The following is a 56,371-nucleotide window of genomic DNA, read 5'->3' as shown; positions in this document are numbered from 1 at the left end:
CGAACAACTCAACCAACCGCTCACGCTGGACCTGGCTGGCCTTACTCGATGACAACACAGAAATACTCCCCGGAAGAAGGAACCCGATTACCAGGTCCAACTTCCGGGGAGCAGTTCAAAACTCCCGCCCCACTGGCCGCGCGTCCGCTAATTGATGCGGGTGCGCTCCAGCTTCCACACCTCGCGGGCGTAGTCGCTGATCGTGCGGTCGGAGGAGAAACGACCGGACCGGGTGATGTTGACCCAGGCCTTGCGCGCCCAGGCCTGCGTGTCGGCGTGGTCCAGGGCCATGCGGTCCTTGGTCTCCCGATAGGCCGCGAAGTCCCCCAGCACGTAGTAGACGTCGGCGGGCTCGTAGCCCTGCTCCAACAGGCTCCACCGCAAGTCGTGGAACCAGCCCGAGCCGTCGTCAGACAGCGTCCCGTCGGTCAGCGCGTCCAGCACTCGCCGCAGCCCCGGCACGTTCTCGTAGTGCCAACGCGGGTCGTAGTTGCGCTTGAGCTCCGGCAACTCCTCCTCGGTGGCCCCGAAGATGTAGGCGTTGTCCGGCCCCACCGCTTCCAAAATCTCCACGTTGGCCCCGTCCAAGGTGCCGAGCGTCAAGGCCCCGTTCATCATGAACTTCATGTTCGAGGTGCCCGACGCCTCCTTGCCGGCCGTCGAGATCTGCTCGGAGACGTCGGCGGCCGGAATGATGTGCTCGGCGGGGGAGACGTTGTAGTTGTGGATAAAGACCACCTTGATGGTCTCGTTGACCTCCGGATCATTGTTGACCAGGTCCGCGATCGCGTTGATCAACTTGATGATGGCCTTGGCGCGCACGTAGCCCGGCGCCGCCTTGGCTCCGAAGATGAAGACCCGCTTCGGCACCTGCAGTCCCGGGAAGTCCTTCAGGCGGAAGTACAGGTCCAGCACGTATAGGGCGTTGAGCAGCTGCCGCTTGTACTCGTGCAGGCGCTTGATCTGCACATCAAAGATGGCCGCGGGGTCGATCTTTACCCCCTCGCGCTGCTCCACCCACGCCGCGAAGTCGGCCTTGTTGGCCTGCTTGATCTCGTGCAGGCGAGCATAGACCGACTCGTCGACGCGGTCGGTGTAGTTGGCCAGCACCGTCAGGTCCCGCACCCACTCGTCCGAGCCGGTGACGTCGTCCAGGAGCTGTGCCAACCGCGGGTTGCACTGCTTGAGCCAGCGGCGCGGCGTGACCCCGTTGGTCTTGTTGTTGAACTTTTCGGGCCACAGGTCGTGCCACGGGCCGAGGGTCTCCCGCTTGATGATCTCGGTGTGCAGGGCCGCCACCCCATTGATGGAGTACGCGGCGTAGCAGGCGATCCACGCCATGCGCACCGTGTTACCGCTGACGGGGGCAAGGTAGTCGATCAGCCCGCCGTCCATGCCGCGCTCGGCCATGTCCAGGCGGAAACGTCGGTCGATCTCGCGCACGATCTCGGCAATGCGCGGGAAGAGCCGATCGAAGATCGTCATCTCCCACGTCTCCAGGGCCTCGGCCAGCACCGTGTGGTTGGTGTAGGCGAAGGTCTCGGTGACCACCTGCCAGGCCGCCTCCCAGCCGAGACCGTGCTCGTCCATCAGGAGGCGTAGCAGTTCGGGGATAGCGAGCACCGGGTGGGTGTCGTTGAGCTGGATGGCGTTGTACTTGGCGAAGCCGGTCAGGTCGCTGCCGTGCTGGGAGACGTAGTTGGCGACGATCTCCTGCAGGGAGGCCGAGCAGAAGAAGTACTGCTGCCGCACGCGCAGCACCTTGCCTTCGAAGGTGGTGTCGTTGGGGTAAAGCACGCGGGAGATGTCCATGGTGCGCTCGCGGTCGACGATGGCGTCCGTGAAGCGCTGGGAGTTGAAGGCGTCGTAGTCGAACTCCTCCATGGGCTCGGCCTTCCACAGCCGCAAAGTGTTGACGTTCGCGGTCCCGTAGCCGGTGATGGGCATGTCGTAGGGGATGGCCCGCACGGTCAGGTCGGCGTAGGAGACGATCCGCTGCTCTTCTTCGCGGCGGATGACGAAGGGGTAGCCTTCTTCCATCCACGGGTCGGGGTGCTCGGTCTGGAAGCCGTTGTCGAAGAGCTGCTTGAACAGGCCGTAGCGGTAGAGGATGCCGTAACCCTGGACCGGCAGGTCGAGGGTAGCGCAGGAGTCGAGGAAGCAGGCCGCCAGGCGCCCCAGCCCCCCGTTGCCGAGAGCCGCGTCGGGTTCCTGTTCCAGGACCTCGGAAAGGTTTTGCCCGTAGGCCGCCAGCGCGGCCCGCGCATCCTCCACCATGCCGAGGTTGGACAGGTTGTTGAGCAGCGCCCGGCCCATGAGGAATTCGGCCGAGAAGTAGTGCTCCATCCGGCCGGCCTTGTATTTGGCGTCGGTCGCGTGCCAGGCGTCCGCAATCTTGCTGACGACGGCGGAGGACAGGCCCTGCCAAAGCTCCATCGGGGTCGCGCCAACCACGGGACGGCCCGCTCCGGCCCGAACCTGGGTGGCGAACGCCTCAGTCAGTTCTTGTGTCATGCGCCTTTCCTTGGATCTGAAACGCTATGTAACGGAACCTGAAACTCGCTCCGTTTGTTTACATGATAGGTGGTAGCGGACGGTGAACGGCGTCCGCAGGCGAGGCCTGCGGCACATCGGTTTTCCGACCGAGGTGACGGCAGCGCTGGTCAACTGTGGTCAACGGAAAGGTAATGAGTTACTCTCGGGCGGGTCAGTTGCGTGGCGTTGCTTCCCGCGCGGGAGCGGCGACGCAGCCTCCCTACGGCGAAGGGTCACCCGACTTGCAAGACATCTTGAACACGGTGCTGGAACAGATCGCTAACTATCTGTACACCTACGTGCTGATCGTGATCCTCATCGGGGGAGGGCTGTACTTCTTCCTGCGCACGCGCGCGCTGCCCCTGGTCATGCTGCCGGAGGCCGTGCGGCTGGTGCGCGAGGCCCCAGCCGAACAGGGCGCCGTCTCATCGTTTAAGGCCCTCATGGTCTCCACCGCCTCCCGCGTCGGCATCGGCAACATCGCCGGGGTGTCCACCGCGATCGCCCTGGGCGGGGCTGGTGCCGTGTTTTGGATGTGGGTCATCGCGCTGCTGGGGGCCGCCAGTGCCTTCGTCGAGTCGACTCTGGCGCAGATCTACAAGCGGCGGGCGCAGGACGGTACCAGCTACGGCGGCCCGGCCTATTACATCGCCACCGCCCTGCGTAAACCCTGGCTCGGCTACCTCTTCGCCGTGTGCCTGATCCTGACCTACGTGGGTGGTTTCAACCTGGTGGCCTCCTACACCATGTTCGAATCCATCTCCACCACCAAACTTTTCGGCCCCGACTCCCCGTTGCCCTTCCAGCCTTCCGTGCTCGCCGGTTTCCTGCTCGCGGCTGCCCTCGGCCTCGCCGTCTACGGCGGGGTGAAGTGGCTGGCCAACGTCACGGCCGTTCTCGTGCCCTTCATGGCCATCAGCTACCTGCTGCTGTGTTTCATCGTCATCGGGGCCAACATCACCTCGGTGCTCGATGTCTTGATCGCCATCTTCCGGCAGGCTTTTGACCTGTCCGCGTTCGGGGGTGGCTTCGCCGGCTCGGCCATCATGCTCGGCATCAAGCGTGGCCTGTACTCCAACGAAGCGGGGGTGGGCTCCGCCCCCAACGCCGCTGCCACCGCCTCCGTCTCTCACCCCGCCAAACAGGGGCTGGTGCAGATGCTGTCGGTGTGGATAGACACGATGGTCATCTGCACCGCCACCGCCCTCGCACTGCTGTGCTCCGGCGTCGGCGGCCTAGGTGCCGACGGCACCGTGCTCAAGGGTGCGCCCTACGTGCAGGCCGTGTGGCAATCCGTCTTCGGTGCGCTCGGCCCGCACCTGGTCACCGCCGCCCTCCTCGTCTTCGGCTTCACCACCCTGCTCGGCAACTACTTCTACGCTGAAGCCAATCTCCGCATCGTGCTCCGCAGGGAGCCCTCCGAACCGGCCCGCAATGTCTTCCGGCTGCTGTGCATCATCGTGGTCTATTTGGGGGCCAACGCCCAGTTCTCGGTGGTCTGGAACGCCGCCGACATCATCATGGGCGTGCTCGTGCTCATCAACATGCCCTCCATCCTCGTGCTCGGTCGTCACGCCCTGCGCGCCCTCCAGGACTACCGGGGCCAGCGGCGGCGCGGCCGCAACCCGGTCTATGTCGCCGCCGACAACGGCGTGACCGAAACAACCGACTACTGGCGCTAGGCGGGAGCGGCCCGGCCACTAGGGTGAGAGGGTGGTCGCGCCCCACACCGCTCCCTCCAGGCGCCCGCCTCCGCGTCTCACGGCCCAGGCGGGCCCCAGCAGCGCAGAAAAACACTCACCCGGGGCGCCCGCCGAGAGCCTCTTCGCCCGCATAGTGCGGGTCGACGGGCCTGCCGCCACCTACCAGGCAATAGCCCTGCTGGCTTGTGGTGGCCTCGGTCTGCTCTACCTGCTGCTCGTGTTGCCCGGTTGGGCCGCCTCCATCCGCGCCCTGCCCCCACCCTTGGCGTGGCCCATGCTGGCCTGCTACCTCGCCGCCCCGCTCGCCCTCCTCTTCGCTTGCCTCGCGGGCGGTGCGCGCCCCCGCCGCGACCGCTCCTGCGGTTGCCGCCGCTCTCGGCGCTGGTGCGCGCGGGCAGCCGTCCGCCACGGCAAGCAAGGCGCCTGGCTGGCCATCGGGCTGTACTTCGCTGCCTTCCTGCCCGCCGTGATCGTGACAGCCACCGGGCACACGGACCTCCTGCGCCCCTCCGCCGCCCACTTGGGTAACCTGTTCGTCTTTGCGGGCGCCACCCTGCCCGCCACCTACCTGGTCGCCGCCACCCGCTGGCGGCCGCTGACCGTCGTCCTTGGCCTGTGCATCGCCGCCCACGCCTACCTCGCCCTGCGCCTCACCGATGCCTCGCCACTCACTCTGCCCGTCGATCTGCTCTTCTGGTACGGCTGGGCCCTGCCCCAAGGCATCGTCGCCTGGTGGTTCCTCACCGAGGGGCGCGTCACCGACCGGGCCCGCCGCCGCTCCCAGCGCGCACGACTGGCACTGGCCCAGTGGGCGCAGCGAGTGCGGCAGCGGCGCGGCATGCAGGCCGCGGTGCACGATCACGTCGTGTCGGTGCTGCGCGCCGGGGCCTGGGGGCTGGCGGGCAGCCTGCCGGAGCTGCCTGCGCTGGCGCGGCGCGGGCTGACGGTGCTGGAGCGGGGAGCAGAGGACTGGGCTGGTCCGACTTCCAGTCGGCAGCTGCTCGACCAGCTGGCGGCGCGCGTGGAGCTGGACGCGGCGTTGCGCGGCGGCATTACCTTCACCCACCTGTCTGCGGCAGAGCGGCAGCTGCCTGCTGGGGTTGGGCATGCATTGCGGGAGGCGGCCCTGGAGGCGCTGCGCAATATCGCCCGGCACGCCCGTCCGCTGGCGGGTGGGCAGTGGGGCAGCGTGCGGGTCGAGACCGAGGCGGGCGTGTGGGTAGAGATCACCGATTTTGGCCCGGGTTTCGATCCCCAGCGTCTGGGGGTCGATCGGGCGGGGGTGCGTGGCTCGATTCTGGCGCGGGTGCAAGCGCTGCCGGGTGGCAGTGCCGAGGTGACTAGCGCGCCGGGGCTGCGCACGCGGGTGACCCTGAGCTGGCGGCCGCCAGCTCCCGCAGACGGGGACGACGACGTGCTCCGCGACCTTGGGCAAGCCGGGGGCGCGGGCCGACCGGGCTGGTGGGCGCGGCTGGGCGGGCCGCGGGGGCGCGCCTGGCTGACGGCGTTGACGTTGGCGGCCACCCTGGCCCGGGTGCTGGGAGACCTGCCGGAGTACGACCGCCCGTGGCGGCCATTGGGGGCCTGGGCGGCGATGGCGGTGGGCATCGTGCTGGTGTTCGTGCCGGAGGTGTGGGCCTCGGCGCGCGGGCGCGCGGCCGTGGTCTTGGGGTGCTACGGCCTGGCGGTGTGGGGTGTGAGCGTGGGCGCGAGTGGGCCAGCTGGCTCTCACTTTGTGTCCGTGGAGCTGTTGGGGGCGTGGCTGCTGGTAGGTACGGGGCTGCGGCGCTGGCAGGCAGGGCTGGCGGTCTACGGCCTGGGGGAGGCCTGGTTGTGGGTGAGCGCGGCGTTAGGAAACATTGGGGCCCACTGGGTCTTTGTATCGGGGGCCTACAAGCTGGCGGGGCTGGTGGTGGTGTCGGTCGGGGCGGTGTTGGTGGGACGCACCCGACGGGCGACTCGGCGGGCCTGCCAGGCCGCCGACGATTTGGCCGCCCGCGCGCAGCTGGCGGCGGCCCGCAGCGCCGTGTTCGACAGCGAATTAGCTGACGTGGCCGGTGCCTGCCGTCGACTCCTGCTACAGCTGGCGGCCGGACAGGCGGGGGCGGACCTGCAAGCAGAGTGCCGGGCGGTGGAAGCGCAGGTGCGCGACCACCTGACGGGCGGGCATTTGGCGCGCGTGCCCGCGTTGCGGGAGGCGGTGACGGCGGCGCGGGCCGCCGGGGTCGAGGTGGTGTTGCTGGATCACTCCGGGGCCGACGGCGAGTTCGTCGAGGACGTGCTGGCGCTGTTTCCCGACGGCTGGGTGCGGGCCGCGGGGCAGGCGGGGTACTGGGTGCGCACCGCCGTCGACGCCGCGGGGACGCAACGCGCGGCGGGGGGGGAAAGGGAGCGGCGAGTCGGAGACCGGGGGGAGCGGGGCGTCGCCGACAGGGGTGGCCGAGCGGTTGTTCGTGCCCGACGTCTCGCGGGCCGACCTGGCGCGGGTGGCGGAACGGGGGATCGAAGCGTTGCAACGGGCCATGTTTCAGCGCACGGCAGGTGCGGCCCGGGTCACCGTGCGCCTGGCGCCTCCGACGGAGGTGGCGAGCGTGGGCAGTGTGCTGCTGGCGCTCGCCGACGATCTCGAAGTGTGGGACGTGGCGCGCGAACAGGGCGCTGTGGTCAATCATTGAACTGAATGAAGGAATATCAATTCTTATATTCGTGGCGCCTGTCACCTCTAACACCTCCTTGTCTGAAGCGATTAAGTCCAGCAAATAGGCCAAACAGTGTGGCGTTAAAGTGTGAAGGTAGCTCGCATGTCGCCGAAGTAACACCAGAAAACCTGTGAAAACTCTAGAAACGTGCTGTAGTTTGACTTATAGGCTCACAAATCGGCAGCTGGAGAGCGCATCCTGGTGACACCGTACTGCAAGGAGGCAAGATGGTTGATGAAATGTCGCGGTGTGCACGAGTTTGCATAGTTGACGACGATCCAATCGTCTCCTGTGGGGTCCAGTTCATGTGTCAGAAAAATGAGCTAGAATGGCTGGGCGGTTCAAGCAGTGTCAAAGAACTATTGTCGTTAGATGTACTTATGTCGGGAGATGTGGTACTCCTCGATATGCAACTACAAGATGGTTCAGAAGCGCATGAAAACGTAGTGGCGCTACATGCAGCCGGGGCCAGAACTATAGTGTTTACCAGTGGGATAGACCTCAGACTAGTACGCGGCGCTGTAGCCGCCGGCACTTGGGGTATTTTGAATAAAAATGAGTCTCTGGCCACTGTGTGTGAAGCCATAAAACAAGTTGCTGGAGGGGAGGTTTTGGCCTCAGGAGTTTGGGCAGAGGCTGTGCTCGCCGATTGGGAAATATGTGATCAGCTAAGCGACAAACATCAGAGCATTCTGAGAGAATACTCTCTCGGAGTTCCTGCCAAGCATGTTGCTAAAAAATTACAGACGCCGAAAAATACAGTAAATGCTTATATGCAGCAGGTAAGGGACATGCTTGCGGAGAAGCATATAAAGGTCGAAAATCGCGTAGACGTATATCTTGCCGCAATCAGATTCGGGCTAATTAGTCCTAGTAATGCAAGGTAAATAAACAAGAAGTCCTGCACAATATCAAACTGGTGACGATAGTGCTCTATAGTTTATCGCTTGTTGCGAAGAAAGGGGACGTGAAACAACGTCAATTAAAGGAAAGGCGTGTGTGTTATTTGCCTCATTCTGCTAATGGGATGTTCGTAATCCAACAGTAGGTTCGATGGAGGAGTCTTTAATGAATCCGGAGCAAGTAAATCAAAATAGAGTACGAAGGGATTGCTCTGTTCTATGCCGACAATGCAAACGGTCCAACTCTTGCAATTCTTAAAGATGTTCAGGCCATTCTTTAAATAGATGCAATCCTCGGAGTCAATCTGATATATACGAAGTGAATAAGCCGAGGATTGTGGAAACGAAGTCAGAAGAGCTCAAAGCTAGAGGTGCGCCGATAGCAAATGCGACAATAGCAAAAGCACTGTGAAGAAAGCGTGGCAATAGAAATTGACGGGAAACGGAATTTTTGTGCGTTCTCATAGTTTAGTTCAAGGGATCTCACTTTTCCCTGAAACCATTGCTTTAATTGGTGAAGCCAATATCTGGGTTGAAGAGACTTTTACTAATCGAAATTCTGTTCGCTTCACTCAATGGTTAATTCAGCAGGCGTTGAGTAGCACGCATCCCGGCGAGCTCGAAATTTGGGTTTACGACGAAGCATTATGTGGGGTTGCTGCTCCCTTTGTTGGAGTGAACGAGGGGGGTGAGCAACTACTGCGGTCACTGAATAGTGCCCTCGAGCTAAAATACGCACTGGCCGAATTACGATTACATTTACAAGGAGTCAACAACGTTATCCAAGGTCGTGCCGATAATCTGCTTGGGTTTCGTAAGAAGGTTGGAGGCGCTGTCGAGGGATTTAAGCTTATTGTTCTGGCCACCGATGTCACCATGTTAGACGAAGAGACGTTGGGACAACTATCAACCTTGCTGAAGGTCGGACCTAGCTTAGGGGTCAGTTTTATTATTCATGCTATGACACTTGATGTAAACCCATACTTACTTCGTCTGTTTGATCTTTACAATGTGGGTGAAAAAACGGTGTCTTCGGAACTGTTTGACAAAGAGGTGCCGTGGGAGCCTGACGAAATCGAAAAAGTCATTGAGACCGCGAATCTTCTAGGACGTCAAGTCGCCACACAGCCAGTGGACAATGTGCCGATGACGAGTTTACAAAGGTTCTCAAAAATATGGGATTGCTCAAGTCGTGAGGGATTGACCTTCTGTGTAGGGCTTTACGGCGACGACGTTATTAATATTACTATAGGTGATGAGGTTAACCAGCGCCACAACGTGCTTGTAACAGGAGCGGTTGGACAAGGCAAATCAAATCTGATTTCGGTAATTATTCACAGTTTGTGTCAGAGGTACTCACCCAACGAACTTAAATTTGTGTTGCTAGATTTTAAAGAAGGAGTTACATTACAGCGCTTCTTTGCCGAAGGCCGTGAAGACTTTCTGCCCCATGCCATGATTCTTGGCATGGAAGCGGACCGTCGTTTCGGTTTAAGCGTATTTGAGCATCTATTTGCAATATATAAGAAGCGAATGAAGTTATTTAAAGCTGTTGGGGTGCAGAGTATTAGAGAGTATAGGATGCTGTGTCCCGCGGAGAAGATGCCGCGTTTGCTTGTAGTTATAGATGAATTCCAAATGATGTTCTCCGAGAACGACCGGTTAGCGGCTGCGATTGGGGATCTTCTGAAAAAGGCGGTGAGACTGTTTCGTGCGTGTGGAATTCATTTTCTGTTGGCATCGCAAACCATCGGAGGGAATCCGCAACTCATGGGGGCAGAAGGTGAGGGAGTTTTTGCCCAGATCCCGATTCGTATTGCGTTAAAAAACTCGGTGGCTGAATCTCAGGCAACTTTAGGCATGAATAATACCGCCGCGTCCCGACTCCGTTCTCGGCAAGCAATTGTAAACCTTGACTATGGTGATATTTCTTCTAATAAAAAATGTGCTATAGCGTATGCAGATGAAGAGTATCTTCTACCGTGGCGCAAGAGATGGTGGCTGAGTGCTGAAGACGTGGTTCCGCCCTATGTATTTGATGGAGAAAAGCAACAAATTCTTAATCTTAACAAAATTCGGCGTTCGGAGCATCCTCATGCATATTTTGGCGTACGCGTTGATGTGAGTGGTCGGGTACAGTTGTCCGAGTTGCGCCCCGAAGTGGGCCGAAATATAGCATTATTTGGAAGCTCCCAAGCCCCGAAAACGTTTGTTGCTCTTGTCGCTTCTCTCTTGATGTCGACTTCCGGGTCATTGCGTGTAACGTGTCTTAATTTTGCGGAGGCAAACGGCATATGGTGCACGGCCCTCGCCTCTCTTCAAAATGTCGTACCTGAAAACGTCGATTTTGAAGTAGTTGCAAGCAGTCTCTGTGAAAGTGTATTGGAGTCCCTTGCACTTAATGTGCAAAATCGCAATTGTATGTCGTCTCGCCATCTCATTATCGGTGCTGGCATGGATCGACTACGCAATAATTTAGCATTCAGCGAGCTAGCGAAGAATGGGGCTGACAAGGGATGCCACTTCGTGGGATGGTGGTTTAAGTACGAGAGTTTTCTGGAACATGTCGGCTTTGGAGGTGGTGCCGCGTTCGATATTAGAGCAATTGCTGGACTCGACACACAGTCTGCGCGGAGAGTATTTGATGATCCTCTGCTAGACTGGGAACCGCAAAATAATCGAATGATGGTTTGGGATTTGGTGTCGATGCCCGAGCCTGCATATGTAATACCGTACACTGAGATATGTTCTGTGAGGTGATAGTGCCATGTCAAATCTGACCGAACTGACCCGACAGGTTTCAACCCTTAACCGGTCGATCAGAGATTACATTTTTAGGCTTGAGGCGTTTAATAAAGCCAATGCAGAGCAACTTGAGTTAATCAAGGTGCAGCTATCCGGGGATTCCTCGAACCCCCATTCGCAAAGGATGATCGCATGCGTGACATCGGTTGACGAGGTATTAAAGACTAGTTTCGAGTCTTTAAGTCGCGCTAGCTTAGCGTTGTCACGTGTTGAGATGCTCTAGAAGAGAGTTGTTACTGATGTCTTCCTTTCAGGATTTGATTGTCGCATCCTTTCGAGTTAGAGAAAGGGCAGCGGAGTTCGAACAGTCAACGCTGCAGGTTGCGGCACAGCTTCGGCAGCAGTTGGCCTGTTTGTCTAGTATTTCCAGAGGAAACCGTACAGCAGAAGGCGCAGTGCGAGAGGTAGAGAAAGCTCTTAAAGAGATCCAGGCAGCCGCTAGTCAGCTTTATAAACTACAGCGAGAGCTTGGCGACTTTATCAGATATGTAAGTCAGTAGGCAAGTTTAACTATGGTGGTATCGCAAAAGTTGGTTCGGCTGCGTGCAGAGATTGTCACGGAGTTGGCTATAGCGAGGAACTATCTTTCAACTATGTCAGACTGTGTTAGGGAACTGGAAGAAGAGAATACCCGGTTGGTTGGAGGTACTCCGATAGGCAGTCGCATGAATCAGGATTTGGAGTTCGCAGCTTCTCATCTGCGTCGGGCCGCCGCTTGTTTCGCCGATGCCAGCAGCATGGCGCAGAATCTGAGAGTGTGTATAGAAGTCACCGATCCGAACCAAAGTGAGAAACGAGGCACAGCATGGTAGGTAAGAGTTTAAGCTTTGCTCAGATTAGTGCGGAACTATTGCGTATAGAAAAGAGAATTAGTGGATCTCCCGGTGTTGAAGATACTTGTGACCGCGCCTACGAACTCGGGGCATCTGCGCGATCAAAGCTGACGTTGTTTACAGAACAGGATGCAGAGTTGATCAAACAGCTCATCGAGACTGGAATGGGTGAGATTATGAATGCTATCCGCGGTAGCCTCTATCAATATCGACGAAACGCCGAGATTATGCGGTCCAGTCTACAAATGTAGAAGCCTTAGTTGTCGATCCTTAAATGGAGAGTATGCGATGATAGACTACTATAGTGAGCTTAGTCTAGATGAAAGCCTGTCAACAGCTGAGTTGCGTGACAAGATTGGTGTTCAGCGTTTTCAGTGGGAGCAACGCGCCTCGCGTGCGGGAGCAGGCAGTGAAAAGGCCAAGCGTAAAATTGAGATCATTAGTGAAGCTCTTCAAGCATTTGAAGACGATGATGCCCGCGAAAGCTACGATATTGCCCTCTTGCGTGCTCGGGCTGTCAACCAGGCAGAAAAAACTGAAATCGATTGGCTCGATCGCGCTTGGAGCTATTACTTCATGAGTGAATTCGGTCCCGCAGAAATCGCGGCACGATATGCGCGAGCCGCAGTGGAAAACTCTCCAGGACCGTACGTCGTTTCTGCTTGGATTGAAATTGCACTTTTTTCGTCAGTGGAAGAACGCGGGCTTCAGGGGCAAGCCAAAAAGGCGCAACACTTGAAAAACGCAAGGGCCTTCGCTGATGAAGCGCTTGTCTTAGATGAGTTATCGGAAGACACAACCGAGGTTCATCACGTGCGTGGCGTGGTGTTATATTGTCAAGGTGAAAAGGATAAAGCCTTAAGATCCTACGAGCGCGCTGTAAAGTCGGCGTCGGGTGTAGACAAGGCCATTATTAGAGCGCGAGCGATGTTGGTGCTATTAGATTTAAATAGGATCTATGATGCATGTGAGATGGCGTTCATTCTTTTGAGCTCGGCAGAAGTTTTAGGGCGGGAGCAGCTGGGAGAAATACTCGCAGATGTTTATAAGGTGATTGATGCCTATGCTCGTGGTGTTAGAGCGTGTGACGAGTTGCTTAATAAATTTGGTCAGGACTCGATTCCCTCGTCGGTGAAAGCTACTATATCTAACTATTTGTTGACGAAACGTCGCGAGTATGCCGCTCGTGATGAGCGTGAAGTGCAAATTAAGTTAGAATTGTCACAATTGCGGCAGCGGCTGGAGGAAGTGCAACATGAACTCGAGCAGCTTCCAAAAGAGTTGGGAGAGGTGAGTTGGTTTTGGTTTTTCTTCTCACTCAGTCTGGGACTTGTTGTAATTGAGAGACTGGATCTGAACGTACTTTGGCACATTTTCCTTGGCGGGCCGCTGTTTCTCTTGTCCCTTGGTTTTGGTGGCTTGGTAGCCGATTCGCGAAACGGACGCATCAGAAATTCTCGCCTGAAAATGCAAGAGAATATTAAAGTGCTTGAAAAGGAGGAAGAGAAGCTTCTGAGCGAGCTTGGTGACCAATCCTGGACAAGGAAGCTAGGTGGTTTCAGTTGAGGATTGGAAGTTTGCTCAATTGATGGTGTAGGGGTGGTGTATGGCTGATGGGTGGTATCCTGTGGTGATGGGGGCTAACACGCCGCCTAGGCGAAATGTTTGGCATACTTGGCGGTGTTTTACTGTGTTTTTCTCACTGTCTTTACTGTTGGGCTGGAATGTGGATAACCATATGCGTGCCAGCCTGGTCATCAGTCCCCTGCAAATGTGCTAGCTGACGGTGAACTTGTCCCTGGTCGTTGGACCCGCGAGCGAAGGACCAGGCAGGGCGGGTGCCTCGCTGCCGGTCTGTGACACCTACTAGGTGGCAACGGTGACCCAGACTCGCATTCCGGTGGAGCGAAGCCGGACCACCCCTCCCCGCGGGCCGTTACGCTGGCGGCCATGATCATCTTTCGCGGACTTGGCCTGTTGGGCTTCTTCACTGTTGCGGCCGGCATGGGGCTGGTGAGTCTTTTTACCAACCCGAACCAGCCCGTCGGCCGCGTGCTCGGCGGGCTGCTGGCGGGCGCTTTTACGTACGCCCTCGGTTGGTACCTGAATGTGTACCGCGCCCGCACGAAGGCCGAGGTGTACGCGCAGCGGCGCCGAGCCGAGGTGGCGCAGGCGGCCCAACTGGGGGTCGACGCCGCTGGCGGCACGGTTACCGGGCACGGCTCGGCCCAGCTAGCTGGCAGCCTCGACGAGGCCTACCAGGCTGAGCTGGTGCACGCTCGCAAAGCCCTAAGTCGGGCCCACAGCGTGTTCTTTATCCCGCTGCAGTGGCTCGGCATCGGGGCGGGCGTTGCCATCGTCATCTCTGGCTTTTTCCTCTAAGTGCGGCCGCCCGGCGGCCCGGCCCCTGCCTAGTCGCGCATCTCGAATACTTCGCCGCGCGGCGGGAACGGCAGCCGGGCCCCGGGCGGCAGGAGAAAGGCGTGGTCGCGGCGCACCTGGACTTGGTCGCACAGGCCGTCGGTGATGATGAGCACCGGTCCGTTCTTCGGGAAGTCGGCGGCTCGCTCCAGCAGGTCGATGCCGGGCTGCAGGATGGTGCCGCCGCGCCCCTTCAGCTCCACTCGGCCCGCGATCTCGTTGGCGGGCAGCCACCCCAGGTCGTAGGCGGCGGCGTCGCAACATACCAGCCGCACCGCCGCCACTTCCTTTGCCTCGGCGTAGGCGGCGATGGCCCCCAGGGCTCGCCCAAGGCTGCGGCGGTCCATCGACCCGGAGGTGTCCAGGACGACGCCGAAGGTGCGTCCGTCCCGCACCTCCGGGTCCACGATCACGCGCGGCCGTGGAATGTCGGGAGTGCCGGACTGTCTTCGCGACAGGCGCAGCCATGTGCGCCGCGTCTCGATCGGCGGAAAATGGTGATCGAACCAGTGGGCCAGCTCGACTTCCCACGGGATGGGCGGCTGCAATAGGGCGTTGATTTCTTCCAGCAGCCCCACGGGCAGGAGCCCGCGCCCCTGCTGTTGGTGGAGCAGCAGCCCCTTGCCGAGCTGCTCCCGGCAGAAGGCATCCAGGTCGGTAAACGGCCCCGCCCCACCACCGATGCGGCGCCGCAGAATGTCGCCCTGCCTGCCCGCCAGGGTGCGCAGCCGGCGGGCGCGGCGCAGGTCGCCGACCAGCCGGTCGTAGACCTCCTCCGTGCTGAGGTCCCGCAGCTCTGGATCGTGCAGCATGCCGATCGGCGGCGGCTGCCCCACCTCCATCTGCAGCAGCCAGTCGTTGATGACGAAGTCGCAGGCCACGTTCCACAGATAGGGATCCCGGCCCTGGCAGCGCCGCATGTGCCGCAGCGCCACGTGCAGCACCTCGTGGGCGATGACGAAGCGTTTGCTTTCTTCGGACAGCTGCTGAATCGGGTTTAGGTAGACGGTGCGTAGCTCCTCGTCGACGGCCGCGACCTCGATCTGCTCGCGGCGGCAAATGTCGGCGTCCTCGATGAACGTGAAGCTCGCGACCATCGACCCGAGCAGCGGGAAGGAGGAGATGAACCAGTCGCGCGCCCGCCACGTCGACGTTGACAGCTTGCTGTGCTCGGCCACCCCGGGCTGGGCGACCCGTCCGCCGTGCGCCCCGGCCGCCGCCTCGACGGCTTCCCGCACCGAGCTGGCAACCGCGGCGGCGAAAATCTCCGGCCAGGTATCCCACATGTGCCGCTCGGTCCAAGCGCTGGGATGCTCCAGGGTGTCTTCGCCGGGCCCGGCCAGGCTCAGGGCGTAGGCCCACTCGGGCACCCCGTGCTCCACGAACTCCCGATACCAGCGGTCGGTGTCCCACTGCGGCAAGCTATCGGGCAGCGTCATGCTCGGTGGGGGCGTGCCCACCCGCAGGCCTTGGGCCATCTGCGCGGTGGTGACGTCCACCGCGGAGCTCCACGCGCTCCACTCGCCCCGGTCTTTCTCCCACAGGTCCAGGCACTGCGACAGCAGGGCGCGCGCCAGCAGGTAGGTCCAGTGTGTCGCCTCCTCCCGCCGGGTGGGATGCACGTAGAAATACTCGAAGTCTTTCAGCACCCGGACCCAGCCCTGGGGCGGGGTATACGCACTCTCTCGGCGTACCCACCCGGCCTCGCGCTCCAAGCGCCGGAAAATGGGGTGGCGTCGTAGGCCCTCCACCCCGGCCTCGAACGCGGCGGTCGCGGGGGAGACCTTGTTGCCTGACCGGCCGCGTCCCGTTCTGCTCACGCCTGCTTGTCTTTCTCCCGCGACAGCAGCCGCGGCAGGTCGCGCACCACCTCGATCAGGAACCAGGCGGGCAGCTGCGAGTCCGTCTCCTCGTTTACCACCACTTGCGCCATTTCCACGCTGATCTGCGCCAGGTCCTTCAGCATGGCCTTGGCGGTATGGATAAAGGCTTGCGTCTCGCCGACCGCCAGTTTCTTTTCCGCGGGGAGGGTTTTGATGAGCCGGGCCCGGAACGCCTGGGCCAGGAAATACAACACGTCACGGTCTTCCAGGGCGTGCGGCCAGCGGGCCTCGCCCTTGATGATGCGGTCCAGCAGATGGCGGTCGTCGACGAGCTTGGCGAAGGCCTTGAATTGGGCGGCGTGCTGCGGGGTGAGGCAGCCGGAGGCCACGGCCTCCACCATCGCGGGCGGCGTGGTGGCGCCGAACGACTGCAGGGCGTCGCTGACCATGTGCCAGGCCCGGGGAGTGGAGAACGGTTCCTCGTGCCGGGGTGGTTTGCTCCATAGGTGGTCGGGACGCTGGGTGACGTACTCGATCACGAGGGGATGCAATCCGGTGGCGCTGGCCCACTGCAACCATTGGCTGGTCGAGACGCGCAGGTGCACGTGCACCATCCGGTTCAGGAGGGCCGACGACATCTGCTTGACGATCGCCGAGTCATGCGCCCGGTTGCCTGCCCCGATGACGACGCTGCCCGCCGGCAGCTCGTATTCGCCCACCCGCCGGTCGTTGATGAGGCTGTAGAACGCCTTTTGGACGTCCTGGCTGCAGGCGTTGAGCTCATCGAGGAAGAGGCAGTAGGGCTCGTCGCGGGCGATGAGGGCGGGCGGGAAGAAGCGGGTGACTCCGTCCTTGATCTGCGGCACCCCCATGAGGTCCTCCGGGGCCAGCTGGCTGCCGAGCAGGGACACGCACTCCAACCCCACGCTGGTGGCGAACTGCTCGACGAGTGCGGACTTGCCGATTCCCGGCGGCCCCCAAATGAACACGGGCCGGGCGGTGGCGACGTTGAGGAGAAAGTCGGTTAGCTCGCGGGGCGTGAGGGACGAGACTGCCTGCATGGGGTCCTTTCTATGGTGTGTGGCGGCAACCTTAGCGGTAGCGGTGCGCTTGCGGGCGGATGTCGCCGACTTGCGACAGCGACCGTGGGGGTAGGCGGGTCAGGCGGCGGGCGGAGGTGGCTCTCCGCGCTTATGGCCGAAAGGTGGACGCGGTTAAGAGCGATGTAGGTCACACTGGAAGTGTCGGTGGACGTGTCTCGGGCGGGCCGGGGCGCGGTAGCCGATCCCATTTACCGAATGGGACAAGGAGAGGAAGGTGCATCATGCGCAAACTAGTTGCCTGGGCCGCGGCGGCGGGGCTCGCGCTCACGCTCTCGGCCTGTGATGAGAAGATGGGTTTTGCCCCCGCCGGGCAGACGCCGACGACCGACTCGGCGACGGGCGTGTCCGGGCAGGAAGCCAGCGGCGGGGATGCCCCCTTGCTGGCGGAGGAGGTCTCGGTGCCGGACGCCAAGCAGGACCACGAGGGGGATGCTCCCTTGCTGGCAGAGGTGGAGTCGGTGCCGGGAGTGGAGGAGCATTTCCCGAACCTGACGCAGTACTTCGAGGTGCCGTTGGCGGCTGATTGGCGAGCGGGGCTAACGTGCGGGCAGGCGCTGTCGGATCCGACGGGCAAGCTGTTGCGCGAGCACACGGGCCGTATCGTGAAGGAAACGGGTCTGAACGGTGACGACGTGTTCGAACAGGTCCGGGGTTATTGCGCGACGGTCGGGCAGGGGAGTGACGACGTCTCTCTGGCCTTGTTCCTGGCCAACGGCTATGCGCTGGATCCGCACGGGCAGGTGCCGATCACGCCCGACAACGTCGCCCAGGTCGGGTGCCGGAGCTTCATCGATTTGCCCGCTGCCGAGAAGGACGGACTGTTTGCCATGCTGCGGCCCGCCTACGGTTCGGAGGCGGAGTTCGCCGAGTATCGCAGCCACGCGGAGGACATGTGCTCGGTCTTCCCCACCAACGGCATCCTCATCGGCCTGCTCACCCCGAAGGAGCCGGGCGTCGACCCGGGGACGCAGATTATGCAACGTTTCCCGCAGCTGGAGCCCTACTTCAAGTATCCGGTGCCTGCCAACTGGCGGGCGGGCCTGACTTGCCAGCAGGTGCTGGCGGACGAGACGGGTACGGTTTTGTGGGATGCTGCCCCGAAGCTGGCCTCTCAGCTGGACTACACCCCGCAGAGTATCGCGGACGCGATCAAGGGCTACTGCCACGTGTTGGGGCAGCCGGGCGACGACGTGTCGTTGGCGGTGCACCTGTCCCTGTCCTACTCGCTGTGGCCGCAGTCCGCGGCTGAGGTGACGCAGAGCAATGTCGGCCAGGTCGGGTGCGAGACGTTCTCGAAGTTCACCGCCGCGGAGCGGGACGGACTGTTTGCCTTGCTGCGCCCGACCTTCGCCTCCGAGGACGAGGCCCGTGGCTTCCGGGTGCAGGTGGAGGAGCTCTGTGCCGCCTACCCCACCAACGCTATTCTCTTGGGCCTGTTGCGTTAGCCCGGGCGTTGCGGGGCTGACCTGCCTGCGGGTCAGCCCCGCACGCTGTTGCCCGCCACCAGGCGAGGCGCGAGCAGCTCGCAGGCGGGGGCGGGGCGGGCGGGGCTCAGTTGGGCGACCAGCAGCTCCACGGCTCGCTCCGCCAGCTCCGCGGTACGCATGTCGAAGTGGGTCGGCCGGGTCAGTGTGTGGCTATGCGGCGGGTCCCAGGCGGCGGCGATCAGCGAGGTGGCCTGGCCAGGGGGCAGGCCCGCGGCGTCCAGCGCGTTGCACCAGTTGTCGGCGCCCACCAGCGGACCGAGGATGAAGGCGGCCCCGGCGGCCGGGGCCAGTTCGGCCAGGTGGGCGTGGGTGGCCGCCAGGTCGGCGCCGCAGCGCACCTCGCGCAGCTCGACTCCCTGTTGCCGGGCCGCCTCGGTCGCGCCCGCCGCGAAGCGGTCGAGGAAGTTGAGGTGGGCCAGGCTGGGGTGATCGGGCAGCACCAGAGTGAGGTGGTCGTGTCCGGCCCGGGTCAGGGTGTCCACCGCTTGTCGTCCGGCGGCCACGTAGTCGGCATCGACGGCGGTGACGGGCGAGTCGGCGCCGGGGGCACTGGCCGCGGGCAGGCCGATGAAAACGGCCGGGGTGTGGCTGGCGCGCACGGTCTCTACCCGCGGATCGCCGGTGAGTACCTCCATGATCAACAGGCCGTCGCAGAGGGCTGAGTCGATTACTCGGCGTAGGCCGGCACGGCCTTCGTCGGTGGTCAGCAGGAGAAGGTCGTAGTCGTGGCGGCGGGCGGCCGTGGCCAGGCAGACCAGGAAGTGGTGTTGGGCGGCGGCGTCGGCCCCCAGCCGGTAGGGCACTACGACACCGAGGATGTGGGTTCGTTGTGATTTCAGGGCGCGGGCACCGCGGTGGGGGCGGTATCCGAGGTGCTGCATGGCGGCCAGCACCTTTTCCTGGGTGGCGGGGGAGACGGCGCGGCGGCCTGACATGACGTACGACACCGTGGTCTGTGATACCCCGGCGGCGGTGGCCACGTCGCGGCTGGTCGGCTTGCGGCTGCTCATCGCCCTCCAGGATGCCATGCGCGGTCAGGGATTGGGGGGCAGGCGCCGCCCTAAAAGGCTACGGAGGGGCCTTAAGTGGTGCTATTTGTCGCCTGTGGCCCAGGGATGGCCAGTTAGGGCGCGTCACCGCGGGGCCAGTCGTTCCTGCGCCCGCCGCGGCCACCCGCTGCGGCCCTTAGCCCCGCAGTGGCGTCCAACTTGTTGACGTTGCTCCCACAGTCCCTTAACGTATGGTCCACGTCACAATGTTGTCGAAGGGTCGGCGATGACCCTTCTTTATTTTTCCGGTTGCGCATACGTATGCGTAAGCGGGGGAGCCCGGGGAGCAATGTTCACTGCCATCCAGGATGGGACAGGATTTCAAGTCCACGATCGCCACGCGGTGCTGAGCGTTGAGGCGTGGGGACAGCAGGCGGTGCGGGTGCGTGTTGTGCCCGATGCCGCCCCCCGCCCTGACCACGGTGCCTTGCTGGCTCGGCCCCAGCCATCTGCCGACGTCTCACTCACCCTGGCTGAGACCACCGCCACGCTGCAGGTAGGGCACTTGACGGTGCACGCCGCGTGGACGCCGGGCGCGGGCAACGGCTACCTGCTCCTCAGTTTCGCCCACCGAGGGCAAGAGGTGCTACGGGAAGAACCCGAACACTTCTGGTGGCCGGGGCCCCACGGCGTCTATCCCGCAGGCGAGGGCAGCGAGGTGCACCAGACCTTCGCCGCCTACCCCGACGAGCGGCTATTCGGCCTCGGCCAATACAGCCACGGCCTGCTGGACCACAAGGGTGCCGTGTTGGACCTCGTGCAGCGCAACGGCGAGGTCTCCATCCCCTTCGTGCTGTCTAGCCGCGGCTACGGGCTGCTCTGGAATAACCCGGCCGTCGGACGCGTCGAATTCGGGGCCACCCGCACCCGGTGGGTCGGCCACGGCACTGACGTTATCGACTACTGGCTGACCGTCGGCGATGAGCCCAAAGACATTCTGGCCGCCTACGCCGCCGCCGTTGGTCGCCCTCCGGAGCTGCCCGCGTGGGCCAGCGGCTTCTGGCAGTCCCGGCTGCGCTACACCAGCCAGGCGGAACTATTGGAGGTGGCGCGCGAATACCGCCGCCGAGGCCTGCCGCTGGCGGTTATTGTCTCCGATTTTCTCCATTGGCCCGCCATGGGGGACTACCAGTTCGACCCAGCGGAGTACCCCGATCCGCGCGCCATGCTCGCCGAACTGGACGAGCTGGGAGTGCAGCTCATGGTCAGTGTCTGGCCGACCGTCTCCCCCTTGTCCGCCAACTACCTGCAGATGCGTGATGCCGGGCTGCTGGTCGGCACCCACCAGGGCGTTGAGTTCCACCAGACCTTTAAAGACAAAGGCATGCCCACCGCCCTGCCGGTAGCGTTCTACGATCCCACCAACCCGCGCACGCAGGCCTACATCTGGGACAAGATCAAGCAGGGCTACCACGACCTGGGGGTGCGGGTGTTCTGGCTCGATGCCTGCGAGCCCGAGCTCAATCCTGGCCATCCCGGTAACCTGCGCTTCTTCACCGGCACCGGTTGGCAGGTGGCCAACACCTTCCCCCGCGACAACGCGCGCTTTTTTGCGGCGGGACTGGCGGCGGCGGGCACCCCCAGCACGGTGCTGCTGTGTCGCTCAGCCTGGGCGGGCCAGGCCCGCTACGGTGCCGCCGTCTGGTCGGGCGACATCGCCCCCACCTGGCAGGCCCTATCCGCCCAGGTCACCGCCGGGCAGTCGATCGCTATCGCGGGTATTGCCTGGTGGACTAGCGACATCGGCGGCTTCCACGGCGGCGACCCCACCGACCCCGCCTACCAAGAGCTCTTCATTCGCTGGTTTCAATTCGGCGCCTTTTGCCCGTTGTTCCGCCTGCACGGACACCGCGAACCGCGCGAACAGGTCGGCGGGGTGGCCCCCGGCGGGGCCAACGAGGTGTGGTCCTATGGGCCGGTGGCCTACGACATCGCCGCCACCTACCTGCATTTGCGCGAAAAACTCCGCCCGTACCTGCACCAGGTCATGGCGGAGGCCGCCCGCACCGGCATTCCGCCGATGCGTGCCCTCTTTCTGGAATTCCCCGCCGATCCGGCGGCCTGGGAACACCCCCAACAGTTCCTCCTCGGGGCTGACCTTTTGGTTTGCCCCGTGCTCGCGCCCGGCATCACCGAGCTCGACGTCTACCTACCTGCGGGGGCGCGCTGGCGCGACCCCGCCACCGGGCAGATGTACGACGGTGGCGCCACCGTCCGCGTGCCAGCCCCGCTGGAACGCATCCCCGTGTTAATTCGGGAAGGCTCGCCCCTGACCTGGTGACGCCGCCCCCACCATCCAACTTTCCCCAGTAAAACCAAGGAGCACACACCATGCGCACTGCGTCTTTCGCGCGGCGGTCGCTACTTGCCCTCACCGCCGCCCTCGCCCTCCCGCTGGCCGCCTGCGCGGGCAGCACCACTTCCGACGCCCCCACCAGCGGCGGGACTGCCGCCCCGGCCGCCGACGGCGAGCAGGTCACCATCGAAATGTGGGACTACCTCGGCCAAGGCGTCTCCAACACCGCCATGACCGAAGCGATCGCCAAGTTCGAGGAGTTGAACCCGGGCATCAAGGTCAATCGCACCTCTTTCGCCTACCCGGACCTCAGCCCCACCATCGTCAAGGGCGGGGTCGGGGGAGACGTGCCGGACCTGGCCGTAGTCGACGTGGTCGACAACCAAAACTTCGCCTCCCTGGGGTTGCTGGCCGACCTGACCGAGTCGGTCGGGGGGCGCAGCAACGAGTTCTACCCAGGACCGTGGTCCTCCACCCAGATGGACGGCAAAACCTACGGTCTGCCGCTGAACTCCAACAACCTGGCCCTCTACTACAACAAGACACTGCTGGACCAAGCAGGGCTGTCCGTGCCCACCACCTGGGAAGAACTGGCCTCCACCGGCAAGGCCCTGAGCAAAGACGGGGTCTCGGGCCTGGCCATCTCGGCCATCAAGAACGAGCAGGGCACCTTCCAGGTGCTGCCGTTCGTTTGGCAGACCGGGGGAGACCTGGACAACTACGGCACCTCCGGGGGCGAGGCGTTGACCTTCCTCAAGGGCCTGGTGGACGACGGCGTGGTCTCCGCTGCCGTTACTAACTACTCGCAGGAGGATGCCCGCACCCAGTTCACGGCCGGGAAAGCCGCCATGATGATCAACGGACCGTGGGAGCTGCAAAACCTCGCCGATGTACCCTTCGAGTGGGCGGTCGCCCCGCTGCCTGCCGGGAAGGCCAAGGCCACTGGCCTCGGTGGGGAGAACGTCGTCGTCATGCAGGAGGCCAAGCAGCCGGAAGCTGCCCGCCTGCTCGCCGAGTTCCTCACCGGTCCGGAAGGCGCCAAGATCTACTGCGACGCCTCCGGTCAGCTCTCCGCCCGCCCCGATCTGAAGGGCAAGCTCAAGCTCAGCGCCGACCCCAACCTGCAGGTCTACGAGGCACAGATGGAGCACGCCAAGGCCCGCGCTTACGGCAAGGACTACGCCAAAGTCTCCGAAGCCGTGCAGCTCTCGATTCAAGAAGCCCTCACGGGCGCGGTAGACCCGAAAGAGGCGGCCAAGAAGGCCGAACAGACCCTTTCCGGGCTGCTGACTGCAGAAAAATGAGCCACCAGCGGACTCAGGCTCGGGCGGCGGGTATGCGCCACACCCGCCGCCTGGGCCTCGCCCTGGCGGCCCCGGCCCTGCTCTACATCCTCGTCTTCCTCGTCGCCCCGCTGGTCTATAACCTGTGGATCAGCGTCTCGGACGCCAACGGGGCCAACCTCATCACTGGTGATTTCTCGCCCCAAGGTTTTGACAACTACGCGGCCGTTACCAAAGACGGAGGCTTTTGGAAGGCCCTGTTATTGTCAGCAATCTTCACCGTGGCCTGCCTCGTGTTCCAGTTCGCCATCGGCTACGCCCTCGCGCTGTTCTTCCGCCGTCCCTTTCCTGGTAACGGCGTTATTCGGGCCCTGTTGCTGGTGGGGTGGATCCTGCCGCCGGTGGTTACCGGCACCATCTTTCGGTGGATGTTCGACGCCGACTACGGGGTGATCAACTACGCCCTGACCGGACTGGGGCTGGTGGACAAGCCCGTGCAGTGGCTGACCGGGCCCGTCTCAGCCATGGTGGCCGTAGTGGTGGCCAACCTGTGGGTCGGCATTCCGTTCAACATGCTGCTGCTGCTAGCGGGGCTACACACCATCGACGACACCCTGTATGAAGCCGCGCAGGTAGATGGCGCGGGCAAGTGGCGCTGCTTTACCTCCATCACCTCGCCGCTCATGTTGCCCGTCATCGTCTCCGTCCTCCTGCTCGGCGTCATCAACACCTACAAGGTCTTCGATCTCATCTTCGTCATGACCAAGGGGGGACCAGTTGACGCCACCACCACCCTGCCGGTCTACACCTACAACCAAACCTTCACCACGTTCGAATTTGGATACGGCGCGGCCACCTCCAGCTTGACCCTGCTGCTGCCGCTGGCCCTGTCCTGGTTCTACGTCCGCAGCCTGCGTCAGGAGGACCAATGAGTCACCCGCCTGCTCTTGCCCTGGCTCCCGCGGAGCGCCGCCGCCGAGCGCTGGCCCGCCGCAAGTCCGCTGTCGGCTGGGCTATCGCGGCCATCTACCTGTTTCCCGTCTACTGGATGGTGACTACCGCTTTGAAGGATAGGGGAGCGTCGTTCGCCTCCCCGCCGCAACTGGTGCCGCACGCCCCCACGTTGGCGTCCTTCGAGGCGGCATTTTCACCGGAATACGGGATCTTGCTGGCCCTCGGCAACTCCGTCCTCATCGCGGGCGGCACGTTGCTGGTGACGCTCGTGGTGGCGGTGCCGAGCGCTTACGCGGTTGCCCGCTTCCGCGATGTGGTGTCCACCAGCATGCTGGTGCTGCTGACCGTGGTGCAGCTGCTGCCCGCCATCGCCATCTCGATCCCCATGTTCGTGCTGTTTCGGCAGTTGGACCTGATCAACACCCACCTGTCGATCATCTTGGCTGACGTGTCGGTGACGCTGCCCTTCGCCGTGATCTTGCTGCGCCCCTACTTCAAGCAGTTCCCCTACGAGATCGAGGAGGCAGCCAAGTTGGACGGGTTGGGGGTGCTCGGCACGATAGTGCGTATCGTGCTGCCCACCATCCGGCCCGGCATCGTGATGATTGGGTCGTTTGCCTTCCTAATGGCGTGGGGAGAGTTCACCTTCGCCCTAGCGTTGTCCACCAAGCAGGAGATCCAGCCCCTCACGGTCGCGTTGAACCGCCTGATCGGGCAGTACGGCACCAACTGGAACGACCTGATGGCGGTGGCCACGCTGATCGCGGCCCCCGTGCTCGTCATCTTCATCGCCGTGCAGCGCTACATAGTGGCCGGCCTCACAGGTGGGGCCACTAAGGGGTGAGCGCCCCGAAGATTAGGGGCAGGTGGGGGAGGGATAAGCGCCAGGTTGCCTTGTAGGCTGAATTTGGTAAACAACACGACCAGAACGGATGCTTTTATGCGCAAGATTGTTGCAATGGCGATGGCCACCGGCATGGCGTTGACCATGGCCGCCTGTGGTGGCAAGGAAGAGGCTCCCACCCAGTCCGCCCCCTCGGCGGTGGCCACCGCCGACAAGATGGACAAGATGGAGTCCGCTAGCCCCGAGGCGATGGAGTCCACCTCCCCGGAGGCCATGGAGTCCGCCAGCCCGGAGGCGATGAGCCCCTCTGAAGGTGCCTCCGCGCCCGCCGGTGACCAGGCGGCCACTCCGGGGGCATCCATTTCCCTGGAAACCTTGACGTGCAAGGACTTCTTGCAGATGGCCACCGAGCGGCCTGATGACCCCGCTCTGGCCATGGAGATGGCCAAGGTGATGATGGAGCGTGGCATCAATGTCACCGACAACGCCGCCGCTCAAGAGTTCGGCATGAAGCTGGGCATGGCCTGCGTGCAGCCGGACAATGCTGACAAGCTCGTGGCGGACGTGGCTAAGACCCTGTAATAGACCGCTCGCAAGACGGCTGGGGATGCGTCCGTTACGCATCCCCAACCGTCTTGTTTTATAGTACTTGTCACCCTTAACCTCCCGCCTACTTTAGGAGTGCCGCCGTGGCGTCGCTCCCGCGGCTGGCCTAGCAATTCTTGAGAAAATCGGAGCGGCTCCCGTGAACAACTATCCCGCCCCTGGCTCCGGCCCGGGCACCCCTGAAAACCCTGGACCCTACGGCTATCCCGGCTCGGGCTCGGCAGACGGTTATTACGCAAGCGGAGCGGGCGGAGCCATGCCGCCGTCGATGCCGCCCGCGGGTGGCTACCCGGCCGGTGGTGACTCGGCTGGTTACGGCTATCAGCCTGGCTACGGCTATCACCAGCCCGGCCCCAACCGTTCCAAGGGCGTCTTGGTAGCGGTGCTCGTGGTGGTGCTCGTGGCGATTCTGGCTGGAGTGGCTTGGCTGCTCATTGCCAAGAAGTCAGATTCACCGCAGCCGGAGGTAACCGCGACCACCGCGCCGCAGGAGGTCACGCAGGCTCCACAGCCTTCCGAAGAAGACAAGGAGACCCTGCCGCGGGAGGACCCCAGTCAGGGGACCGGCGGTGACACGGACCCGGGCAAGCAGCAGGGCGGTGACAGCTCCGGGGCCACCCCCGGCACCGGCGATGAGCTCTCGCTGACGAAGATGACCTGCAACGAGTTCATGCAGCTGGCGGCCAAAGGTGAAGACGAGGTGCCTTTCGAACTTGCCTTCGAGCTCGGAAAGATCATGATTGAAAAGGGTGTGGACGTGCAGGACTCGAAGGCTGCTGAACAATTCGGCATTAACCTTGGCATCGCCTGCTTCAAGAGCGGTAATGGTGACCGTCCTGTGGCGGATGTCGCCCGGGAGTTGTGAAGACCGCCGCCCAATCAGTCGTAAAATTGGGTGCGGCAAAATATGTTGACTAATTTTCTACCCACTATCTGAGGAGAATCATGCGGAAAATTGCGGCAGTAGTCGCCCTGGGCCTCACGTTGGCCATGTCGGGGTGTGGGAACGCCGAAAACATTGGCAAGATGAGCTGCAAGGAGTTCTTGGAGAAGGCGCAGAGTGACCCCAAGAGCATGGAGCGCGATGCGGATGCTTTCGCGCGGGCCCACGGTATCAATAACGAATCCGAGGCGCAGGAGTTCGGTCTGAAGATTGCTGGCTTCTGCATTGATCCAGCAAACCAGGACAAGACGATCGAGGAAGCCGCTACCTCGAGCAAGTAGCAAGCTCCTATGGTGCTGCCGGGCCCCGCGGGCCCGGCAGCACCTCTGTTTCGGGCGAAAAACGCAGGTGGGCGTGAGCAGTGGCACAGGTCGAGATCTGGCAACGGACTGGAAATAGCCTGCTAATGCCGTTAGGGTGGTGGGCGGTGCCCGGACCCTTCCGGTGCCCCCACGGATGTGGCCTCTACATCCATCGGGCTCGATACGCTACCGCGCGAGCTCCAGACGCCTCACGGCGGGCTGGCCCCACGCGGTGAAGTGTGCCCGCGCCGGGGGAGCCAGAGCATTCGGGCGAGACAGATTCGCTCACGTGAGACGGAGTAGTAGTGCCAACGATTCAGCAGCTCGTCCGTAAGGGACGCAGCGTCAAGGCGGGGAAGACCAAGACCCCGGCCCTCAAGGGCAGCCCGCAGCGTCGTGGGGTGTGCACGCGCGTGTACACCACGACCCCGAAGAAGCCGAACTCGGCCCTGCGGAAGGTGGCGCGTGTTCGCCTCTCCAGCGGCATTGAGGTTACCGCTTACATTCCCGGTGTCGGCCACAACCTGCAGGAGCACTCGATCGTGCTCGTGCGTGGTGGTCGTGTGAAGGACCTGCCCGGTGTGCGTTACAAGATCGTGCGTGGCGCTCTCGACACCCAGGGTGTGCGTGGCCGCCAGCAGGCTCGCTCCCGCTACGGCGCTAAGAAGGAGAAGAAGTAATGCCTCGTAAGGGCCCTGCACCCAAGCGTCCCCTCATCGCGGACCCGGTTTACGGCTCCCCGATGGTGACCCAGCTGGTCAACCGTGTGCTGTTGGACGGCAAGAAGTCGACCGCGCAGCGCATCGTGTACAACGCCCTGGAGGGCGTGCGCGCCAAGACTGACCAGGACCCGGTGGCCGTCCTGAAGCGTGCCATGGACAACATTCGTCCCGCCCTTGAGGTGCGTTCCCGCCGTGTCGGTGGCGCCACCTACCAGGTGCCTGTCGAGGTGCGCGCCTCCCGCGCCACCACCCTGGCCCTGCGTTGGCTGGTGGACTACTCCCGGCAGCGGCGTGAAAAGACGATGACCGAGCGCCTCATGAACGAGATCCTCGACGCCTCCAACGGTCTCGGTGCGGCCGTGAAGCGGCGGGAGGACATGCACAAGATGGCGGAGTCCAACCGGGCCTTCGCTCACTACCGCTGGTAAACCCCACCCGAACGAGCGAAGGAAATTCACGTGGCACTCGAAGTGCTTACTGACCTCAACAAGGTCCGCAACATCGGCATCATGGCCCACATTGACGCCGGTAAGACCACCGTGACCGAGCGCATTTTGTTCTACACGGGTATCAACTACAAGCTGGGCGAGACTCACGACGGTGCGTCGACCACCGACTGGATGGAACAGGAGAAGGAACGCGGCATCACGATCACCTCGGCCGCCGTGACCTCCTTCTGGAAGGGCCACCAGATCAACATCATCGACACCCCCGGACACGTGGACTTCACCGTTGAGGTGGAACGTTCGCTGCGCGTGCTCGACGGGGCCGTTGCGGTGTTCGACGGCAAGGAAGGTGTGGAGCCGCAGTCCGAGACCGTGTGGCGCCAGGCCGACAAGTACAACGTCCCGCGCATCTGTTTCATCAACAAGATGGACAAGCTGGGCGCTGACTTCTACTTCTCGGTGCGTACCATCCGTGAGCGGCTGGGGGCCAAGCCCGTTGTTATGGAGCTGCCGATCGGCGCCGAGTCCGAGTTCGAAGGTGTTATTGACCTGCTGAAGATGCAGGCCATCTACTTCCCGGAGAAGGACGCGGCGGGCAACGAGACCCGGGGGTCCGTTCTGGAGTACGCCGAAATTCCCGCGGACCTGGCCGACAAGGCTGAGGAGTACCGGGAAGCCATGATCGAGGCGGCTGCCGACGGCGCTGAAGAGCTCATGGAAGCCTACCTGGAGAACGGCGAGCTGACCGAAGAGCAGATCATCGCTGGTATCCGCGCCCAGTGCATCGCTGGCGAGATCTTCCCGGTCTACTGTGGTTCCGCCTTCAAGAACAAGGGTGTGCAGCTGGTTCTGGATGGTGTGCTGAACTTCTTGCCGTCCCCGCTGGACATTCCGGACGTCGAGGGCCACGCCGTCGGCAAGGAAGACGAGCCGCTGACCCGCAAGGCTTCCGAGGACGAGCCGTTCTCGGCCCTGGCCTTCAAGATCGCAGTGCACCCGTTCTACGGCAAGCTGACCTTCATCCGCGTCTACTCGGGCTCGGTTGAGTCTGGGGCGCAGGTCGCTAACTCGACCAAGGGCAAGAAGGAGCGCATCGGCAAGATCTTCCAGATGCACTCCAACAAGGAAAACCCGGTTGACGTGGCGCACGCTGGCCACATCTACGCCGTGGTGGGCCTGAAAGACACCACCACCGGTGACACCCTGTGTGCCCAGAACGCGCAGATCGTGCTGGAGTCCATGACCTTCCCTGACCCGGTTATCCACGTGGCCATCGAGCCGAAGACCAAGGGCGACCAGGAGAAGCTGTCCACCGCTATCCAGAAGCTGGCCGAAGAGGACCCGACCTTCTCGGTGCGGTTGGACGAGGAGACCGGCCAGACCGTCATCGGCGGAATGGGCGAGCTGCACCTCGACATCCTCGTGGACCGCATGCGCCGCGAGTTCAAGGTCGAGGCCAACGTCGGTAAGCCGCAGGTGGCCTACCGCGAGACCATCCGCTCCAAGGTGGAGAAGGTCGACTACACGCACAAGAAGCAGACCGGTGGTTCCGGTCAGTTCGCGAAGGTCCAGGTGACCTTCGAGCCGCTGGAGATCGTCGAAGACGGCGCGTTCTACGAGTTCGAGGACCAGGTCACGGGTGGCCGCGTCCCGCGCGAGTACATCCCGTCCGTCGACGCTGGTATCCAGGACGCCATGCAGTCCGGTGTGCTCGCCGGCTACCCGGTTGTCGGTGTCAAGGCCATCCTCGTGGATGGGGCCTACCACGACGTCGACTCCTCGGAAATGGCATTCAAGATCGCTGGCTCCATGGCGTTCAAGGAAGGTGCGAAGAAGGCTTCGCCCGTCCTGCTGGAGCCGCTGATGGCCGTCGAGGTGCGGACGCCCGAGGAATACATGGGTGACGTCATCGGCGACCTCAACTCGCGTCGCGGCATGATCCAGTCGATGGATGACGCCTCTGGTGTCAAGGTCGTGCGCGCACAGGTTCCGTTGTCGGAGATGTTCGGGTACGTTGGTGACTTGCGGTCGAAGACCCAGGGTCGCGCGGTGTACTCCATGCAGTTCGACAGCTACGCGGAGGTTCCTCGGAACGTTGCCGAGGAAATCATCGCCAAGACCCGGGGCGAGTGAGTCCCACAGGTCGACCCAAAGTAAGATCAACATAAACCGACCCGTAGGACCCCACGCCCCAACCGGCTCCACCCGGAACCGGTGCAAGTGTGAGACAACTACCCGAGTCCCAGGAGGACACAAGTGGCGAAGGCCAAGTTCGAGCGGACCAAGCCGCACGTCAACATCGGCACCATTGGTCACGTTGACCACGGTAAGACGACCCTGACCGCTGCGATTTCCAAGGTTCTGCACGACAAGTTCCCGGAACTGAACGAAGAGTCGCCGTTCGACTCGATCGACAAGGCTCCGGAAGAGCGTCAGCGTGGTATCACGATCAACATCGCGCACATCGAGTACCAGACCGAGAAGCGTCACTATGCGCACGTTGACGCCCCCGGTCACGCTGACTACATCAAGAACATGATCACCGGTGCCGCCCAGATGGACGGCGCGATCCTGGTGGTCGCCGCGACCGACGGCCCGATGGCCCAGACCCGCGAGCACGTGCTGCTCGCTCGCCAGGTGGGCGTGCCCTACCTGCTGGTCGCGCTGAACAAGTCCGACATGGTTGACGACGAGGAAATCCTTGAGCTCGTCGAGGTCGAGGTCCGTGACCTGCTGTCCTCGCAGGGCTTCCCGGGCGACGACGCGCCGGTCATCCAGGTCTCGGCCCTCAAGGCCCTCGAAGGCGACCCGAAGTGGGTTGCGCAGATCGAGGCCCTGATGGACGCGGTGGACGAGTCCGTGCCGGAGCCGGTGCGTGACCTCGACAAGCCGTTCCTGATGCCGATCGAAGACGTCTTCACCATCACCGGTCGTGGCACCGTGGTGACGGGCCGCGCCGAGCGTGGGCGTCTGCCGATCAACTCCGAGGTGGAGATCCTCGGTATCCGCGCCCCGCAGAAGACCACCGTCACCGGTATCGAGATGTTCCACAAGCAGATGGACGAGGCTCTGGCTGGTGAGAACTGTGGTCTGCTGCTGCGCGGCACCAAGCGCGAGGACGTCGAGCGCGGCCAGGTCGTCTGCAAGCCGGGCTCGATCACCCCGCACACCAAGTTCGAGGGCCAGGTCTACATCCTGGGCAAGGACGAGGGTGGCCGTCACAACCCGTTCTACTCGAACTACCGTCCGCAGTTCTACTTCCGCACCACCGACGTCACCGGTGTCATCACGCTGCCCGAGGGCACCGAGATGGTTATGCCGGGTGACACCACCGAAATGTCGGTCGAGCTCATCCAGCCGATCGCCATGGAGGAGGGCCTCGGCTTCGCCATCCGTGAGGGTGGCCGCACCGTTGGCTCCGGTCGGGTGACCAAGATCGTCGAGTGACGATTTAGGGAAACGGGTTGGGCCCCCGCCGCATTGCGGCGGGGGCCCAACCTTCGCGTTCGCTGGAGCACTACTTCCAGAGCTCTATAACTTTCCGTACGAAATCGACGGTTTGTTCCGGGGAGCCTTCGAAGGAGCGCACTTTCAGCCAGATGTCAGGGTGGTGGGGATGTTCGGCGATGCAGACTGACGATTTGGCTGACTGGGCGCACCGCACCTCTCCGAATTCTTTCTGATTATCGAGGTATTCAAGGATGGTGCCGACTTTGTCCGCCTTAACACGAGCCCAGTCCAACGAAAAGTTGCTCAACTCGCCTTTGCCACTACGCCGATAGTCAGTGGAGGTGTCGGTGAGCCTTAGCTCGTGACCTTCCAACTCTTCGGGCAAGAGCTCGCCCGGCACCGGGACAAACACTGCGCTGGTGGGCAGCAGGTAGCGGGCATCTACGGCGCCGCCGCCGTTGTCGGCAGCGGGGACGGGTGTTTGCTCGTCCTGCGGTTGTTGCTCTCCCGGCTGGGTGCTCGGGGCCGGGGAGGCCGTGGTCTCCGTGGCTGCGGCCGGGGCATCATCCTTCAACAAGAAGAATGTGCCTAGCCCGGCACCCCCCAGCACCAAAGCTGACGCCACCGCGATAAGTGCGACCTTCAAGCCGTTATTCGGGGGCGATGGATAGCCCGGCCCGCCTGGGTAGGCCCCGTAACCCGTCGGGGAAACCGGCTGCATTCCCCCCGGGCCGGGCATGCCCGGGGGAAGGTCGCCAGCCGACTCCGGGCCGTAGGGACTTTGCGGGTAACCGCCTATCGGAGCGGTGGGTGGGTAGCCGACCGGCGGCTGGCCACCTGCCGGGGGATAGCCGTACTGCTGGGCGGGGTCGTAGCCTTCCGGCGGGGTGGGGCCGGGACCGTAGGTCATTGTTCCTCCTGGAGCGAAGTTGCCCGCAACCTTGCTGGCAACTGTGCCAAGCGTAGCGGGTAGATCCGACAGCGAGATGACCCTTCCCGCCCCTGATTTGCCGGGGGATTGGGGCGATACGGGGGCGGGATACGGGGCGGCGGCTGCGGCTACTTCATTTTCTCCAAGAGCATCTTGGTGAACGCACTCGTATCCTCGGTCGAGTCCCCCAGCCCGGAGACCTCTATCCAGACTCCTGCGTGCTGCGGGTGAGGCGCATAGCAGGATATCAGCACGAATTCGCCGCACTTTATGTTGCCGTCGTTGACGACCTTTTCGTGGAACTGCATCTCCTGAGCGATGTCATCGTCGGTGGCCTTGGCCCACTTCACCAAGTAGAAGGTCCAGTCGCTTTTGTGCTGATAGCCGGAGCTACCGTCGGTATACGTTACTTCGAAGTCGCCTACGGAGCTGGGAGCTGCGTCGCGGGGGATGGAAGTGAAGATTCTGGAGGTGGGCAGCCCTCCACCACTGCCCCCGGTGTCCGGAGACTCCTTATCGGTATCAAAATTCGGGGCCAGGGGGGTTGGTCCATCGCTCTCTTCGCGGAAGCGTTCGTCCCGTTCCTCGTCCCGCCGCCCCTGCTGCTTGCCGTCCTGGGCCTCCGTGGTGTTGTTGTCTTCCGGCAATGCGGAGGGAACAGCGGTGGTTCCGGCAGGCGCGACAGCTGCGGGCTTGTCGTCTTTTTGCAGCAGGAAGTAGGCGGCGGTGCCTGCCCCGCCGAGCACCAGGAGCGCCACCAGGCTGATGAGCGCTATCTTCAGCCCGTTGTTTTGCGGCTGGGGGTGGCCGGGGCCGCCCGGGTAGGGTCCATACCCCATGGGGCCGCCCGGCTGGGGCATCCCCTGGGGCGGGTAGCCACTGGGCCCACCCCCGTAGGGATCCTGCGGATAGCCGCCCACCGGCGCGTTGGGCGGGAAACTCGGTGGCACGCCCCCGGCGGGCGGCGGATAGCCGTGCTGCATGCTGGGGTCGTAACCGCCTGCCGGCGTGGGACCGGGGCCATAGGACATTGTTCCTCCTGCGGTAGGTGGTGCTTGGCGCGCTGTTGGCAGCCCGGACAAGCGCAGATTGGTTAAAGGAATGGGGTCGCCGCCAATAGGGGGCTAGACGACGGGGCTGAAATGCTCAGCCCGCCAGGCTGCCCCGAATTTCTCCACGAAGTAGCTAAGCTCCGCGATGCTGAGATCTGGCGACCAGAAGTGCAAGGTCTGGGTGGGATCCGACGGGTGGGTGATGGCGCAGTAGGGGCGCTTATCCACCGAGCCGCAGAAACCGCCTTCCAGCGGCAGGAAGCGTTTGGCGCGTTTCTTGTCGGCGTGGTAGATCCCGCTGTCCCGACTCGCCCAGGTCGGGTAGATGGTGTGTCCCTTCCGATCCCGGTAGACGGCACCGTCGTTCTCTTCCAGGGTGGCGAAGAAGTTGTCTACCTCCAGCGGCAGTTCCTTGAGGGACAGGGGCGCCGCCGTGCCGGTGGGAGCCGGGCTAGTCGAAGGGTTGGGGGCGCTGGGGGCAGCGGGGGTGGAAGGAGCGTGCGAAGACACGGGAGCTGGGGAAAACTCTGGGTTTGGCAGCGGCTGGGCCTCTTGCTGCGTGGAAGTTGCCCACACTAGCCCCGCCCCGCCGCCGACGCCCAGGACGGCGCAGGCGGCCAATAGCGCCACCAGCGTGCCCGGCCGCAGCAGGCGAGGTTTGCGTTGGGTGGGAGATTGCCAGGGGCCCGCTGGGGGGCGAGGAGGCAGGTTGGGCCGCCCGTGGGGGTGGGTGAGCATCGGTAGTTCTCCAGTCGACCGGCGAAGCACGGAATGTGTTGTACGCAGGCTAGACCTTCTGGCGGCGGCGTGGGCACCATTTTTTGTCGTAGGGCGGCAATGCGGGCACATAAGGGGCGGGTGAACCTAGCGAATAGGTGGCGGTGCCTGAGTGGGTGGGGCACTCTGCCTGCATTCTGGGGCGGCGGTCGGGTCAGACGACCCGCCCCAGTGCGGCAACTGGCGGCACTGGGGCGGGCACGACGCGGCGGGTGGGACAAGCCGTCGTGCTCGCCCCGCCCGCCGTGGTGGTTAGCGCTCGGTGAAGGAAGCGCAGGTGGCAGTCGAGCCGTTGAGTGTGATCTGGTCAGCGGTGCACATGAGGTGGTCGTTGTGGGTGCAGTCGCTGCGCTTGCACACCCCGACGTGCGCCTGGGCGATGGGCAGGCCACCGCGGGTGTTCAGTGCAATGAACGTGGTGCAGCTGGCATCTTGGCCGGCCACGGTGATGGCGGGGGCCGTGCAGCCGTCGTTGTTGAAAGCACAGGTCGACGCGGCGCAACCGGTGACAGCGGTTAGAGCAGTCATTGTTCTCCCTTTCTATGCGGGCCCGGCGGGCTAGATACCTGCAAGGTAGGACGCTTGCCAACACAGGGGATAGACAGGCTGCCCTCAGTAAGGGATGCCTCGCCTTCGAACGTGGGCCGCGTCACGTTTGGGGGCGGGGCGGTGCATGCGGTGCGGCAGGCCCGCAATCGTTGAAAATACGGGCAGAAAACCGGTGGTCGGCACCGGAAGGTGGCCTATCTCTCACCGCTGGGCGTGCGGCAGGGCCGCCTGCCGCCTCCCAACTGGGGACAAGCGCAGGCGGCCCTGTCGCAGTGCGTGTGCGCTGTTAGCGCTGGGGCGCTGTTACGTAAATCTATTGCCTCACTGGCAAGTCACACCGGTGGCGTGCACCGGGCAGTAGCCCGCCGGGTTCTTGTCGAGATACTGCTGGTGATAGTCCTCAGCCAGCCAGAACTCGGTGGCGGGGGCAATCTGGGTGGTGATCGGTCCGTAACCGGCGGCGGCCAGGCGCGGGGCGTAGGCGGCTGCCGACGCGCGGGCGGCCTCCTCCTGGGACGCATCAGCGTAGAAGATGGCCGACCGGTACTGTTCGCCGATGTCGTTGCCCTGCCGGTTGCCTTGCGTCGGATCGTGATTCTCCCAGAAAACCGTCAGCAGCTGGGGCAGCGTCACCTGATCCGGGTCGAAGACGATTCGTACGACCTCAGCGTGTCCCGTGTTGCCGTTGCATACCTGCCGGTAGGTCGGTTCGGCAACGGTGCCCCCCATGTAGCCCACCGCGGTGTTCACCACCCCGGGCAGCTGCCAGAAGAGTTTCTCGGCGCCCCAGAAACATCCCATGGCCACGTGCAGCACCTGGCTGCCCGCGGGCCATGGGCCGGTCAGTGGGGTGCCGAGCACAGTGTGATTGCCCGGGGTTGCAGGGGTCAATGACAAGAAGTTCATGGGTAAATTATTAGCACTAGGTCGGGTGGAGGATGTTACGCCTAGCGCGTCGCGGGATGCTGCGACCTAGGACCTTAGGGCCTGTTCCGCGTAGGCTGGGCCCGTTGCCCACCCCTGTCAGTCGAGGAGAGTGATGGAGAACCCTCCAATTGCGCGCCGTTTTCGCCCGCGCCTGCCGCAGACAGTGTCACTGTTTCGCGCCAAGCCCCAACCGGCGCCCCTGCGTTTCGCGGTTGGCAATAAGAACCGGGGCAACCCCGACGATCACGTCGAGTGGGGACTGCGGGTTGCGTCTGCTTGGTCGATTCGCTTCCTCACCGTCGCCGCTGCCCTCGTGGTGCTCGGTTACCTGGTACTCAAACTGTCCGTCATCATCATCCCGCTGTTGGTGGCCTGCCTGTTGACGGTCCTCATGGAGCCGGTCACCCGGTGGCTGCGTATGCGGCTGATGCTTCCGCGTACCCTGGCGGCGCTCCTGACGGTGCTGGGGCTGGTGGTGATCGTCCTTGGCCTGATCACGGTGGCCAGCACCCAGATCCTCAACGAGGCACCGGTGCTCGCAAGTAAGGCGCAGACCGGTATCTCGCGCCTGCTGGACTGGCTGCGCGACGGTCCGTTCGGCATCTCCAACCAGCAGATAAACGCGTTCCTGGAAAACTTTGAGTCGCAGGCCGCGCGTTTCCTGCGCACCCATTCCTCCACCCTTGCCTCCGGGGCGCTTTCTGGACTCTCGTCCGTGGGCAGCGTGCTGGCGGGGGGCCTGATCGCCCTCTTCCTCGTCTTCTTCTTCCTTAAGGAAGGACATCAGATCTGGTACTGGGTCGTGCGGCTGCTGCCGAGCGAAGCCCGGGTGTCGATGCACGAGGCGGGCATTCGCGGCTGGGTGACCATGGGCTCCTACGCGCGCACGCAGATTCTCGTGGCTTTTGTGGACGCGGTCGGTATCGCCATTGGCGCCTTCCTGCTGGACGTGCCGATGTGGCTACCGGTGGGAATCCTGGTCTTCATTGGTTCTTTCATTCCGATGATCGGGGCGATCTTTACCGGCGCGATCGCCATCCTGGTGGCGCTGGTGGATCAGGGCCCAACTACCGCCATCTTGATGTTCCTCGTCGTGATCGGGGTGCAGCAACTGGAAGGCAACGTGCTGCAGCCGTGGCTGATGGGCAACGCGGTATCGCTGCACCCGGTGGCGGTGCTGCTGTCCGTGGCGGGAGGCACCTACCTGGCGGGTATCGTGGGGGCGCTGTTCGTGGTGCCGATCGTGGCGTTCATCAACACCACCATGCTGTACCTCAACGGCTACGACAAGTTCCCGCAACTGCGTACCGCTGTTGACCGCCCCGGCGGACCGCCCGGGGCCCTGGAGGAGTTCTTGGAGGGCAACCACCGCTCGGAGGACGAGGAAGACAACACGCTGCCGGAGGCCGCCGAGGCCCCGGCCAGTAACCAAGCAGAATGACAAAGGCGGGGCCGAGCAAATGCTCGGCCCCGCCTTCATCGTCGCCTACTGCACGTAGGGCTTAACTTCGTCGATCTTGACCTTTATCTCCCGCCCGTTGGGAGCCTGGTACTTGACCGTCTCGCCCTTGGACCGCCCCATGATGGCCTGTCCGAGAGGTGCGTCGGGCGAGTAGACGTCTATCTCCACCCCGGGGGCGGCTTCCCGGGCCCCGAGAAGGAACGTCATCTTCTCGCCGCCGATCGTGGCGGTCACGACCATGCCGGGTTCGACGACCCCGTCGTCCGGCGGCGTCTCGCCAACTTCGGCGTTGGCCAATAGGGCCTCCAGCTGCGCGATACGCGCTTCGTTTAGGCCCTGCTCTTCGCGAGCGGCGTGATAGCCACCGTTTTCTTTTAAGTCGCCTTCTTGGCGGGCGGCATCAATCCGGTCGGCAATCTGCACCCGCAACACCGTTTTGGCGTGTTCCAACTCAGCAGAAAGACGGTCATAGGCTTCCTTGGTGAGCCAGGTCTTGTCTGTCATGGCGACTCCTTAATGGCGTTCGCCCCGCGGGGCAAACCGCGGGGCGGGGATATGGGCGAGGCCCATGTCTGTGTTGATGTGATTAGCGTAGCAAACGCTGTCCTTAGCGCACCGTAAGCACGGCCAAGAATGCCGCCACGCAGTGGCATACCCAGCCGATGACGGTGCAGGCGTGGAAGATCTCGTGGAAGCCGAACCACTTGGGGGAGGGGTCCGGGCGTTTGAAGCCGTAGACCACCGCCCCCAGGGTGTAGGCCACCCCGCCGACGATGGTCAGCGTGACGATGGCCCAGCCGCCGGAGGCGAGCAGCGCCGGGAGATACCACAGGGCAACCCAGCCGAGGGCAATGTAGAGCGGGGTGTAGCTCCAACGCGGCGCCCACGGGAAAAACACCCGGCCGGCAATGCCGAGCGCCGCCCCGATCCACACCACCAGAAGCAGGGTGCGGGCCTGCGCGGGGGGTAGCAGGGCGACGGAGAGCGGGGTGTAGGTGCCTGCGATGAGCAGGAAAATATTGGCGTGGTCGAGGCGGCGCAGGAGCGCAAACATGCGCGGACCCCAGTAGAACCGGTGGTACAGCGAAGAGACCCCGAATAGCAGCAGGGAGGTGGCTAAGAACACGGCGCTGGCCAGGCGACGGCCGGGCGTGGGGGCCAGGGATACCAATACGATGGCGGCCGCCAGGGCCAGGGGCGTGGCCGCGGTGTGGATCCACCCCCGGAAGCGGGGCTTGACCGTTTCGTCCAGCCCGATGCGGGCCAGCAGGTCGTTGGTCGTGATTTGTAGGTCGGTCATTACCTGCCTCTCGCCGGAACCTACGCTTGCGTAGGTAAGAGTACGTTACTGCCGAGGCCTCGGTGGACAAATAGAGTGCTTTGCGGCGGTAGGCTGAATCCGAACGGCTAGAAACGAGGATCGCGTATGAAGGTCTGGAGCCCCCGGCGGTTCCTTTACTCCCTTTATGAAGCAAAGCTGCTGCGGGAACTGGTAGGGCAACGGCTGCCTGCCCACGTTGGGGTCATTTTGGACGGCAACCGGCGGTGGGCGCGGGCACTCGGGGCGGCCCCGGTGCACGGGCATCGGCAGGGGGCGGAGAACGTCACCGAGTTTCTCAATTGGGCTGATGAGGCCGGTATCGGCATTGTCACCTTGTGGATGCTTTCTACCGATAATTTGGGGCGCGAAAGCAAAGAGCTAACTGACCTGCTGGGCATTATCGGCGACACGGTGGAGGCTATCGCTACCTGTGGTCGCTGGCGAGTGTCACTGGTGGGGGCACTGGAGCTGCTGCCCGCTGCGGTGGCGCAGCGGCTGCAAGCAGCCGCGCGGCTGACCGAGGGGCGGGACGGGATGGTGGTGAATATTGCCGTCAGTTACGGCGGACGGCAGGAGATCGCCGACGCGGTCCGCTCCTACCTCTTGACGCGGGCGGAAGAAGGGGCGGACCTGGTCAGTGCCGCCAAACAACTGACGGTGGAGGACATCGCCGCCCACCTCTACACCAAGGGACAACCGGATCCGGATCTAGTGATCCGCACTTCCGGAGAGCAGCGCCTGTCGGGCTTCCTGCTGTGGCAGTCGGTGTATTCCGAATACTACTTTTGCGAGGTCTACTGGCCCGACTTCCGCCGCGTCGACTTCCTGCGGGCCTTACGCGATTTCGGACTGCGAGAGCGCCGACGCGGTCGGTAGTCTCACACGCCGTGCTGCAGCTGCGGGAGCGGCTGGACCTGCCCACTAGCGAGGTCGTATTCCGCCCCGACCACCGCCAGCTGACCGCGCTGCACCGCGGTCGCCAGGAGGGGACTGCCGGTCAAGATGCCCCACACGGTGCCGTGAATGTGCGCATGAAACGGCTCGGACTGTGCGGAGGGTTGCGGCACGGTGGAGGCCCACCAACCGGGACAAGCGGCCCGCCAGGCACTGTGAACGGCCTGCACCACCTGTGGGAGGGAGCAGTTGGCCGGAAGGTCCGGTGCCTGCGACTGTGTCGCCAGATGGACCGCCCCGCACGCGGTGTGGCCCAAGACCACCAGTAGCGGCACGTGCAACACCGAGACCGCGTACTCGATGCTGCCCAGCACCGCCGGGCCGAGAGACAGTCCAGCGGTGCGGACGGTGAACAGCTCCCCGGGGCCAACAGCGAAGACTTCCTCCACCGGGACACGGGAGTCTGCGCAGCCCAAGACCACCGCCTGCGGGGTCTGCTGGTGCAGCAGCCGGGCGCGGGCAGCCACATCCAGGCGGGGAGCCTGGCCCTTTTGATAGGCGACGTTGCCAGCCAAGAGCCGCCGCCAGGTGGCGCGGGCGGCCGCCGCTGCGGCTGGTCCCGCCGCAGCGGGTTTAGTCATGGGGGGCCAGGGCGGCATCCACTTCGGCGGCGGTGGGCGGGTTGGCGCCCGCCCGCGACACCGTGATGTCCGCCACCGCCGCGGCGCGTTGGAGTAGGGCTTGCAAGACGTCGGCGTCGACCGACCGCAGGGCGGCCCGCCGGTCGGCTCCCAGCAGCCCGGCCCGCCAGAGGGCGTCGTTGAGCCCGCCCATGAATGAGTCTCCCGCCCCGACGGTGTCCACTACCTGCACCGTCGGATCGGCCGCCACCTCGACCCGGGCACCGTTTGCCGCCAGGGCCAGGGCGCCCGCCTTCCCGCGCGTGACCACGACGATGGCCGGGCCTAGGTCCAACCAGGCGCGCGCGGTGACCTCCACGTCCACTGCCGGATCCCCCGCCACCCACGCGAGGTCTTCGTCGGAGACTTTGACGACGTCGGCCAGGGCCACCAGGCGGGAGATTGCCGCCCGGGCCGCGGCTGCCTCGCCCATCAACTGCGGACGGACGTTGGGGTCGTAGGTGATGGTGGACGAGGCTCGGCAGTCCCGTATCGCTTCCGCCACTACTTGGTCGCCCGGGGCCGCCACGGCAGAAAAGGAACCGATGTGGACCACCAGGGGCGGCGGGGTGAGCGGGGGCAGGGCCGCGGGGGCCCACTCGACGGTGAAGTCATAAGTGGCGGCATTGTCCGCGCCGATGCGGGCGTGGGCGGTGGAGGTGCGCTCGGCTCCCCGGGACAGGGCAGTCAGGCGCACGCCGGAGGCCTCCAGGTGGCGCTTGATGGCCTCCCCGTGAGCGTCGGGACCGATCCACGTGTGCAACAGGCTGTCGCGTCCGAGGCGGGCCATCGTTAAGGCCACATTGGCCGGTGACCCTCCCGGGATCTCTGCCAGTGGGATGGCGGGGCGCTCCACGATGTCGATCAGCGCCTCACCGATTACCAGGGCGTACTGCTTAGTCATGTCACTCCTCGTCGTCGCCAGCGAGTGGGGCCGCAGCGTCTAGCCGCGCCTGGGCCTGATCGAGCCACTGGCGGCAGTGGGTCGCCAGGGCCTCGCCACGCTCCCACAAGGTCATGGTCTCGGCTAGGGGAACCTGACCGGATTCGAGCTGACGAACCACCTCAACGAGTTCCGTGCGGGCCTCTTCGTAGCTGAGGCGAGCAATATCAGCGGGCAGGGATGCGGCACTCATGGCAACTATTCTTCCACCTCGCCCGCGCGCGTGGGGGTGGACCCCACGATCTTGGCGACGAAACGGCCGTCGGCGACGATGCCCTCCACCAGGGTGTTGGGGGGCAACTGACTTTGAGACCGCACCAGCTGTCCGTTGGGGAGCGCCAGGAGGGCGTAGCCGCGGGCGAGGGTGTCGGCGGGCGACAACGCCCGCAGGGTGGCAGTCAGCTCTGTGAGGTCCGCCCGGGCCGCCAACAGCCCCCGATTCGTGGCACTGCGCAGGCGGGCGGTGGCCCCCGCCAGGCCCTCGCGCTGTCTAGTCACGAGCACCCCCGGGGTGGCCAAGGCCGGGCGCGTGACTAGCTCGCCCAGGCGGTCGCGCTCGGCGGTGAGGCGACGCCGGACACTGCGACGCAGGTTATGCAAAGCGGTGTCCAGCCCGACAGTCTCGCTGGCTAGGTCAGGCACGACCCGGCGGGCCGCGTCGGTGGGGGTGGAGGCGCGCACGTCGGCCACGAGGTCCAGCAGAGGGCAGTCGGTTTCGTGCCCGATGGCGGAGACGACGGGGGTGGTGGCGTCCGCCACGGCGCGCACCAGGTGCTCGTGCGAAAACGGGAGGAGGTCCTCCACCGCGCCGCCTCCGCGGGCAATGATGATGACATCGACATCGGCGATGGCATCGAGCTCGGCCAGGGCAGCGCTCACCTCCGCGACGGCGCGCTCTCCCTGAACCGCCACCTCGCGCACCACGATGTCGATGCCCGGCCAGCGAGCGGTGGCGTTGACGACGACGTCGTGCTCGGCCTTGGAGGCCCGGCCGCAGATGAGGCCCACCCGCCGGGGGAGGAACGGCAGGGGTCGTTTGCGACTGTCCGCAAAGAGCCCTTCGGCGGCCAGCCGACGCCGCAGCTCCTCGATGCGGGCGAGCAGGTCACCTACCCCTACGAGGCGAATCTCCTGGGCTTGGAGCTGCAGGGTGCCGCGCTTGAGCCAGAACGTGGGGCGGGCGTTGACCACCACGCGGGCGCCGTCCTGGACGGCGGCATCTAATTGCCGGGCATAGATAGAGACGTTCATGGAGACATCGGCTTCCACGTCTCGCAAGGTCAGGAAAGCCATGCCCGCGCCGGGGCGGCGGTTTAGCTGCACTATCTGGCCCTCGACCCAAACCTCGGTCATCTTGGCCACGTACTCTTCGATCTTTTGGCTGAGCAGGCGCAGCGGCCACGGATGCTCGGCGGTGGTTTGCCGCGCCAGTGCGGGCAGCTGGCCGGGAGCAGGTGCGGGAGAAGTCACGTGCCTAAGCTTCTCACTGATTGCGAAGCGGGGCGCACTCGCGCGGCATCTGCCGTTAGATTGGGGGAACTATTGCGACAGGGAGGGCATATGGCCGGGACGATTCTGCTGGCGGCGCCGCGCGGCTACTGCGCGGGAGTGGACCGGGCAGTGGACGCCGTGGAGAAGGCGTTGGAGCACTATGGCCCGCCTATCTATGTGCGCAAGGAAATCGTGCACAACAAGTTCGTGGTGGAAACCCTGGCGGCCCGCGGCGCCATCTTTGTCGACGAGACCGACGAGGTGCCGCCGGGGGCGCGCGTGGTGTTTTCGGCGCACGGGGTCTCGCCTGCGGTGCACGCCGAAGCGGCACGCCGCCAGCTGGCCACCATCGATGCCACCTGCCCGCTGGTAACCAAGGTGCACCGGGAGGCGGTGCGGTTTGCCCGCGAGGACTACGACATCATCCTGGTGGGGCACGAAGGCCACGAGGAAGTCGAGGGCACCCAGGGCGAGGCCCCGGAACATATCCAGGTGGTCGGCTCGCCGGAGGAAGTGGATTCCGTGCAGGTGCGTGACCCGAACAAGGTGGTGTGGATATCCCAGACCACGCTCTCGGTCGACGAAACAATGCAGACGGTGGCACGGTTGCGGGAGCGTTTTCCGGCCCTGCTCGACCCGCCGAGCGACGACATCTGCTACGCCACCCAAAACCGGCAAGTGGCAGTCAAAGAAATGGCGCCCCGGTGCGACGTGGTGATCGTGGTGGGCTCGGCCAACTCCTCCAACTCGGTGCGCCTGGTGGAGGTGGCGCGCGATGCGGGGGCCGGGGCCGCCTACCGAATCGACAAGGCCGCCGAGGTGGAGCCGCAGTGGCTCGCGGGCGCCAAGACGGTGGGGGTGACCTCGGGGGCATCGGTGCCGGAAATCCTCGTGCGGGAGCTCATCGAGCGGCTGCGGGAGCTGAGCTTTACCGATGTGGAAGAGGTGCGAACCGCCACCGAATCCATCACCTTCACGCTGCCCAAGAATCTGCGTGCCGATCTGAAGGCTTCCTCCGGGACGGTGGAGCGGGGGCGGCGACGCCCCGGCCCCGACCACGTCGAATAGCCCCTTTGAGGATATTTCTAGGAAACTACTAGGTTCCGGGGCAGGTGGGTGCGCGGACTCCTCGCTAGGGTGTTGCCAGCGGTCAGAGTGAGGAGAGTTACATGCGACGGGCAGCCTGGATAGCGATAGCGGTGGGCCTGGCGGGCGGGTTGGCCGCCTGCGAGGAGGCTTCTCCCGGCGCGGTGCCGCCGTCGTCCGCCCCGTCTTCCGCGGTCACGGCCGCCCCCGACACCGCGGGCACCAGTGCCCCGCCCGCCTCGGAGCAGCTCGCAGCCACCGCCTCCGCTCCCGCCCCGGTCCCCGAGACTCCCGCCCCGGCCCCGTCGACGGCCGCGCCCGCCGTCGAGGCGGGTGAGAACCTGTTCGACGTCTTCTATCCCTCCGAGTTCTCGCTGACGCCGCTCAGCGACGACGCCTGGCAACAGCCCGCGCGCCCCGAGCGCGCCACTGGGCCGGATGGGCCGCATCTTGTTTCCCCCGCCTACGACACCCGGATCTACCGCGCCACCGACGCCGCCGAAGGGCAAGGCGGGCGGATGCGCCACGAGTACTCCCGGCGCCAAGCCTTCAACGCCGACAACACCCGCTACCTAGCGCAAGACGCCGCAGGCTACTGGTACCTGTACGACGCCACCACCTTCGCCCACCTGGAGAAGCTGCCTGACCTCGCCGGGGACTGTGAACCCATCTGGGACGCCACGAACCCCAACCTGCTGCACTTCACCGCCCGCAACGGCGGCCCGCAGTGGTACACCCGCGACATCGCGGCAGGCAAGACCACCCCCCTGTTCGACCTGACCGGCAAGACGCCCTGGCCGGAGGCTGCCCAGTACACCACCCGCGGGGAAGGCACCACCAGTGCCGACGGTCGCTACCTGGCGCTCGCGGCCTTGACCTACGACCAGGCCACCGGTAAGCACACTGTCTACGGGCTGGTGGTCGTGGACCTGACCACCGGCGAGGTGGTCAGCACCCTGGACGCGGTCAAGTTCCCGCGACCGCACCTGGTGCCCGACCACGTCAGCATCTCCCCGTCGGGCGAGTACGTGGTGCCGTCGTGGGAGGAGAAGGAAGGCGAGGGTGGCACCTGGGCCTATCGCCGCGACTTTTCCGCCCCACGCAAGTTGCACCACACCACCGAGCATTCCGATCTCGCGTTCGGGCCGCAGGAACAGGACTATTACGTCTACGCCGACTATAAGCAGGGCGAGTTGGCGGTGATCGACTTGGCGACTGGCGAACGTTTCGCGCTGACCGGGCTATACCCCGAGCCGGGCGAGGGCTACGCGCTGCACATCAGCGGGCAGGCGTTCGACAGGCCGGGGTGGGTGGTCGTGTCCACCTACGCCGACTACCGGGACTATCAGCCGGGCAAGGTGGCGGCGGAGCAGCCGCGCGCCCCGTTCCGCAAGGTGTGGCTGGCCGAGCTCAAACCTGAGGGGCGGCTGCTGAACGTGGCCCACACCCAGATTGAGCCGCGGCAGCGCGACGACGACGAGGCGTACTTCGCCGAGCCGCAGGCCACCGCTTCCCGCGACCTGTCGCGCATCATGTTCGCCTCGGACTGGGGCGGCGAGGCGGTGGAGAGCTACGTCGTCGGTCTGCCGAGCTGGGTGCTCGACTAATCAGATCAGCACCGAGCGCAGCAGCAGGTGCGTCTCGGAGCGGGTGATGCCCTCGATGCGGCGAATGTAGGCCAGCGTGAGGTCCACGTCCGCGAGGGTCTCGACGCTGAGCTCCGCGATGAGGTCCCACTCGCCGTTCGTGGCGTGCAGCGCGGTGATCTGGGGCATGCCGCGCAGCACCTCAATGGCGGCCTCCACGTGGGGGCCCTCGATGGCCAGGTGGGAGATGGCCCGGATGTAGGGATCGGCGGCGTCGTTGCGCAACAGCACGCTAAAACCCAGGATTACGCCCTCGTCTTCCAGTGCCTGAATGCGGCGGGCGATGGTGGTGCGGGTCACGCCGAGGTCGCGCGCAAGTTCGGCGACGGGCGCCCGCCCGTTGACTCGCAAAGCCGCAATCAGTGCTCGGTCCAAACTATCAAGTGCAGCCATGGGCGGTATGGTATCGCAATGTGTGCACAATGGAGCGTTATTAAGCAAAAATTGCACAGGGAGGCAATTGCGTAGGCATATCGCCTGTCTCTACGCTACCGATAAGCCCACAAGTAAGCGCGCGGGCGGGGGGAGAGCGGACCAAGGAGGACCAAATGCGTTTCGTGAGTGTCGACAACATGCGTCGGTGGGTGGCCACCGTTGGTCCGGAAGCGGTCATTGCGGGGATGATCGAGCAACTGGAGCAGGACTTCCGCCGCTGGGAGGAGTTCGAGCTGCGCCCCCGAGTGGCGTCGCACTCCCGGGACGGGGTCATCGAGCTGATGCCCACCTCCGACGGCCAGACCTACGCCTTCAAGTTCGTCAACGGCCACCCGAGCAACCCCCGGCGCGGCTTCCAGACCGTGACCGCCTTCGGGGTGCTGGCGGACGTGCACAACGGCTATCCGCGATTCCAGGCCGAGATGACCCTGTTGACCGCCCTGCGCACCGCCGCCACCACCGGGCTCGCCGCCAAATACCTGGCGCCGGCAGGTCCTTGCCACCTGGGAATGATCGGGGCCGGTTCCCAATCCGAGTTCCAGGTGCTGGCGATGCGGGCGGTGCGCAAACTGCACAGCGTGCGGGTCTTTGACGTCGACCCGGCGGCGAGCGCCAAGCTGGCCCGCAATCTGGCCACCGTCGGCATCAAGGTGGAGATTGTGGAGTCCGCATCCTCGGCGGTGGCGGGTGCCAACGCGGTCATCACCTGCACGGCGGACAAGCGCAACGCCAAGGTGCTGTCGGTGGATGAGGTGGCACCGGGTGTGCACATCACGGGGGTCGGGGGTGACTGCCCGGGCAAGACCGAGCTCGACCACCGCATTTTGGACCTGGGGCCGGTGTTCGTCGAGTACACCGAGCAGACCCGCATCGAGGGCGAGATTCAGGCCAAGCCCGCCGACTTCCCCGTCACCGAGCTGTGGCAGGTCATCACCGGCCAGCGTCCGGGCCGGGTGAGCGATGACCAGGTGACCGTCTTCGACTCCGTCGGATTCGCGATTGAGGACTTCTCCGCCCTGTGCTACGTCGAGCAGGCCGTGGCGGGCACCGAGTTCTGCGAGGAGATCGACCTCATTGCAGAACCCGCCGACCCGAAGGACTTGTTTTCACTGATCGAGCTGCCTGCGTGCCGAGCCGTGGCCTGACCGGGAAGCGGCCGTGTTGAGGGCCGCCCCCACAACGGGGGGCGGCCCTCAATGCAGGCGAAGTGGGCGGGCCGGTGTGTTGGGACGCCTGCCCGCCGCCCACCCCGCGTGGCCCTAGGGCTCGGCGGGGTGAGGGACACCCAGCAGATGTTCCCACTCGTGGCGCACCAGGCCGTCGGCGAGGGCGAAGACGTCCAGCGAGACGCGGCCGCCGTCGTCCACCAGTTCGGTGGCGACCAGGCCGTCGTTCGCCAGCCAGGTGCGGTGGACGCTGAACGTGGCGGCGGGGGCGTCGCGGTAGGCGGCCGCCAGCCGTTCCAGGTAGGCCTGGCGTCCCCGGACCGTGTGGCTGCCCCTCCCCGTCACGATCGTCCAGGTGACATCGGGGTGCAGCAACTTCCCCAGGGCGGGCCAGTCCCGGCGCTGCTCGGCGGCGAATAGGGCCTCCAACGGGGCGGGCAGGTCCATGCGACCAGCCTAGCGTGCGGCCTGGCTGGGGGCTCCGCCACCAACTGGCGGGGAGTCGACGTCGGCCGCCGCTGCGGGCGCGTCGGGGGAGACCTGCCCGGACGCCGCGGGGTCGGTACTCTCCAGGTGGGCGGTCAGCTCAGGGCGGGTGAAGGCCCGCACCTGCACCTGCTCGCCGTCCAGCTCCGTTACCTGCAGGTGCGCCTGGGACAGGGTGTTGACCTCCCGGGCGGTGACCAGCAGCCGCGACTCGAACGACGAGACGGCCCGGTTGTAGGCGCCCACGGTCTTCGTCAGGTGCGCGCCGACGGAATCCAGGTGGGCGGCGACCTTGCCGAGGCGGTCGTAGAGGGTGCGGCCCACCGCCAGCAGCTTCTCGGCGTCCGCGCGGGCGGCCTCCTGCGCCCACACCGTGGCCGTGGCCTTCAAGATCGCCAGCAGGGTCGCCGGGGTGGCCAGGCTGATTCCCTGGGCGAGCGCGGCCTCCAGCAGTGTGGGGTCTGCCTGCAGTGCCACCGCGAGCAGCGGCTCGGCGGGCAGAAACAGCACCGTCAGCTGTGGGCCCGCACCCAGCAGGTGCGGGTAGTCACGCCCGGCCAGGGCGGTGACGTGCCCGCGCAGCGCCTTGGCGTGCGCGCGGGCCGCAGCGTCGTCCACGGTGCCGCTCTCCGCCGCCGCCAGGTAGGCGTCCAGCGGGACCTTCGCGTCGATGGCCAGGTGCCCGCCGCCCGGCAGGTGGACGGTGACGTCGGGCCGCCCGCTGCCGGAGCCTCCGACGCTGGCGGCGGCCACCTGCTCGGAGAAGTCCACATGCTCCAGCATGCCGGCCGCCTCCACGATGCGCCGCAGCGCGGTCTCGCCCCACAGGCCCCGGGCGCGGGTGGCCCGCAGGGCCCCATCCAGCGAACGGGTGGCGCGCAGCAGCTCCGCATCGGTGCGGGTGGCCTCCTCCAGGCGGGTGGCCAACGTCGTGAACTGCTCCACCCGCTGCCGCTCCATGCCCTCAACGCGGGCCCCCAGCTGCGACAGCACAGTCGAGATGGGGGACAGGGTGGCCAGGACCTGGTTGTCGTGGGAGGCGCGCCGGGCGGTGGCGTCGAGCTGCCCCGCCAGCGCCTGGGCGCGCGCCGCCTGGGCCGCCGCCTCCGCCTGGGCCTGCCCCAGCTCGGCGGCTACCGCGCTGCGGGCCTGGGCGACGTCGACCTGGGCCTGTTGGCGGCCCGCAAACCAGCCCCCCGCCGCGCCCACGAGCAAGACGAGCAGCAGAAAGAACATCTCCAAAAACGTCATGGCACTAGTGCAGCAGAGACCACTGACATTTTTGGTGTCCACCGCTTGGCCCGGTCTTAACTCCCGAGCATTAGATTGGTAATCTCCGCGCAAAATCGCCGTCGTTGCTAGGGAGTCACATGTCTGAATCGACTCAGGCGGATCACCGCACCGAACTGAAACGCGGCCTGGCCGCCCGCCACATGCAGATGATCGCCATCGGCGGCGCGATCGGCACCGGGCTGTTCGTCGCCTCGGGCGCCACGGTCTCCGCCGCCGGGCCCGGTGGGGCCATCACGGCCTACGCCGTCATTGGGCTCATGGTGCTGCTGCTCATGCAGTCCCTGGGGGAGATGAGCGCCCACCTGCCCGTGGCCGGGTCCTTCCAGACCTACGCCACCCGGTTCGTCTCCCCCTCCTTCGGATTTGCCATGGGGTGGAACTACTGGTTCAACTGGGCCATCACCGTGGCCGCCGAGCTGGTGGCCTCCGGCATCATCATGTCCTACTGGTTCCCGGCCACTCCCGGTTGGGTGTGGGCTGGGGCCTTCCTAGCCCTGCTCGTCGGTTTGAACGCGCTGTCCGCCCGCGCCTACGGGGAGGGCGAGTTTTGGTTCGCCGCCATCAAGGTGACCACCGTCGTCATCTTCTTAATCGTCGGGATGCTGATGATTGTCGGCGTCATGGCGGGCCCCTCACCAGGTTTTGCCAACTGGACGGTCGGGGAGGCCCCGTTCAAGGGCGGCTTCTTGGCCATCGTCTCGGTGTTCATGATCGCGGGCTTCTCCTTCCAAGGCACCGAACTGGTGGGGGTGGCGGCAGGCGAATCGCGCGACCCACAACGCGACGTACCCAAGGCCATCCGCTCCGTGTTCTGGCGCATCATGCTGTTCTACATCGGGGCGATCGCGGTGATCGGCTTCCTGCTGCCCTACACCGACCCCAACCTGCTGCGTAACAACGAGACCGACATCGCCTACTCGCCATTCACCCTCGTCTTCGAGCGGGCCGGGGTCGGGTTCGCGGCCGCCATCATGAACGCGATCATCCTGACCGCGATCCTCTCGGCCGGGAACTCCGGCCTGTACGCCTCCACCCGCATGCTGCACGCCCTGGCCCTGCACGGGCAGGCACCCCGCATCTTCTCCCGCGTCAGTCGGCACGGGGTGCCGCTCTACGCCCTGGCCGCCACCGCGGCGGTGGGCGGCTTCGGCTTCCTGACGGCCGTCGTCGGCGAGGGCACGGCCTACACCTGGCTGCTCAACGTCTCCGGGCTGTCAGGCTTCATCGTCTGGCTGGGGATCGCCGCCTGCCACTACCGCTTCCGGCGCGCCTACGTCCGCCAGGGCCATGATCTGAAGGACCTGCCCTACCGCGCGCCCTTCTTCCCCGCCGGGCCGCTGCTGGCGTTCTCCATGTGCCTGCTGGTGTTGCTCGGGCAGAACTACGAGGCCCTCTTTCGGGGCCAACTGTGGCAGGTGCTGTCGGCCTACATCGGCCTGCCCGTGTTCCTCGCCGTCTGGTTCGGGCACTGGTGGAAAACCAAGGCGAAAATGGTGCGCCTGGAGGACATCGACGTCACCGGGCATCGGGTGTGAGCAGGGCCAGTCGAGGGAACGTGAGCCGGGCGGCCAACTCGCCTACACTGGGCTTTCGTGGCTCTGACTATTGGTATCGCTGGACTGCCCAACGTGGGCAAGTCGACCCTGTTTAACGCGCTGACCCGGGCGACCGTGCTCGCCGCCAACTACCCGTTCGCGACCATCGAACCGAACGTCGGCGTCGTGCCGCTGCCCGACGAGCGGCTCGGCAAGCTGGCCGAGGTCTTCGGCTCGGAGCGGCAGGTGCCCGCGACGGTGTCGTTCGTCGACATCGCGGGCATCGTGCGGGGCGCCAGCGAAGGCGAGGGCCTCGGCAACCAGTTCCTGGCCAACATTCGCGAGGCCGACGCCATCTGCCAGGTCACGCGCGCGTTCGCAGACCCAGACGTCGTGCACGTGGACGGCAAGGTCTCGCCCAAGGACGACATCGAGACGATCACCACCGAGCTGATCCTCGCCGACATGCAGACCCTGGAAAAGGCCATCCCGCGGCTGGAGAAAGAGGTGCGCGGCAAGAAAACCGAGGCCGTGGTGCTGGAGACGGCGCGCGCGGCCCTGGAGCTGCTGGAACAGGGCGTCATCCTCTCGGCGGGGGCCGCGCAGGCCGGCCTGGACCCCGACGTTTTGCGCACCTTCCAGCTGATGACCACCAAGCCCTTCATCTACGTCTTCAACACCGACGACGCCGGGCTCGCCGACGCCGACATGCAGGCCGAGCTGCGGGCGCTAGTGGCCCCCGCCGAGGCCATCTTCCTGGACGCCAAGTTCGAATCCGAACTCGTCGAGCTCGAGCCCGCAGAAGCCGCCGAGATGCTGGCCGAGGCCGGGCAGGACGAGGCGGGGCTCGACAAGCTCGCCCGCGTCGGCTTCGACACCCTCGGGCTGCAGACCTACCTCACCGCCGGGCCCAAAGAAGCCCGCGCCTGGACCATCCGCAAGGGCTGGACCGCACCGCAGGCCGCCGGCGTCATCCACACCGACTTCGAACGCGGCTTCATCAAGGCCGAAGTCGTGTCCTTTGCCGACCTCATCGAGGCAGGCAGCATCGTCGAAGCGCGCGCCCGCGGGAAAGTGCGCATGGAAGGCAAGGACTACGTCATGGCCGACGGGGACGTGGTGGAGTTCCGGTTCAACGTGTAGGGCGGTGCGTTGGGTGCGCCCTAGTTGGCGCTGGGTGGAGGTCATCCGGTGTATATGGCGCCTGTTTCTTGCTGGTGGTCATCTAGGGCGGTTGCCTCGACTGCCCGGAGGCCCGGCGCGGCCCGCACGGGCCAGGATGTGCGCGCGGTGGCGCTGGCGTGGGCACACGCCCAGGCCGGTTCACGCTAGCTGCCGTTTGGCGGGAGCCTGCGCTACGCATTGGTCTTCGCAGCGACCTTGGCAGCTTGGGGACTTGGCCCAAGCATTGCTACAAGGTTCCGGTCGACGAAGCAGTAGCGGCAGTTGAGGAGCCGATGACTGGCTTTGGCTCAGATTCGGCGTCTGACTCTTTGGGCTCGCACTGGCTGCCTTTCCATCCTCGGCCGAGCGCTCCGCGTGTGCCAGAAGAGCCCGCGTTTGCTTGCGTCGGCAAGCGATCATATTTGCTCTGTTAACGCGCTCAAGTTTGCTTACCAGAGTGGCTCAAAAATGCTAAGTTGGGTCCATGAGACTGACAGGTATCGTTGCGCGCCGGGTGAGCGAGACCCTCATGGAGCAGGTGCGCGTGGAGCCGGTGGTGGCGCTTCACGGTCCCCGATCGGTCGGCAAATCGACGGTTCTGCGCGCCTTCGCGGCGCAGGTGGGCAGTACCGTCATCGACCTCGATGACATTGAGGTTCGTGAGGCCGTGGAAGGGAATCTGGCGTCCGCTGTATCGACGGCCACGACGCTGTGCGTCGATGAGTACCAACGTCTCCCGGACGTCCTAGACGCGATCAAGGCGCGCCTGAACAGAGAAGGAAGCAGTCCGGGTACCGCAGTTATTACCGGTTCCACGCGGCAAGACGCCTTGCCGCGCACGGCCCAAGCCCTCACGGGTCGCCTGCACGCGCAAGTGATCTGGCCCTTGTCGCAAGGGGAGATCGTCGGCGTTCGAGAGGACTTCCTTGCGCGTCTGCTTATGGATGCCGCGGAAACGGTGGCGGCGGTCCCCACTTCGCCGACCACGAGGGACGAGTACGTGGATCGGGCCTGCTCAGGCGGCATGCCGTTAGCGCTGCGCCGGATCGGGGCGTCGCGCGCGCGATGGTTTGACGACTTCGTCCGTGCCTCCGTCGAACGCGACGCCGTCGAACTCAGTCGAATTCGGGAGCGTCAGGCTCTTGCCGATCTGCTGAGGTATCTTGCCTCGCAGACCGGGCAGTTGCTGAATATCTCCGCCGGCGCGCAGAAACTGGGGATCAATAGGGCCACCGCCGAGAATCACTTGCGTCTATTGGAGGATCTGTTTCTGGTCGTGCGGCTGCCTGCCTGGGGCAAGACGCTGCGCTCCCGGGTAAGTGTCAAGTCGAAGGTCCATGTCGTCGATTCCGGACTTGCCGCACGGCTGCTTCGCCTCACCCCCGACAGACTGCGAGGCTTCGACCCGGCGGCGTTGACCGATTTCGGTCATCTTCTGGAGACCTTCGTGGTCGGGGAGGTCCGCAAACAGGCTTCATGGCTGGGGGAGCCGGTTGCGCTCGGGCATTGGCGTACCAGCGACGGCGACGAAGTCGATCTGGTGATCGAGCGCGATGACGGACGCGTACTGGCTATAGAGGTAAAAGCGAGCGAGCGAGCACCGGGCGCGGAGTTTCGTGGCATGGCCAAACTGCGTGATCTGCTCGGCGACCGTTTCTTGGGCGGCATCATGATGACGACCGGCAAGCGCTCCTATACCTACCAGGATCGTCTGCATGTGATCCCCATCGACCGCTTGTGGACGCCAATCGGGCATGGGTCTGGCGCGGTGGCATGGAGTTAGATCTGTCGGAGGCCCAGTGGAGTTCCGGTTCAACGTGTAGGGCGGTGCGTTGGGTGCGCCCTAATTGGCGCTGGGTGGAGGTCATCCGGTGTATATGGCGCCTGTTTCTTGCTGGTGGTCATCTAGGGCGGTTGCCTCGGCTGCCCGGAGGCTTGGCGCCGCCCGGCGCGCTATAAACATGCCTGTGACTGCTGCTCCCTTTGATGTGTACGAGCACCTGACCGCGACCGCGGCCCGCACGGGCCAGGATGTGCGCGCGGTGGCGCTGGCGTGGGCACACGCCCAGGCCGGGGATTGGAGCTGGTACCTGGCGGCCAGCGACATTGTCGTAGCGCTGTTGAACCCGCGCGAGCCGCGAGCCCCGCTGGACGACTGCCTCGACCTCGCCGTCGAGCTCATGGCCGACCCGGGCTGGCCCGCCTGGGTGCGTGCCGCCCTCGCGTGGCGGCACCTCGGGCACATCCGCGGCCTCTACGCGGCCGAGCTGGCCGAGGCGAGCGGCCCCGCCAACGCCGACTACCGTGCCTGGATCCGGCGTCTCCTGACCCGCTGGGAGGAGGCCGAACGCTCGGTCTGGGATAGCGTGCCGTGGCCGGGACCGTTTGTGCCCGATCCCGTGCCGGGCTGGCAGGCCGCCCGCCTTCTGTGGTTCGAGACCCAGTACCCGCTCGCCCGTCAGCAGCTGGCTTGGTGCCGCGCGCGGTTGCGCGACCCGCGGACCCGCGGGCCGGAGCTGGGCCTGGCGCTGCGACGACTGTGGGATGCGGGCAGCCTCACCGCGGATGAGCTTGCCCAGCTCGCGCCGGGTTGGCGCTCCCGCTTCTTGCGGTCTCTGGGCGGCGAGACGTTTTCTTGCCTGCCTGCGGTCGTTGTCTACGGGATGGCGCTGGCCGAGTTTGGCGTCCCCAACCAGTTGTTTGCGCATGTGCGGGAGCGCCGTGACCGGTGGACGGACAACGTCTACGCCCCGCTGGTGGGCTGGTACGGCTCGGCAGCCGAGGTGGAGGAGCAGTGGGGCAGGGCCGTGCGGGGTGGTGCGGGTTGGCCGGTGCTCTTGGGAGCTACCGTCGGCCGGGCCCGGCTGGATGGCCTCAGTCTGCGCCGCGCCTGCGACCTCGCCGCCGCTGAGGCGGGCAGCCCGGCAGGCTTCCTGGCAGTGGCGCTCGCCCACGGCTGGCCGCGGCGCCTGTGGGCTGGCCGAATTGAGACAGCCGAGCCGCAGTGGGCGGTCCGGGCCGCCCAGTTGGCCGCCGACACCTCCCTCAGCCCCGCGTTTCGACGCGCCGCCACAGCCGTTTGTCCCGCTCCCCAAGGCTCCGGTAAGACTGGACCATGAGCTTTGACGATCCGCGGCTGGCCGTGGTCTACGACGTTGACAACCCGGACGGCCCCGACCACGACTTCTTTCGCGCCCTCGCGGCCGAGCACGACGCCCGCACGATCGTCGACCTGGGATGCGGCACGGGCATCTTGACGGTCACGTTGGTAGGGCCGGGGCGCCGGGTTATCGGCATTGACCCGGCGACCGCCGCGCTGGAGCGGGCCCGTAACCGCCCGGGCGGACAGGGAGTGGAGTGGATTGCGGGCACGGCGGCCCAGCTCCCGCCAGTGACCGCGGACCTAGTGCTGATGACCGGCAACGTCGCGATGCACATCCTGGGCGCAGACTGGACCGCGACGCTCGCGGCGGTAGCCGGTGTGCTGCGGCCGGGCGGGCTAGTGGCGTTCGAGTCGCGCAACCCGCAGGCGCGGGCCTGGGAGCAGTGGAATGATCCGCTGTCCGAGCGGCAAACCCCGGTCGGGGCGCTGCGAGAAGCCACCGTGACCACCCCACCGGACGCCGACGGGGTGGTCACCATGCACTGCCACAACGAATTTGTTGCCGACGGACAGGTCATTGATATTGACCAGCGGCTCCAGTTCCGCAGCCACGAACAAGTTTGTGCCGACCTGGAGCAGGCCGGGCTGCGGGTGGCGGCCACCTACCGTGACTGGGCCCGCACCCCGTTTACCGGCGGCGCAGACCAGCCCCTCATGGTGTTTGTCGCCGAGCGCCCCGGAGGGAGAGCTGCATGAGGCGGTGACTACGTCTGCGCCGAGGTGAGGCGCGCCGGGTAGGTGGTGCAACGGTCCGCGTATAGAGCTGGCCAGGGTGGCGCCGCCAGGACGGTGCCGAGGACGGCGTAAGGGCCCGCGCAAGGCACTGGCATTCCGTTTGCCGACACGGAAACCGGGCAACAGCCCAGCTGGACGAAGGCCCCCGACTACTTCCTCGGGTTGGTTATTGGGTGTTTTGTTGGTGGATGACGTCCCAGGCGTTTTGGGGTTCTGGGGGGGCGGGTGCCGATGACCGATTGCAGGCGTAGGACTTCAAAGACACCGGTTTTGTCGGTGGTTTGCAAGGTACCGTCGATGGGGTGCCAGGTGCCGGTGACGGGGTGTTCGAATTGCGCGGTCCAGGTGGTGGTCAGGGTGATCTGCCGGGCGGGAGCGGTTTCTTGGTAGCGCACGAAGGTGGTGTGGTCGGGGTAGAGGCGGCCCGGATCGCGGGTGTCCAGGCTCTGACCATCACCGAAGTCGTAGTGAAAGTTGATGGGCGTGACCTTGATATTGATGGGCCGGCCAAGGACCTGGACTTGGTGTTCCTGAGGCGCGTTGCTAGTAGTCACGATGGTCTCCAGCTTTATCAGCACCCAGCCTTGATCTGGCTGCATTTGGATGCCCGAACCATGGATAGCCACCTGCGCCACCTGGGCCATGGTGACCCGTTTATGCCAGTCAATTACCTGCGGCGGGGCCACCTGCCCCTCGGGCGTTTGACACCACTGCGGCACCTGCCCCTGACTGCCCTGATGCACCCCACACAACGCCGCCCACCCCGCCAGCCGTTCCTGCTCCTCCCGAGACAACTCCACCCCACCACCCTCCCCAACCACCCCAGGCCCAACCTGACCCCCACCCACAACAATCACCTCAGCAGAGAACTGTTGCTGGCCGACTATGTTGAGGGTGTCCGCCCTATCGGATGACGTATCGGCGTCGTATTCTTCGCGATCGCCACGCTGAACACCTATGACCAATGGCAATAACACCAATAGTGCCGCAAGCTTCATAATCCCTCCGGACGCTCCTCGGAAAAGCTACTATCTACCAGTATCCACCGCCCTTCTAAGTGTTTTACATATGAGGTGACATAAAGAGTTCGATCTCCATCGCTATCAATTTCTCTTCCGTCACTAGATACGGTCAGCTCATCTGCCATGTGAACTTCTAGAAATACGCGAAATAGGTCGGCATCCTCCTGCCCTTGTTCTGCCCTGAGGGGGGAGATGCTGAGCCCCTCGTGAACCAGGCGTACCAAATCAGCTTGTCTCTTATGAGTGTTTTCTATTACCTGCTTACCGCTAGGAGACTCGGGGTGAATCACCTGCTCCCAGGTAGCAAGATCGTTGGTTTGGGCGACGTAGTACTGCAGCTCCACGAAGTACTTCGCCGCCAGCTCGGCCTCGGCAAAACCGGCTTGGGCTTGGGCCTCGGGAGGCAG

Annotated in this window: 48 protein-coding genes and 1 pseudogene; 29 read left to right on the top strand and 20 right to left on the bottom strand. The window is 64.5% G+C overall.

Features of this window, described 5'->3' with window-relative positions; genetic code table 11:
* Positions 1 to 147: 147 nt before the first annotated feature.
* Positions 148 to 2,520, bottom strand: a pseudogene (locus BSZ40_RS10570) (glycogen/starch/alpha-glucan phosphorylase); the annotation flags it as partial.
* 167 nt (positions 2,521 to 2,687) lie between these two features.
* Between BSZ40_RS10570 and BSZ40_RS10565 the strand changes: the two are divergent.
* The 7 genes from BSZ40_RS10565 to BSZ40_RS10540 all read left to right on the top strand — a co-directional run bounded on the left by BSZ40_RS10565 (position 2,688) and on the right by BSZ40_RS10540 (position 13,859).
* Complete coding sequence (locus BSZ40_RS10565; RefSeq protein WP_187343215.1) at positions 2,688 to 4,217, top strand: alanine/glycine:cation symporter family protein; 1,530 nt, start codon at positions 2,688 to 2,690, stop codon at positions 4,215 to 4,217.
* Between the two features lie 31 nt (positions 4,218 to 4,248).
* Positions 4,249 to 6,918 carry a sensor histidine kinase gene (locus tag BSZ40_RS11970; protein ID WP_073826195.1) on the top strand — a complete coding sequence of 890 codons (2,670 nt, stop codon included), beginning with the start codon at positions 4,249 to 4,251 and terminating at the stop codon, positions 6,916 to 6,918.
* A 246-nt stretch (positions 6,919 to 7,164) separates the two neighbouring features.
* Entirely contained in the window at positions 7,165 to 7,824 is a 660-nt protein-coding gene (locus BSZ40_RS10555; protein ID WP_073826193.1) for a DNA-binding response regulator, read from the top strand.
* A 447-nt stretch (positions 7,825 to 8,271) separates the two neighbouring features.
* Entirely contained in the window at positions 8,272 to 10,599 is a 2,328-nt protein-coding gene (locus tag BSZ40_RS10550; protein ID WP_143180957.1) for an FtsK/SpoIIIE domain-containing protein, read from the top strand.
* 850 nt (positions 10,600 to 11,449) lie between these two features.
* Positions 11,450 to 11,728, top strand: a complete 279-nt coding sequence (locus BSZ40_RS11720; protein ID WP_143180956.1) for a hypothetical protein — start codon at positions 11,450 to 11,452, stop codon at positions 11,726 to 11,728.
* Positions 11,729 to 11,765: 37 nt separating this feature from the next.
* Positions 11,766 to 13,043, top strand: a complete 1,278-nt coding sequence (locus BSZ40_RS11715; protein ID WP_143180955.1) for a hypothetical protein — start codon at positions 11,766 to 11,768, stop codon at positions 13,041 to 13,043.
* Positions 13,044 to 13,427: 384 nt separating this feature from the next.
* On the top strand, positions 13,428 to 13,859 hold the full coding sequence (locus BSZ40_RS10540; RefSeq protein ID WP_073826188.1) for a hypothetical protein: 432 nt from the start codon (positions 13,428 to 13,430) through the stop codon (positions 13,857 to 13,859).
* Positions 13,860 to 13,888: 29 nt separating this feature from the next.
* On the opposite strand, the gene BSZ40_RS10535 is transcribed toward BSZ40_RS10540, so the two are convergent.
* The gene (locus BSZ40_RS10535) at positions 13,889 to 15,718 is read right to left on the bottom strand and encodes a vWA domain-containing protein (protein ID WP_073826187.1); all 1,830 of its coding nucleotides are present in this window, start codon (positions 15,716 to 15,718) and stop codon (positions 13,889 to 13,891) included.
* A complete protein-coding gene (locus BSZ40_RS10530) occupies positions 15,715 to 16,782 on the bottom strand; it encodes an AAA family ATPase (protein WP_073826184.1) in 1,068 nt (355 codons plus the stop codon). Before BSZ40_RS10530 ends, BSZ40_RS10535 begins: the two co-directional genes overlap by 4 nt.
* A 263-nt stretch (positions 16,783 to 17,045) precedes the next feature.
* On the opposite strand from BSZ40_RS10530, the gene BSZ40_RS10525 reads away from it, so the two are divergent.
* Positions 17,046 to 18,269, top strand: a complete 1,224-nt coding sequence (locus tag BSZ40_RS10525) for a hypothetical protein (RefSeq protein ID WP_073826181.1) — start codon at positions 17,046 to 17,048, stop codon at positions 18,267 to 18,269.
* A 32-nt stretch (positions 18,270 to 18,301) separates the two neighbouring features.
* Here the strand turns inward: BSZ40_RS10525 and BSZ40_RS10520 are convergent, their stop codons facing one another.
* The gene (locus BSZ40_RS10520) at positions 18,302 to 19,321 is read right to left on the bottom strand and encodes a LacI family DNA-binding transcriptional regulator (RefSeq protein ID WP_073826179.1); all 1,020 of its coding nucleotides are present in this window, start codon (positions 19,319 to 19,321) and stop codon (positions 18,302 to 18,304) included.
* Positions 19,322 to 19,649: 328 nt separating this feature from the next.
* On the opposite strand from BSZ40_RS10520, the gene BSZ40_RS10515 reads away from it, so the two are divergent.
* The 11 genes from BSZ40_RS10515 to tuf all read left to right on the top strand — a co-directional run bounded on the left by BSZ40_RS10515 (position 19,650) and on the right by tuf (position 31,203).
* Positions 19,650 to 21,641 carry a glycoside hydrolase family 31 protein gene (locus BSZ40_RS10515; protein ID WP_073826177.1) on the top strand — a complete coding sequence of 664 codons (1,992 nt, stop codon included), beginning with the start codon at positions 19,650 to 19,652 and terminating at the stop codon, positions 21,639 to 21,641.
* Positions 21,642 to 21,691: 50 nt separating this feature from the next.
* Positions 21,692 to 22,960: an ABC transporter substrate-binding protein gene (locus BSZ40_RS10510; protein ID WP_073826174.1), complete on the top strand. Its 1,269-nt coding sequence runs from the start codon at positions 21,692 to 21,694 to the stop codon at positions 22,958 to 22,960.
* Positions 22,957 to 23,871, top strand: a complete 915-nt coding sequence (locus BSZ40_RS10505; RefSeq protein WP_073826172.1) for a carbohydrate ABC transporter permease — start codon at positions 22,957 to 22,959, stop codon at positions 23,869 to 23,871. Before BSZ40_RS10510 ends, BSZ40_RS10505 begins: the two co-directional genes overlap by 4 nt.
* Positions 23,868 to 24,737: a carbohydrate ABC transporter permease gene (locus BSZ40_RS10500; RefSeq protein ID WP_084542807.1), complete on the top strand. Its 870-nt coding sequence runs from the start codon at positions 23,868 to 23,870 to the stop codon at positions 24,735 to 24,737. The genes BSZ40_RS10505 and BSZ40_RS10500 overlap by 4 nt, the downstream gene beginning before the upstream one ends.
* Before the next feature lie 96 nt (positions 24,738 to 24,833).
* On the top strand, positions 24,834 to 25,319 hold the full coding sequence (locus tag BSZ40_RS10495) for a hypothetical protein (protein WP_073826170.1): 486 nt from the start codon (positions 24,834 to 24,836) through the stop codon (positions 25,317 to 25,319).
* A 163-nt stretch (positions 25,320 to 25,482) separates the two neighbouring features.
* Positions 25,483 to 26,208, top strand: a complete 726-nt coding sequence (locus BSZ40_RS10490; RefSeq protein ID WP_143180954.1) for a hypothetical protein — start codon at positions 25,483 to 25,485, stop codon at positions 26,206 to 26,208.
* Positions 26,209 to 26,288: 80 nt separating this feature from the next.
* The gene (locus BSZ40_RS10485) at positions 26,289 to 26,567 is read left to right on the top strand and encodes a hypothetical protein (protein ID WP_073826164.1); all 279 of its coding nucleotides are present in this window, start codon (positions 26,289 to 26,291) and stop codon (positions 26,565 to 26,567) included.
* 326 nt (positions 26,568 to 26,893) lie between these two features.
* Entirely contained in the window at positions 26,894 to 27,268 is a 375-nt protein-coding gene (gene rpsL / locus BSZ40_RS10480; RefSeq protein WP_073826162.1) for a 30S ribosomal protein S12, read from the top strand.
* On the top strand, positions 27,268 to 27,738 hold the full coding sequence (gene rpsG, locus BSZ40_RS10475) for a 30S ribosomal protein S7 (RefSeq protein WP_073826159.1): 471 nt from the start codon (positions 27,268 to 27,270) through the stop codon (positions 27,736 to 27,738). Before rpsL ends, rpsG begins: the two co-directional genes overlap by 1 nt.
* A gap of 30 nt (positions 27,739 to 27,768) precedes the next feature.
* Positions 27,769 to 29,889, top strand: coding sequence for an elongation factor G (gene fusA / locus BSZ40_RS10470; protein WP_073826157.1), 2,121 nt, complete (start codon positions 27,769 to 27,771; stop codon positions 29,887 to 29,889).
* A gap of 123 nt (positions 29,890 to 30,012) precedes the next feature.
* Positions 30,013 to 31,203 carry an elongation factor Tu gene (gene tuf, locus BSZ40_RS10465; RefSeq protein ID WP_073826155.1) on the top strand — a complete coding sequence of 397 codons (1,191 nt, stop codon included), beginning with the start codon at positions 30,013 to 30,015 and terminating at the stop codon, positions 31,201 to 31,203.
* Positions 31,204 to 31,273: 70 nt separating this feature from the next.
* On the opposite strand, the gene BSZ40_RS10460 is transcribed toward tuf, so the two are convergent.
* The 5 genes from BSZ40_RS10460 to msrA all read right to left on the bottom strand — a co-directional run bounded on the left by BSZ40_RS10460 (position 31,274) and on the right by msrA (position 35,421).
* Complete coding sequence (locus BSZ40_RS10460; protein WP_073826153.1) at positions 31,274 to 32,116, bottom strand: hypothetical protein; 843 nt, start codon at positions 32,114 to 32,116, stop codon at positions 31,274 to 31,276.
* Positions 32,117 to 32,265: 149 nt separating this feature from the next.
* Positions 32,266 to 33,168 carry a flagellar basal body-associated FliL family protein gene (locus BSZ40_RS10455; protein ID WP_073826151.1) on the bottom strand — a complete coding sequence of 301 codons (903 nt, stop codon included), beginning with the start codon at positions 33,166 to 33,168 and terminating at the stop codon, positions 32,266 to 32,268.
* Between the two features lie 93 nt (positions 33,169 to 33,261).
* Positions 33,262 to 33,957, bottom strand: coding sequence for a hypothetical protein (locus BSZ40_RS10450; RefSeq protein ID WP_143180953.1), 696 nt, complete (start codon positions 33,955 to 33,957; stop codon positions 33,262 to 33,264).
* Positions 33,958 to 34,218: 261 nt separating this feature from the next.
* Positions 34,219 to 34,494 (bottom strand): DUF1540 domain-containing protein, encoded by a 276-nt coding sequence (locus tag BSZ40_RS10445; RefSeq protein ID WP_073826147.1) that lies wholly within the window; start codon positions 34,492 to 34,494, stop codon positions 34,219 to 34,221.
* 342 nt (positions 34,495 to 34,836) lie between these two features.
* Positions 34,837 to 35,421, bottom strand: a complete 585-nt coding sequence (msrA, locus tag BSZ40_RS10440; RefSeq protein ID WP_073826145.1) for a peptide-methionine (S)-S-oxide reductase MsrA — start codon at positions 35,419 to 35,421, stop codon at positions 34,837 to 34,839.
* Positions 35,422 to 35,554: 133 nt separating this feature from the next.
* Here msrA and BSZ40_RS10435 point away from each other — a divergent pair, with 133 nt between their 5' ends.
* Positions 35,555 to 36,883 carry an AI-2E family transporter gene (locus BSZ40_RS10435; RefSeq protein ID WP_084542806.1) on the top strand — a complete coding sequence of 443 codons (1,329 nt, stop codon included), beginning with the start codon at positions 35,555 to 35,557 and terminating at the stop codon, positions 36,881 to 36,883.
* 45 nt (positions 36,884 to 36,928) lie between these two features.
* On the opposite strand, the gene greA is transcribed toward BSZ40_RS10435, so the two are convergent.
* Positions 36,929 to 37,408 carry a transcription elongation factor GreA gene (greA, locus tag BSZ40_RS10430; protein WP_073826144.1) on the bottom strand — a complete coding sequence of 160 codons (480 nt, stop codon included), beginning with the start codon at positions 37,406 to 37,408 and terminating at the stop codon, positions 36,929 to 36,931.
* A gap of 103 nt (positions 37,409 to 37,511) precedes the next feature.
* Entirely contained in the window at positions 37,512 to 38,204 is a 693-nt protein-coding gene (gene trhA, locus BSZ40_RS10425; protein WP_073826141.1) for a PAQR family membrane homeostasis protein TrhA, read from the bottom strand.
* Positions 38,205 to 38,330: 126 nt separating this feature from the next.
* Between trhA and BSZ40_RS10420 the strand changes: the two genes are divergently transcribed.
* Positions 38,331 to 39,101, top strand: coding sequence for an isoprenyl transferase (locus BSZ40_RS10420; protein ID WP_073826140.1), 771 nt, complete (start codon positions 38,331 to 38,333; stop codon positions 39,099 to 39,101).
* 2 nt (positions 39,102 to 39,103) lie between these two features.
* Here the strand turns inward: BSZ40_RS10420 and BSZ40_RS10415 are convergent, their stop codons facing one another.
* Genes BSZ40_RS10415 through xseA form a run of 4 tightly spaced genes read right to left on the bottom strand, consistent with a single transcriptional unit; the run spans position 39,104 to position 42,212 of the window.
* Positions 39,104 to 39,760, bottom strand: a complete 657-nt coding sequence (locus tag BSZ40_RS10415) for a carbonic anhydrase (protein ID WP_073826137.1) — start codon at positions 39,758 to 39,760, stop codon at positions 39,104 to 39,106.
* Entirely contained in the window at positions 39,753 to 40,703 is a 951-nt protein-coding gene (locus tag BSZ40_RS10410; RefSeq protein WP_073826134.1) for a PfkB family carbohydrate kinase, read from the bottom strand. Before BSZ40_RS10410 ends, BSZ40_RS10415 begins: the two co-directional genes overlap by 8 nt.
* Position 40,704: 1 nt before the next feature.
* Positions 40,705 to 40,935, bottom strand: coding sequence for an exodeoxyribonuclease VII small subunit (locus BSZ40_RS10405; RefSeq protein ID WP_073826132.1), 231 nt, complete (start codon positions 40,933 to 40,935; stop codon positions 40,705 to 40,707).
* 5 nt (positions 40,936 to 40,940) lie between these two features.
* A complete protein-coding gene (gene xseA / locus BSZ40_RS10400; RefSeq protein WP_245794021.1) occupies positions 40,941 to 42,212 on the bottom strand; it encodes an exodeoxyribonuclease VII large subunit in 1,272 nt (423 codons plus the stop codon).
* Positions 42,213 to 42,302: 90 nt separating this feature from the next.
* On the opposite strand from xseA, the gene BSZ40_RS10395 reads away from it, so the two are divergent.
* Positions 42,303 to 43,301 carry a 4-hydroxy-3-methylbut-2-enyl diphosphate reductase gene (locus tag BSZ40_RS10395; protein ID WP_073826130.1) on the top strand — a complete coding sequence of 333 codons (999 nt, stop codon included), beginning with the start codon at positions 42,303 to 42,305 and terminating at the stop codon, positions 43,299 to 43,301.
* A 101-nt stretch (positions 43,302 to 43,402) separates the two neighbouring features.
* On the top strand, positions 43,403 to 44,926 hold the full coding sequence (locus tag BSZ40_RS10390) for a hypothetical protein (protein WP_073826127.1): 1,524 nt from the start codon (positions 43,403 to 43,405) through the stop codon (positions 44,924 to 44,926).
* Here the strand turns inward: BSZ40_RS10390 and BSZ40_RS10385 are convergent, their stop codons facing one another.
* The gene (locus BSZ40_RS10385; protein WP_073826125.1) at positions 44,927 to 45,358 is read right to left on the bottom strand and encodes an Lrp/AsnC family transcriptional regulator; all 432 of its coding nucleotides are present in this window, start codon (positions 45,356 to 45,358) and stop codon (positions 44,927 to 44,929) included.
* Between the two features lie 155 nt (positions 45,359 to 45,513).
* On the opposite strand from BSZ40_RS10385, the gene BSZ40_RS10380 reads away from it, so the two are divergent.
* Entirely contained in the window at positions 45,514 to 46,545 is a 1,032-nt protein-coding gene (locus BSZ40_RS10380) for an ornithine cyclodeaminase (RefSeq protein ID WP_073826122.1), read from the top strand.
* A gap of 114 nt (positions 46,546 to 46,659) precedes the next feature.
* Here BSZ40_RS10380 and BSZ40_RS10375 read toward each other — a convergent pair whose 3' ends face one another.
* A complete protein-coding gene (locus BSZ40_RS10375) occupies positions 46,660 to 47,013 on the bottom strand; it encodes a nuclear transport factor 2 family protein (RefSeq protein WP_073826121.1) in 354 nt (117 codons plus the stop codon).
* A gap of 9 nt (positions 47,014 to 47,022) precedes the next feature.
* A complete protein-coding gene (locus BSZ40_RS10370) occupies positions 47,023 to 48,303 on the bottom strand; it encodes a DNA recombination protein RmuC (RefSeq protein WP_084542803.1) in 1,281 nt (426 codons plus the stop codon).
* Positions 48,304 to 48,422: 119 nt separating this feature from the next.
* Between BSZ40_RS10370 and BSZ40_RS10365 the strand changes: the two genes are divergently transcribed.
* The 5 genes from BSZ40_RS10365 (at position 48,423) to BSZ40_RS10345 (ending at position 54,903) form a co-directional block, all read left to right on the top strand.
* Positions 48,423 to 49,880: an amino acid permease gene (locus BSZ40_RS10365; RefSeq protein ID WP_073826115.1), complete on the top strand. Its 1,458-nt coding sequence runs from the start codon at positions 48,423 to 48,425 to the stop codon at positions 49,878 to 49,880.
* Positions 49,881 to 49,937: 57 nt separating this feature from the next.
* Positions 49,938 to 51,023 carry a redox-regulated ATPase YchF gene (ychF, locus tag BSZ40_RS10360; protein ID WP_073826113.1) on the top strand — a complete coding sequence of 362 codons (1,086 nt, stop codon included), beginning with the start codon at positions 49,938 to 49,940 and terminating at the stop codon, positions 51,021 to 51,023.
* Positions 51,024 to 51,558: 535 nt separating this feature from the next.
* Positions 51,559 to 52,827: an ATP-binding protein gene (locus BSZ40_RS10355; RefSeq protein WP_222842780.1), complete on the top strand. Its 1,269-nt coding sequence runs from the start codon at positions 51,559 to 51,561 to the stop codon at positions 52,825 to 52,827.
* A gap of 184 nt (positions 52,828 to 53,011) precedes the next feature.
* Entirely contained in the window at positions 53,012 to 54,163 is a 1,152-nt protein-coding gene (locus BSZ40_RS10350) for a hypothetical protein (RefSeq protein ID WP_143180951.1), read from the top strand.
* Positions 54,160 to 54,903, top strand: a complete 744-nt coding sequence (locus BSZ40_RS10345) for a class I SAM-dependent methyltransferase (protein ID WP_073826105.1) — start codon at positions 54,160 to 54,162, stop codon at positions 54,901 to 54,903. The genes BSZ40_RS10350 and BSZ40_RS10345 overlap by 4 nt, the downstream gene beginning before the upstream one ends.
* Positions 54,904 to 55,091: 188 nt before the next feature.
* On the opposite strand, the gene BSZ40_RS10340 is transcribed toward BSZ40_RS10345, so the two are convergent.
* Together BSZ40_RS10340 and BSZ40_RS11965 are read right to left on the bottom strand one after the other, a co-directional pair.
* Positions 55,092 to 55,742 (bottom strand): hypothetical protein, encoded by a 651-nt coding sequence (locus BSZ40_RS10340; protein WP_073826103.1) that lies wholly within the window; start codon positions 55,740 to 55,742, stop codon positions 55,092 to 55,094.
* Positions 55,743 to 55,936: 194 nt separating this feature from the next.
* A partial coding sequence (locus BSZ40_RS11965) for a DUF6318 family protein (protein WP_158020902.1) occupies positions 55,937 to 56,371 on the bottom strand: 435 nt, incomplete at its 5' end.

This window comes from Buchananella hordeovulneris (assembly GCF_001907235.1).
Classification (GTDB): Bacteria; Actinomycetota; Actinomycetes; order Actinomycetales; family Actinomycetaceae; genus Buchananella; species Buchananella hordeovulneris.
The sequence above is the reverse complement of the archived record's forward strand: the minus strand, read 5'-3'. Positions and strand labels throughout refer to the sequence as shown.

Bases quoted from the DNA above. Each gene is read 5' to 3' on its own strand.
- BSZ40_RS10420 (WP_073826140.1), top strand. From the start codon at position 38,331: ATGAAGGTCTGGAGCCCCCGGCGGTTCCTTTACTCCCTTTATGAAGCA.
- BSZ40_RS10485 (WP_073826164.1), top strand. From the start codon at position 26,289: ATGCGGAAAATTGCGGCAGTAGTCGCCCTGGGCCTCACGTTGGCCATG.
- BSZ40_RS10410 (WP_073826134.1), bottom strand. From the start codon at position 40,703: ATGACTAAGCAGTACGCCCTGGTAATCGGTGAGGCGCTGATCGACATC.
- BSZ40_RS10345 (WP_073826105.1), top strand. From the start codon at position 54,160: ATGAGCTTTGACGATCCGCGGCTGGCCGTGGTCTACGACGTTGACAAC.
- BSZ40_RS10390 (WP_073826127.1), top strand. From the start codon at position 43,403: ATGCGACGGGCAGCCTGGATAGCGATAGCGGTGGGCCTGGCGGGCGGG.
- BSZ40_RS10375 (WP_073826121.1), bottom strand. From the start codon at position 47,013: ATGGACCTGCCCGCCCCGTTGGAGGCCCTATTCGCCGCCGAGCAGCGC.
- BSZ40_RS10565 (WP_187343215.1), top strand. From the start codon at position 2,688: ATGAGTTACTCTCGGGCGGGTCAGTTGCGTGGCGTTGCTTCCCGCGCG.
- BSZ40_RS10395 (WP_073826130.1), top strand. From the start codon at position 42,303: ATGGCCGGGACGATTCTGCTGGCGGCGCCGCGCGGCTACTGCGCGGGA.
- BSZ40_RS10455 (WP_073826151.1), bottom strand. From the start codon at position 33,168: ATGTCCTATGGCCCCGGTCCCACGCCGGCAGGCGGTTACGACCCCAGC.
- rpsG (WP_073826159.1), top strand. From the start codon at position 27,268: ATGCCTCGTAAGGGCCCTGCACCCAAGCGTCCCCTCATCGCGGACCCG.
- BSZ40_RS10445 (WP_073826147.1), bottom strand. From the start codon at position 34,494: ATGACTGCTCTAACCGCTGTCACCGGTTGCGCCGCGTCGACCTGTGCT.
- BSZ40_RS11720 (WP_143180956.1), top strand. From the start codon at position 11,450: ATGGTAGGTAAGAGTTTAAGCTTTGCTCAGATTAGTGCGGAACTATTG.
- BSZ40_RS10415 (WP_073826137.1), bottom strand. From the start codon at position 39,760: ATGACTAAACCCGCTGCGGCGGGACCAGCCGCAGCGGCGGCCGCCCGC.
- BSZ40_RS10405 (WP_073826132.1), bottom strand. From the start codon at position 40,935: ATGAGTGCCGCATCCCTGCCCGCTGATATTGCTCGCCTCAGCTACGAA.
- BSZ40_RS10520 (WP_073826179.1), bottom strand. From the start codon at position 19,321: ATGAGCAGCCGCAAGCCGACCAGCCGCGACGTGGCCACCGCCGCCGGG.
- BSZ40_RS10365 (WP_073826115.1), top strand. From the start codon at position 48,423: ATGTCTGAATCGACTCAGGCGGATCACCGCACCGAACTGAAACGCGGC.
- BSZ40_RS10500 (WP_084542807.1), top strand. From the start codon at position 23,868: ATGAGTCACCCGCCTGCTCTTGCCCTGGCTCCCGCGGAGCGCCGCCGC.
- BSZ40_RS10530 (WP_073826184.1), bottom strand. From the start codon at position 16,782: ATGCAGGCAGTCTCGTCCCTCACGCCCCGCGAGCTAACCGACTTTCTC.
- BSZ40_RS11715 (WP_143180955.1), top strand. From the start codon at position 11,766: ATGATAGACTACTATAGTGAGCTTAGTCTAGATGAAAGCCTGTCAACA.
- BSZ40_RS10515 (WP_073826177.1), top strand. From the start codon at position 19,650: ATGTTCACTGCCATCCAGGATGGGACAGGATTTCAAGTCCACGATCGC.
- BSZ40_RS10385 (WP_073826125.1), bottom strand. From the start codon at position 45,358: ATGGCTGCACTTGATAGTTTGGACCGAGCACTGATTGCGGCTTTGCGA.
- BSZ40_RS10510 (WP_073826174.1), top strand. From the start codon at position 21,692: ATGCGCACTGCGTCTTTCGCGCGGCGGTCGCTACTTGCCCTCACCGCC.
- BSZ40_RS10540 (WP_073826188.1), top strand. From the start codon at position 13,428: ATGATCATCTTTCGCGGACTTGGCCTGTTGGGCTTCTTCACTGTTGCG.
- greA (WP_073826144.1), bottom strand. From the start codon at position 37,408: ATGACAGACAAGACCTGGCTCACCAAGGAAGCCTATGACCGTCTTTCT.
- BSZ40_RS10555 (WP_073826193.1), top strand. From the start codon at position 7,165: ATGGTTGATGAAATGTCGCGGTGTGCACGAGTTTGCATAGTTGACGAC.
- BSZ40_RS10370 (WP_084542803.1), bottom strand. From the start codon at position 48,303: ATGACGTTTTTGGAGATGTTCTTTCTGCTGCTCGTCTTGCTCGTGGGC.
- trhA (WP_073826141.1), bottom strand. From the start codon at position 38,204: ATGACCGACCTACAAATCACGACCAACGACCTGCTGGCCCGCATCGGG.
- BSZ40_RS10525 (WP_073826181.1), top strand. From the start codon at position 17,046: ATGCGCAAACTAGTTGCCTGGGCCGCGGCGGCGGGGCTCGCGCTCACG.
- BSZ40_RS10380 (WP_073826122.1), top strand. From the start codon at position 45,514: ATGCGTTTCGTGAGTGTCGACAACATGCGTCGGTGGGTGGCCACCGTT.
- msrA (WP_073826145.1), bottom strand. From the start codon at position 35,421: ATGAACTTCTTGTCATTGACCCCTGCAACCCCGGGCAATCACACTGTG.
- BSZ40_RS10435 (WP_084542806.1), top strand. From the start codon at position 35,555: ATGGAGAACCCTCCAATTGCGCGCCGTTTTCGCCCGCGCCTGCCGCAG.
- BSZ40_RS10495 (WP_073826170.1), top strand. From the start codon at position 24,834: ATGCGCAAGATTGTTGCAATGGCGATGGCCACCGGCATGGCGTTGACC.
- BSZ40_RS10460 (WP_073826153.1), bottom strand. From the start codon at position 32,116: ATGACCTACGGTCCCGGCCCCACCCCGCCGGAAGGCTACGACCCCGCC.
- BSZ40_RS10505 (WP_073826172.1), top strand. From the start codon at position 22,957: ATGAGCCACCAGCGGACTCAGGCTCGGGCGGCGGGTATGCGCCACACC.